Annotated in this window: 41 protein-coding genes (1 of these 41 only partly in view); 16 read left to right on the top strand and 25 right to left on the bottom strand. The window is 44.0% G+C overall.

Features of this window, described 5'->3' with window-relative positions; translation table 11 throughout:
- Positions 1-96: 96 nt before the first annotated feature.
- Positions 97-696 (bottom strand): superoxide dismutase, encoded by a 600-nt coding sequence (locus FHS86_RS02385; protein WP_429410738.1) that lies wholly within the window; start codon positions 694-696, stop codon positions 97-99.
- Positions 697-817: 121 nt separating this feature from the next.
- Here FHS86_RS02385 and FHS86_RS02390 point away from each other — a divergent pair, with 121 nt between their 5' ends.
- Positions 818-2,122, top strand: a complete 1,305-nt coding sequence (locus FHS86_RS02390) for an MATE family efflux transporter (RefSeq protein WP_429410740.1) — start codon at positions 818-820, stop codon at positions 2,120-2,122.
- 52 nt (positions 2,123-2,174) lie between these two features.
- On the opposite strand, the gene FHS86_RS02395 is transcribed toward FHS86_RS02390, so the two are convergent.
- The 3 genes from FHS86_RS02395 to FHS86_RS02405 all read right to left on the bottom strand — a co-directional run bounded on the left by FHS86_RS02395 (position 2,175) and on the right by FHS86_RS02405 (position 7,825).
- Positions 2,175-3,842 (bottom strand): uridine kinase family protein, encoded by a 1,668-nt coding sequence (locus tag FHS86_RS02395; protein ID WP_429410742.1) that lies wholly within the window; start codon positions 3,840-3,842, stop codon positions 2,175-2,177.
- Positions 3,843-4,037: 195 nt separating this feature from the next.
- Positions 4,038-6,887, bottom strand: coding sequence for an excinuclease ABC subunit UvrA (uvrA, locus tag FHS86_RS02400; RefSeq protein WP_429410744.1), 2,850 nt, complete (start codon positions 6,885-6,887; stop codon positions 4,038-4,040).
- Between the two features lie 20 nt (positions 6,888-6,907).
- Entirely contained in the window at positions 6,908-7,825 is a 918-nt protein-coding gene (locus FHS86_RS02405) for a transglycosylase SLT domain-containing protein (protein WP_429410746.1), read from the bottom strand.
- Between the two features lie 170 nt (positions 7,826-7,995).
- Here FHS86_RS02405 and FHS86_RS02410 point away from each other — a divergent pair, with 170 nt between their 5' ends.
- Positions 7,996-8,616: a class I SAM-dependent DNA methyltransferase gene (locus FHS86_RS02410; protein WP_429410748.1), complete on the top strand. Its 621-nt coding sequence runs from the start codon at positions 7,996-7,998 to the stop codon at positions 8,614-8,616.
- On the opposite strand, the gene FHS86_RS02415 is transcribed toward FHS86_RS02410, so the two are convergent.
- Together FHS86_RS02415 and FHS86_RS02420 are read right to left on the bottom strand one after the other, a co-directional pair.
- Positions 8,617-9,993 carry a hypothetical protein gene (locus FHS86_RS02415; RefSeq protein WP_429410750.1) on the bottom strand — a complete coding sequence of 459 codons (1,377 nt, stop codon included), beginning with the start codon at positions 9,991-9,993 and terminating at the stop codon, positions 8,617-8,619.
- Positions 9,983-10,534, bottom strand: a complete 552-nt coding sequence (locus FHS86_RS02420) for an RNA polymerase sigma factor (RefSeq protein ID WP_429410752.1) — start codon at positions 10,532-10,534, stop codon at positions 9,983-9,985. The genes FHS86_RS02415 and FHS86_RS02420 overlap by 11 nt, the downstream gene beginning before the upstream one ends.
- Before the next feature lie 342 nt (positions 10,535-10,876).
- Between FHS86_RS02420 and FHS86_RS02425 the strand changes: the two genes are divergently transcribed.
- On the top strand, positions 10,877-11,704 hold the full coding sequence (locus FHS86_RS02425; protein WP_429410754.1) for a hypothetical protein: 828 nt from the start codon (positions 10,877-10,879) through the stop codon (positions 11,702-11,704).
- Between the two features lie 7 nt (positions 11,705-11,711).
- The gene (locus FHS86_RS02430; protein WP_429410756.1) at positions 11,712-12,950 is read left to right on the top strand and encodes a serpin family protein; all 1,239 of its coding nucleotides are present in this window, start codon (positions 11,712-11,714) and stop codon (positions 12,948-12,950) included.
- A 109-nt stretch (positions 12,951-13,059) separates the two neighbouring features.
- Here FHS86_RS02430 and lpdA read toward each other — a convergent pair whose 3' ends face one another.
- Complete coding sequence (gene lpdA, locus FHS86_RS02435; protein WP_429410758.1) at positions 13,060-14,451, bottom strand: dihydrolipoyl dehydrogenase; 1,392 nt, start codon at positions 14,449-14,451, stop codon at positions 13,060-13,062.
- 119 nt (positions 14,452-14,570) lie between these two features.
- Between lpdA and FHS86_RS02440 the strand changes: the two genes are divergently transcribed.
- The 8 genes from FHS86_RS02440 (at position 14,571) to FHS86_RS02475 (ending at position 24,906) form a co-directional block, all read left to right on the top strand.
- Entirely contained in the window at positions 14,571-15,779 is a 1,209-nt protein-coding gene (locus tag FHS86_RS02440) for a DUF438 domain-containing protein (RefSeq protein ID WP_429410760.1), read from the top strand.
- A gap of 103 nt (positions 15,780-15,882) precedes the next feature.
- Entirely contained in the window at positions 15,883-18,453 is a 2,571-nt protein-coding gene (locus FHS86_RS02445) for a PAS domain-containing sensor histidine kinase (RefSeq protein ID WP_429410762.1), read from the top strand.
- A 124-nt stretch (positions 18,454-18,577) separates the two neighbouring features.
- Positions 18,578-19,153, top strand: a complete 576-nt coding sequence (locus FHS86_RS02450) for a TetR/AcrR family transcriptional regulator (protein ID WP_429410764.1) — start codon at positions 18,578-18,580, stop codon at positions 19,151-19,153.
- Positions 19,154-19,168: 15 nt separating this feature from the next.
- Positions 19,169-19,507, top strand: a complete 339-nt coding sequence (locus FHS86_RS02455) for a cupin domain-containing protein (RefSeq protein ID WP_429410766.1) — start codon at positions 19,169-19,171, stop codon at positions 19,505-19,507.
- Between the two features lie 153 nt (positions 19,508-19,660).
- Entirely contained in the window at positions 19,661-21,952 is a 2,292-nt protein-coding gene (locus tag FHS86_RS02460; protein ID WP_429410768.1) for an efflux RND transporter permease subunit, read from the top strand.
- Between the two features lies 1 nt (position 21,953).
- Positions 21,954-22,841: a hypothetical protein gene (locus tag FHS86_RS02465; protein ID WP_429410770.1), complete on the top strand. Its 888-nt coding sequence runs from the start codon at positions 21,954-21,956 to the stop codon at positions 22,839-22,841.
- Positions 22,842-22,868: 27 nt separating this feature from the next.
- Positions 22,869-23,633: an outer membrane lipoprotein-sorting protein gene (locus FHS86_RS02470; protein WP_429410772.1), complete on the top strand. Its 765-nt coding sequence runs from the start codon at positions 22,869-22,871 to the stop codon at positions 23,631-23,633.
- Positions 23,634-23,661: 28 nt separating this feature from the next.
- Positions 23,662-24,906, top strand: coding sequence for a DUF1302 family protein (locus FHS86_RS02475; RefSeq protein ID WP_429410774.1), 1,245 nt, complete (start codon positions 23,662-23,664; stop codon positions 24,904-24,906).
- A gap of 148 nt (positions 24,907-25,054) precedes the next feature.
- On the opposite strand, the gene FHS86_RS02480 is transcribed toward FHS86_RS02475, so the two are convergent.
- From FHS86_RS02480 to ric, 6 genes are read right to left on the bottom strand one after another with little or no spacing between them, the layout of a single operon-like run.
- Positions 25,055-25,576, bottom strand: a complete 522-nt coding sequence (locus FHS86_RS02480) for a DUF1858 domain-containing protein (protein WP_429410776.1) — start codon at positions 25,574-25,576, stop codon at positions 25,055-25,057.
- Between the two features lie 7 nt (positions 25,577-25,583).
- On the bottom strand, positions 25,584-26,831 hold the full coding sequence (locus FHS86_RS02485) for a DUF438 domain-containing protein (RefSeq protein ID WP_429410778.1): 1,248 nt from the start codon (positions 26,829-26,831) through the stop codon (positions 25,584-25,586).
- Positions 26,832-26,842: 11 nt separating this feature from the next.
- Positions 26,843-27,034: a ferredoxin gene (locus tag FHS86_RS02490; protein WP_429410780.1), complete on the bottom strand. Its 192-nt coding sequence runs from the start codon at positions 27,032-27,034 to the stop codon at positions 26,843-26,845.
- 48 nt (positions 27,035-27,082) lie between these two features.
- Positions 27,083-28,618: a PepSY domain-containing protein gene (locus FHS86_RS02495; RefSeq protein ID WP_429410782.1), complete on the bottom strand. Its 1,536-nt coding sequence runs from the start codon at positions 28,616-28,618 to the stop codon at positions 27,083-27,085.
- Positions 28,611-29,057 carry an RrF2 family transcriptional regulator gene (locus FHS86_RS02500; protein ID WP_429410784.1) on the bottom strand — a complete coding sequence of 149 codons (447 nt, stop codon included), beginning with the start codon at positions 29,055-29,057 and terminating at the stop codon, positions 28,611-28,613. Before FHS86_RS02500 ends, FHS86_RS02495 begins: the two co-directional genes overlap by 8 nt.
- A 9-nt stretch (positions 29,058-29,066) precedes the next feature.
- Positions 29,067-29,786, bottom strand: coding sequence for an iron-sulfur cluster repair di-iron protein (ric, locus tag FHS86_RS02505; protein ID WP_429410786.1), 720 nt, complete (start codon positions 29,784-29,786; stop codon positions 29,067-29,069).
- Positions 29,787-29,918: 132 nt separating this feature from the next.
- Between ric and FHS86_RS02510 the strand changes: the two genes are divergently transcribed.
- Positions 29,919-32,165: a nitric-oxide reductase large subunit gene (locus tag FHS86_RS02510; RefSeq protein WP_429410788.1), complete on the top strand. Its 2,247-nt coding sequence runs from the start codon at positions 29,919-29,921 to the stop codon at positions 32,163-32,165.
- Positions 32,166-32,560: 395 nt separating this feature from the next.
- Here FHS86_RS02510 and FHS86_RS02515 read toward each other — a convergent pair whose 3' ends face one another.
- From FHS86_RS02515 to FHS86_RS02555, 9 genes are all read right to left on the bottom strand, one after another.
- Positions 32,561-34,231 (bottom strand): tetratricopeptide repeat protein, encoded by a 1,671-nt coding sequence (locus tag FHS86_RS02515; protein ID WP_429410790.1) that lies wholly within the window; start codon positions 34,229-34,231, stop codon positions 32,561-32,563.
- A gap of 176 nt (positions 34,232-34,407) precedes the next feature.
- Entirely contained in the window at positions 34,408-35,037 is a 630-nt protein-coding gene (locus FHS86_RS02520; RefSeq protein ID WP_429410792.1) for a deoxynucleoside kinase, read from the bottom strand.
- A gap of 15 nt (positions 35,038-35,052) precedes the next feature.
- Positions 35,053-37,116 (bottom strand): prolyl oligopeptidase family serine peptidase, encoded by a 2,064-nt coding sequence (locus FHS86_RS02525; protein ID WP_429410794.1) that lies wholly within the window; start codon positions 37,114-37,116, stop codon positions 35,053-35,055.
- Positions 37,117-37,216: 100 nt separating this feature from the next.
- Positions 37,217-37,690: a hypothetical protein gene (locus FHS86_RS02530; protein ID WP_429410796.1), complete on the bottom strand. Its 474-nt coding sequence runs from the start codon at positions 37,688-37,690 to the stop codon at positions 37,217-37,219.
- 70 nt (positions 37,691-37,760) lie between these two features.
- Positions 37,761-40,052, bottom strand: coding sequence for a polyribonucleotide nucleotidyltransferase (gene pnp / locus FHS86_RS02535; protein WP_429410798.1), 2,292 nt, complete (start codon positions 40,050-40,052; stop codon positions 37,761-37,763).
- 99 nt (positions 40,053-40,151) lie between these two features.
- Complete coding sequence (gene rpsO / locus FHS86_RS02540) at positions 40,152-40,421, bottom strand: 30S ribosomal protein S15 (protein WP_429410800.1); 270 nt, start codon at positions 40,419-40,421, stop codon at positions 40,152-40,154.
- Between the two features lie 173 nt (positions 40,422-40,594).
- On the bottom strand, positions 40,595-41,011 hold the full coding sequence (locus FHS86_RS02545) for a hypothetical protein (protein ID WP_429410802.1): 417 nt from the start codon (positions 41,009-41,011) through the stop codon (positions 40,595-40,597).
- Positions 40,995-41,963, bottom strand: a complete 969-nt coding sequence (locus FHS86_RS02550; RefSeq protein ID WP_429410804.1) for a potassium channel family protein — start codon at positions 41,961-41,963, stop codon at positions 40,995-40,997. Before FHS86_RS02550 ends, FHS86_RS02545 begins: the two co-directional genes overlap by 17 nt.
- Before the next feature lie 59 nt (positions 41,964-42,022).
- Complete coding sequence (locus FHS86_RS02555; RefSeq protein ID WP_429410806.1) at positions 42,023-43,291, bottom strand: DUF2851 family protein; 1,269 nt, start codon at positions 43,289-43,291, stop codon at positions 42,023-42,025.
- A 516-nt stretch (positions 43,292-43,807) separates the two neighbouring features.
- Here FHS86_RS02555 and FHS86_RS02560 point away from each other — a divergent pair.
- Complete coding sequence (locus tag FHS86_RS02560; protein ID WP_429410809.1) at positions 43,808-50,284, top strand: HYR domain-containing protein; 6,477 nt, start codon at positions 43,808-43,810, stop codon at positions 50,282-50,284.
- A gap of 111 nt (positions 50,285-50,395) precedes the next feature.
- On the opposite strand, the gene pyrF is transcribed toward FHS86_RS02560, so the two are convergent.
- Positions 50,396-51,229 carry an orotidine-5'-phosphate decarboxylase gene (pyrF, locus tag FHS86_RS02565; protein ID WP_429410812.1) on the bottom strand — a complete coding sequence of 278 codons (834 nt, stop codon included), beginning with the start codon at positions 51,227-51,229 and terminating at the stop codon, positions 50,396-50,398.
- 132 nt (positions 51,230-51,361) lie between these two features.
- Entirely contained in the window at positions 51,362-53,542 is a 2,181-nt protein-coding gene (gene recQ / locus FHS86_RS02570; protein WP_429410814.1) for a DNA helicase RecQ, read from the bottom strand.
- Positions 53,543-53,757: 215 nt separating this feature from the next.
- Here recQ and tatC point away from each other — a divergent pair, with 215 nt between their 5' ends.
- Positions 53,758-54,759 carry a twin-arginine translocase subunit TatC gene (gene tatC / locus FHS86_RS02575; RefSeq protein WP_429410816.1) on the top strand — a complete coding sequence of 334 codons (1,002 nt, stop codon included), beginning with the start codon at positions 53,758-53,760 and terminating at the stop codon, positions 54,757-54,759.
- The gene (gene lptB / locus FHS86_RS02580) at positions 54,743-55,540 is read left to right on the top strand and encodes an LPS export ABC transporter ATP-binding protein (RefSeq protein WP_429410817.1); all 798 of its coding nucleotides are present in this window, start codon (positions 54,743-54,745) and stop codon (positions 55,538-55,540) included. Before tatC ends, lptB begins: the two co-directional genes overlap by 17 nt.
- Here lptB and FHS86_RS02585 read toward each other — a convergent pair.
- A protein-coding gene (locus FHS86_RS02585) for a hybrid sensor histidine kinase/response regulator transcription factor (RefSeq protein ID WP_429410818.1) crosses the window boundary here: on the bottom strand, positions 55,494-57,671 show its 3' portion. It continues 2,154 nt past the right edge of the window; 2,178 of the gene's 4,332 nt are visible here — the last part of the coding sequence; the start codon falls outside the window, past its right edge — the gene reads right to left on this strand; the stop codon is at positions 55,494-55,496. The genes lptB and FHS86_RS02585 overlap by 47 nt on opposite strands.

Genomic DNA, 57,671 nt, shown 5'->3' on the forward strand with positions numbered 1-57,671 from the left:
TACTTCGACTTAAGGTTTTCAGTTCGCTTCGCTCCTGAAAACCTAGTCTCAGTAAAAACCCCGGGGAACCACCCCCGGGGAAAAACCAAAAATCAACTAACCATGAAAGTAATCGGCTACAACATCCCAGTTTATCAGGTCCCAGAATGCTGCGATATAATCAGGACGTCTGTTCTGATAATTGAGGTAATAAGCATGTTCCCATACATCGATTCCGAGTATCGGAGTACCTTTCACATCAGCATCGACCATCACCGGGTTATCCTGATTGGGCGTTGAGCCAACAACTAAACTATCGTTAACCTTAATGAGCCAGGCCCATCCCGAACCAAAACGGGTGGCGGCTGCATTGGCAAATTCTTCTTTAAATTTTTCAACTGAACCAAAATCACGTACGATGGCATCTTTTAAATCGCCTTTGGGTTCTTTCGATCCTCCCGGAGTAAGTACTTTCCAGTATAAATTGTGGTTGTAAAAACCACCTGCATTGTTGCGCAGTCCGGCCGGATGTTTGTCAACATTGTCCAGTACATCTTCAATGCTCTTTCCTTCGAGATCAGTTCCCGAGATAAATTCATTCAGTTTATTTGTATAGGCAGCATGATGCTTGGTGTGATGGATCTCCATAGTGCGGGCATCTATCTGCGGTTCTAATGCGTCGTAAGCGTAATCAAGTTTTGGAAGTGTGAAACTCATATGTTTTAATTTTGCTTTAAAGTTAATAAAAAAATGAATAATACAGACTTTTTTGTCTTTTTATATGATATAGACAAATGTCGAAAGCTTTTGTTTAGCTTTGTTGCAAAAAATTTCAGTTTTGAACAAAAAAATTCTTCGCCTTGCCATTCCCAACATTGTAAGCAACATCACGGTTCCCTTGTTAGGCCTTGCCGACATGGCACTTATGGGGCATATGGGAAATCCGGTGTACATTGGTGCCATTGCGCTGGGGGGTGTATTGTTTAACATCATTTACTGGAGTTTTGCTTTTCTGCGAATGGGAACCAGCGGTTTCACAGCCCAGGCCTATGGAGAAAGCAATCAGGCAGCCGCTATTACCACCCTGGCAAGAGCCTTATTTGTTGCATTGATCGCATCCCTTCTGGTTATTGCCCTTCAGGTTCCCATTGAATGGCTGAGCTTTGAGCTGATTCAGGGAAGCAATGAGGTAGAGGCCCTGGCAGCCTCCTATTTCAGAATCAGAATATGGGCCGCTCCGGCGACGATTTCAATTTTTGCGCTTACCGGATGGTTTCTGGGCATGCAAAACGCACGCATCCCCATGTATGTTGCCATTCTGGTCAACCTCATCAATCTGGGCGCCAATTTTCTTTTCATTTTTGCTTTTGGTATGAAATCCGACGGGGTAGCACTGGGCACCGTGGTAGCTCAATACAGTGGCCTTTTGTTTTCTCTGTTGATGCTGAAAAGGCATTACGGGAATCTCCTCCCGCTTATCAGGCGAAAAGCGCTTTTCGAACTCGAAAGCATGACTCAGTTTTTCAAAGTGAACAGCGACATCTTCATTCGTACCCTTTGTATCATTGCCGTGTTTACTTTTTTTACTTCCCGTTCGGCAGCCAGCAACGACACCCTGCTGGCCGTCAACTCGCTGCTTTTACAGTTCCTGATGTTCTATTCGTATTTTATCGACGGTTTTGCCTATGCAGGCGAAGCACTGGTTGGCAAATATGTGGGAGCCCGTAAGCCTGATCAACTGAAAAAGGTGATTCGTTACCTGTTTATCTGGGGGAGCGTGCTTACCTTCCTTTACAGTATTGTTTACCTTACAGCCAACGAAAACATCATCCGATTACTCACCAACAGCCGGGAGGTAATCGAAGCTTCAATCCCCTATTTGCCCTGGGTTGTGGCGATACCGATCGTTGGAACGGCTTCGTATTTATGGGATGGTATTTACATTGGAGCTACGGCTTCGAAGGGCATGCTCTACTCCATGCTAGGCGCTACTTTTCTCGTGTTCTTTCCGGTTTATTTCATCATGAATCAGCAACTGGGAAATCATGCACTTTGGCTGGCAATGATTCTTTTCATGGGAAGCAGGGGCCTTTTTCAGACCCTGCTTGCCCGAAAATATGTGTTTCGAAAATATTTTGGATAATAAACGCTGGTACTGCTTTATGCACTTCCTTAATGACCAATTACTTTTCGCTTTATTTGTAACTAAAACTGCTTCCACCCAAAAATTCCCGAATTAGTGAGGTTGGCGGGATCTCTTCGTCGTCGATGGTTTTGAAATAACCCATAAACTTTAACAAGCGCAAGGCCTCTGCAAACTCAGGCTGATTTTCGGGCACTGATTTCAGCAAGGGCTCAAGGTATTTTTTCAGTACCGCCAATTCGTACAACATGGCTGAATTGAACATGATGTCGGCATTTTCCTGATGAGGAAAAATGTTTTTTTCTTCTCCCCGGCGCACGCTGGGCCAGCGCCTGATTGTTTCGAGGGCTGAATAACCCCTGTATTTTGCATCCCGTATAATGCGCCTTACAAGGCGGTTATCGGTAGTCGATATGGGGTTGTGATCGTCGATCGAAATGGAAGTAAGTGCCGAAATAAAAATCCTGAAAGTCAAATTACGATCGATGAGCGGAATCAATCCGGGATTCAATCCGTGAATGCCTTCAATTATTAATACATCGTCCTTTTTCATCTGCATGATTTCTCCATCGAAGGTTCGTCGTCCATCGATAAAACTGAATTTGGGGATTTCTACAGCTTCACCATTGATGAGCGCCAACAGTTGCTCGTTAAAGAAAGCAATGTCGATGGCTTCGAGGGCCTCAAAATCGTAATTTCCACTTTCATCGAGTGGTGTGTGTTCCCTGTCAACAAAATAGTTATCGAGCGAAATCATGTGGGGCTTGAGTCCGCATACTGCCAGCTGAACTGCCAGTCGTTTACTAAAGGTGGTTTTTCCCGACGACGAGGGACCTGCAATAAGAACCAGTCGTGGTCGTGGCTTGTTTTCAGCAATCAAGCTGGCAATGCCCGCCACTTTTTTCTCGTGCAGGGCTTCCGATATTTTAATTACTTCGCCTGCCATGCCCTGTTTGACAAAATCATTCAATTGTCCGATATCTGAAATTCCCAGAATTTCGGCCCAGTCTTTATGTTCTCTGAAAATACCGAACAGTTTTTCCTGGTGTACATAGTCGCGCAGGCGCCTGAAACTTTTGTCGCTGGGCAGTCGCAACAACATTCCTCCGTTGAAACGTTCCAGATCGAAGTTTTTGATGTAGCCGGTCGATGGCAGCAGGTGTCCGTGAAAATAATTGGCAAATTGTCCGAGATAATAGATGTAGGCATAGAGCCAACCGGTTCCTTCGTAAAGTCGCACTTTATCGTCGAGCCCGCCCTGTCGGTATTCATCCATAATACGGGAAAGTTGTTTACCCTTTCGAACAAAGGGCAGATCATCACTGATGAACTCCTGCATGCGTATTTTGATCTCGTTCACACAGCTGTCACAAAATTCCGTGCCCAAGCCTTCCAGTTCACAATAATAACCGCGCGAAATGGCATGGTCGATTTTCAGTTTGGCCTCGGGGTACAAATCCTTAATGGCTGCATACAGCACAAAAAATACAGAACGAATGTACATGCGCTGGCCATCGGGATGTGCATAATCGATAAAACGTATGTTCTTAGGTTTAACAATGTCGAACGAAAGTTCGCGCACCTTGTTGTTCACCAAAGCCCCGAAAATGGGAAAATCAGACTTAATATTCAGGTCGTTGGCAATTTCCTTCAGTGTAATTCCGAAGGGATATTCTTTACTTTGGTTGGTATTCTCAATGTAGACTTCAATATTTCTCATGGCAAAATACATTTGATTCGTTACGGAACTAAAGATACCAAAGAAATAGACATCCTGCTATGGAACAATAAATTCTTAAGCATTCGTTTTGCCAAAAGAGAAAACATCCAAAGAGAAAGTCTTTTATTATCAGGGGAGCTTTATAATGTTTTATACAAATTGGGACAAAGCCTTTACGAGAAAACATTTCGGACTTTATTCTTCCTTTAATTCTTCCTTCAAAAAAATACCGGTGATTGATTTTTTCACTGCGGCCACTTCTTCTGGGCTGCCTGTTGCTACTACAAGGCCGCCACCACGACCGCCTTCGGGACCAATGTCGATAAGATGGTCGGCCACTTTGATCACATCCATGTTGTGTTCGATCACAATTACCGTGTTGCCTCTGTCCACCAGTTTATTAAGCACGTCAAGCAATACCCTGATGTCTTCAAAGTGAAGTCCGGTTGTTGGTTCATCGAGTATGTAAACTGTTTGGCCGGTATCTCTTTTGGCCAGTTCGGAAGCCAGTTTTACACGCTGAGCCTCTCCTCCCGAGATGGTGGTTGATGACTGCCCCAGTGTGAGGTAACCCAGGCCAACCTCCTGCAGCGTTTTCAGTTTCTTGAGTATTTTAGGATGACTGTCGAAGAATTCAACTCCCTGGTTGATGGTCATATCGAGCACGTCGCTGATTGATTTGCCCTTGTAACGCACTTCGAGGGTTTCACGGTTGTAGCGCCTCCCGTTGCATTTGTCGCAATGCACATACACATCGGGCAGAAAGTTCATTTCGATCAGCTTCATGCCACCGCCCTGGCACTCTTCACATCTTCCGCCCTTCATATTGAACGAAAAGCGTCCCGGCTTGTATCCACGAATTTTGGCCTCGGGCAGTTTGGTGAAAAGGTCACGGATGTCGGTAAACACGCCGGTGTAGGTTACCGGGTTCGACCGCGGTGTGCGGCCTAAAGGCGATTGGTCAACCTGGACCACCTTGTCGATGTGTTCCATTCCGGCAAACGACTGATAGGGTAGCGGATCTTTTACCGAACGGTAAAAATGCTGGCTCAGTATGGGTTGAAGGGTTTCGTTAATCAGGGTCGATTTGCCGCTGCCCGAAACACCCGTAACACAGATCAGTTTTCCAAGCGGGAAGGCAACATCCACCTTTTTCAGGTTATTGCCTGTACATCCGGTCAACAGCAGTTGTTTTCCGTTTCCTTGGCGGCGTACTTTGGGTACTTCAATTTTTCTTTCACCCCTGAGGTAGAGTGAGGTCAGTGAGTTGCCTTTTAATATTTCAGCGGGTTTGCCGGCAGCCATAATTTTCCCTCCGTGTCTTCCGGCATGCGGCCCCAGGTCGACCACATAATCGGCATTGAGCATCATGTCCTTGTCGTGTTCGACTACAATCACCGAATTCCCGGTATCGCGCAAGAGTTCGAGCGAATGAATCAGCCTGAGATTGTCGCGATGGTGCAGCCCAATACTGGGTTCATCGAGTATGTAAAGTACATTTACCAGCTGCGAACCAATTTGGGTTGCCAGGCGAATTCGCTGCGACTCACCGCCTGACAGGGATTTTGCTGGTCGGTCGAGTGCCAGGTATTCGAGTCCCACATCGAGCATAAAGCCCAGCCGGTCGCGGATTTCCTTGATCACTTCTACCCCGATTTTTTTTTGTCTTTCACTCAGTCTTTCTTCTAAACCACTCAGCCATTGGCCCAGCTCCTTAAGGTCCATGCGGGCAACTTCGGTAATGTTCTTTCCATCGATTTTAAACCAAAGTGATTCTTTTTTCAGGCGTTCACCATTGCACGAGGGGCAAATATCTTCCTTTACATACTGGTTGGCCCATTTTTTTGCTTTCTCCGAATAAGTATCCTCGCGCTGGCTTTCAATGTATTTTACCACCCCTTCATAGGTCATAAAATAGTTGATGTTGCTTCCCAGTGGTGAATTTTTCAACTGTATGCGTTCGCTGGTTCCGTACAAAACCTTGTCGAGGGCTTCGTCGGGCAACTCGTCAACCGGGGTTTTCAGGGTGCATCCATAGGGGTCGAGAATGGCTTCAATCTGCCAGAAAATTACCGCATTGCGATAGTTTCCCAGAGGGGCAATTCCGCCTTTATAAATAGAAATGCTTTTATCGGGTATAATTTTATCGATGTCGAGTTGAGGAATTACTCCCAGCCCGTTACATTTCGGGCAGGCGCCCTGAGGTGAATTGAATGAAAAGTTGTGCGGAGCAGGTTCGTTGTATGAAATCCCTGTTGTGGGACACATCAGGTGCCTACTGAAAAATTTGACATCGCCGCTCTCATGATCCATCACCATCATGATTCCTTTGCCCTGCTTCATGGCAGTTTGAACCGAATCTCTTAATCTTTTATGCGAAGCCCCGTCAACCACCATCCGGTCGATTACCATCTCAATAAAGTGATTTTTGTAACGATCGACTTTCATTCCGTGAACGAGTTCTTTTATTACACCATCGACACGGGCATAGAGGTAGCCTTTTTTTCGAATCTGCTCAAAGAGCTCGCGGTAATGTCCTTTCCGACCTTTTACTGCCGGTGAAAGAATCACTACTTTTCTGCCGGTAAATTGTTCATCAATCAGATCCAGAATCTTCTGTTCGGAATATTTTACCATTTTCTCGCCGGTGTTATACGAAAAAGCCTCTCCGGCCCGTGCGTACAGCAGTCGCAGGAAGTCATAAATTTCGGTAACCGTGCCAACGGTTGACCGGGGATTTTTGTTGGTCGTTTTCTGTTCAATGGAAATTACTGGGCTCAGTCCCGAAATTTCATCCACATCGGGGCGCTCCATATTGCCGAGAAAAGAGCGGGCATAGGCCGAAAACGTTTCGATGTAGCGACGTTGCCCTTCGGCATAAATGGTATCGAAAGCGAGCGATGATTTTCCGCTTCCACTTAGTCCGGTGATGACCGAAAGCTGATTTCGGGGAATATCAACATTGATATTATGAAGATTGTGCACCCTGGCTCCGCGAACTTTTATCACGGGCTGTTGGCTATGCTGATCAGATTTGTTGTTCATTGATGTATTCCCGGATTGTTTTATTGTGGGATTTTTATTTCGTATAGCTTACCTGAATTGTTAGTCAGAAAGGTATCACGCAGCCACGGATTAAAGTATTTCAGAATTTTATAGGAGATTCCATAGTTTTGGGCAAAATCGGCAAAGTTGTCAACTCCATGTTCTATTGCAACTATATCCACCTCAAACGGTGGATAAAGGTCTTTCCCCTTTAGGTTGAAACCATATTTTTCCGGTGTTTCCATAATTGTTTTTAGCGCCAGAATTCGGAAAACGTAACGGCTGGTTTCTTCATTTAACAACAAATCGTAATAATGGTTCTCCTTTTGACGCTCCACTTCACGGTCAATTCCCCTTCGTCCGGCGTTGTACGATGCCGCTACGGTGGTCCAGTTGCCATAGCGTTCATACGATTCGTGCAAATATGCACAGGCAGCCACCGTTGCCTTTTCGAGGTGGTAGCGCTCGTCCACCTGGTCGTTCACTTCGAGTCCGTAATCGCGTGCTGTTCCTTTCATAAGTTGCCATATTCCGGCTGCTCCAGCGGGCGATAATGCCTTTAAATCGAACCCGCTTTCGGCCAGTGCCAGGTATTTAAAATCGTCGGGAATGTTTTGTTCCTTCAGAATGGGTTCAATGATTTCGAAAAAACGAGGTGCCATTTTTATGAAGCGAATGGTTTGAGAGTGGAGATAGGTATTGACCAGCAATTCCCGGTCGAGACTTTCTTTAACATCGAAATTATTGAGAGGTACTTCTTCTCCAGCAAAGCTAAGCTCTCCGGGAATTGGAGGTGGCAATACCTCCTGCAGCTCTTTTTTCTTTTCTGCCGGAACTTTATCCGGGCTCGTTTCACTTCGCTCGTTGCGATACGATGTAAATATGGTTCCAATAATAATCAGTAATCCAATTGAAATCAATGAATGCTTTCTGCTCATCTTATTTCTTCTCCTACGGTGTTTTATTTTACTTTTGGTGCTCACTTCCGAAAACAGAGGCAAGTACTGAACATTTACCTTTTAATGCTGTTTTGCAACATTATCTGTTGAATGGTCAATTTGTGAACCTACAAAAGTAACGGATTAAAACAAAAAGAAGTACAAATACAATGGGAAATTCATTTGATAGTAAGGCGGCAGGCTGGGATGATAATCCCAAAAGGATTAAGCTGGTAGATAAAGTGTGGGAAGTACTCGACCGGCAAATCGATTTCTCCGGAATTAAAAGCGCGATGGATTATGGTTGTGGAACAGGATTGCTTGGTTTTAAATTCATCGACAAGGTCAGCTCGCTAACTTTTTGCGATACATCGGAAGGAATGCTGGCACAGGTTGAGAAAAAAAGTGCTTATTACGGAACTAAAAATGCACGTCTGCTAAAAGCCGATCTGAGCACAGCACCACTGCCCGCCGATCGTTTCGACCTGATTGCTTCGATGCTTGTTCTGCACCATGTGGAACACCCTGGAGAACTTTTGGCCCGCTTTCATCAAATGCTCAATGACGACGGGCTTTTTTGCTGGATTGATCTGGAGGAAGAGGATGGCTCGTTTCATACCGACAGCGAAGAAATTCATCATCATGGGTTTAGCCGTGAACAAGTAAGTGGCTACATGAAGGACAATGGTTTTGTCGTTAACTTTTATAGCGATGAGTTATATGTTGAAAAGGAAAAAGACGGACAAACAGTTCATTATCCCTTATATATTGCGATTGGACGAAAAGCCTAGTTAAAAATGATAACTGAGCCCACTGTACAAACCAAAAACATAAGGCCTGTTATCGAATAAAGCCTGCTGATTCAGTGAAGAAAGATGCAATTTCAGCATGGGCTCCAGATTTAGCTTTAGTCGTTCCGAAAGCTGATAGTCGACTCCAAAGCCCATGCTGCTGCTAAAAACCACCGGTCGTAATCCTTCAATTACGCCCGAAGCCAGCACTTCGCCCTCGCGGCTCAGTCCAACCTGATTTACAACCAACACATTGGTGCTTACACCACCCAACAGGTTGATACCCATGCGCTGATCAAGCAAACGATAATGCATTAGCAAGGGGACTTCGACATAGCCTGCCGATTGACGGTAGTTGTAATTTTGTGCCATGTCGCTTGTTGCATAATAGAGCTGCGAACTGCCTGCCAGTTTGGTCCCCTCCGGAAGGTCAATGTTGGCCAGTCCCGAGCTGGTGTTTAGGATTACATTGCCTGACGTAGCTGAGTTTTGCTCTACTGTTTTAATATTTTCATATTCGGGTGAGAAGCTCGACTCCATGCGATCGTTCAGCCAGTTGTGGCCGGCAAAAGATACACCAATGTCGCCCGATTGCTGTTCAATTTCGTTGTAATTGATTCCTGTAGAAAACGAAAGACGTTTTCCTGTGTGGTAAGCAAAGGTAAGCCCTCCGGCCAGGTTGGACTTGTAATTGGTTGAAATGGCCGACTGTGAACTGGCAAAATCGGCATCAGCGGCATAGAAGCCCGGCTTCATTGGTTCGAAAGCATATTGAGGTGATGCCTGCACGCCCATCGACCAGCTGCCTTCTTCCTTATCCTCCTTCTTGTCATTATTCATTGCCAGCAGGTTTTGTGCGATGATGGCCTTATCGGCTTCACTGATCAATTGACTTTCATACCAGCCGCTAAGCCTTTCCGAATTAGCGGGCACCAGCAAGCGGGAGGGGGCGGCACCGGCGAGTAGAAAATTATTTATTTCTGGCTTCTCTGTTTTTGTTCCTTCTGTCTTTGATGCACCTGCTATTATTTGCTTGTCAAATGCAGCCATAACAGGGCGTTCGAAATGAAGATGAATTTCATTTGAAAATTCTTCAACAACTATAGTCCTGTTGCGATGTTCATCAAGTGTTTCATTGAGCCGGGCCATCATCAGCGCATCGTTGTTAAAGTGGCCGGCCATGAACCAACCCATAACAAAGGCAGCGGCAACAGCAGCGGCGCCGGCCATGGTCCACCAGGCCATCATCCTCCGTTTGCGCCCCGAATGATCGAGGCTGCCGGAAATCCGATTCCAGACGGCTTCGGACGGAACTGCCTCGTAGTTTTCGAGTCCTTCCCTGAAGAGCTGATCTATTTTATGTTCTTCATTTAACATAGCTTTTCTCTGAAATTCCCAATTCTTTCACTTTTTGTTGTAATATTCGTCGTGCCCGGGCCAGATTCGATTTCGATGTTCCTTCGTTGATTCCCATCTCTTCGGCAATTTCCTTGTGACTAAAGCCGTCGATGGCATAAAGGTTGAAAACCATCTTATAGCGGGGTGGCAATTGAGCTACCAATTCGAGTAACTGCTCAGCCCCCAGCTGATCGTAAACCGTCTCGTTTTCTCCCTTCTGATCAAAAACCGAAATGTCCTCGACCGTTTGCATCCGGTAACGTGTACGGTATTTTTCAAGTGCAATATTGACCACGATTCTTTTCATCCATCCTTCGAAAGACCCCTTCCCCGAGTATTGACCGATTTTACTCATTATTTTTATAAACCCTTCGTGCAGCGTATCTTCTGCTTCGGTACGATCGCGGGAATACCGCATACACACCCCAAATAATTTTGGGGCAAACATCTGATAAAGCGTCGATTGTGCTTTGCGCTTGCCAGATTTACAGTCCGATATAAGTCGATCCAGTTCCTTCAATCTACTTGTTAAGTACTAAATGTTGTAAAGTTACCTGTTATCTGTTAATATAAAAGCCAATTTAAAGCAATGACTGTTAAATGCTTTTAACGAATCGTGCTGGTCAACGATGTACCCCTTCAGAGTTGACCGGCACCGATCAGCTGCTTCTTAATTCAACTTTCAACATTTTTCAAGGCATTGACGATAAGTTGCAGTGATTGGTTGCGCAGCGTGCCATCTTTTCTTTTAAAAAATAAAAAAAGGCACGCAACCTCATACAACAACTATGCATCCTTGTTCTGTATTTTATCTGAAAAACGGATCCTTGTCGATAAAAACAGAATATAAATCACAGCAACGATGAAACAATTGATCTTTTTACTCTTCGTTATCAGCCTTTGTTCTTCGTGCGAACAATGGGAGCCACTCGATTACATCGACGCCAATGGCTTGCTTGTGAAGATTGAAAACGAGCAGCGTGAAATCATTTCGGAGTACAGCTATTATAACAACGGCACCCTGAAAACAAGCAAGGAATACAGCAGCTATTATAGTCCGGGTTCCTGTGAAACTTTTAACTATTACTACAACAAATCGGGGCAGCTGACAAGTATGAAGGGATTTCAGCCGGGCAATATGCTTATGTCGAGCATGACCGGAGCGATGGATAAAAACCTGGCATATCGTTTCGCTTATGATGCTACCGGGCAACTCGACTCAATAAACATCGATTTCATTTACGATGATATGGATGACCTTAACTATTCGATGTGTCTCAGGTTCTCTTATCCTGATGAACAGACTTGCGAAGAAATTATCACCTTTAAGAACAGTTATGCCAGCACCAACATGATCACGAAAACCTATCATTTCGATGAAAACGGGAATATTGCAGAACTAAAAAGCTGGCAGACAGTCGAAGGAAAACAAAAGCTATATTCAATAGAAGAAATGCAATACGACGACCATAAATCGCCGGTAACATTTAAACCTTTGCCGCAATCGAAAAATAATGTGCTGGAGAAAAGCGTTACTGTTTATAATTACGATGAAAACAACGAACAGACGGTAGCTTACAGTTCGACCTATGTGTACGAGTATGAATACAACGGCAATGGCTACCCATCGTATTCAAAGGAAATCCAACCCAATCAGATTGAAAATATTCGTTATTACCATTACAAATAGCACCGTTATGAAAACACAAATTATTCTATTCAGTCTCATCCTGCTTCTTTTTTCTGCCGGATCGTGTGATACCAAAAGCGACGCAGACAAGAAAATTGAGCTTTCGTTTAAAGCCCAGAAAATAGTGGCTGCGGACAATGCCTTTGGGCTCGATGTTTTTCAGCGAATCAGTGCTGAAGAAGAGAAAACTAATTTCATGATTTCACCTTTAAGTATCTCGATGGCTTTATCGATGGCCTACAACGGTGCCGAAACTGCTACCCGCGACGAGATGGCCGAAGCCCTGCAAATAGAAGATTTTTCACGCGAAGAACTGAATGAAACTTACCGCGACCTGATTGAAGCCCTGCTTCATGCCGACAAAAAGGTGGCCATGGAAATTGCCAATTCGATCTGGTACCGAAATACCTACCACGTAGAGCAGGATTTTCTGACAGTTAACAGCACCTTTTACGATGCCGAAGTAAAAGAAGCCGATTTCAACAGTCCCGAAACGCTCGATTTGATAAACAAATGGGTAAGCGATAAAACCCATGGAAAAATTCCTTCCATACTCAATGAAATTCCTGCCGAGGCTGTGCTCTACCTGATTAATGCCATTTATTTTAACGGAACGTGGAGCAAGGAATTCAATCCTGAGAGCACACAACAGCTTACCTTCAATGTTTCGGAACAGGAGCAGGTAAGTGCCCATATGATGGGGCGCGTCGACACGCTCGACTACCAGAAAAACGAGCTCTTTTCAGCGATCAGAATGCCCTATGGCGATGGTAATTTTAGCATGACTGTGATGTTACCCAACGAAGGAAAAAACGTTGCCGACCTTACCTCGTCGATGAATGCCGAAAACTGGAAGCAATGGCAAAAAGACTTCGCTGTGACCAAAGATGTTGATATCCGTCTGCCCAAGTTTAAATTGAAATACGACATTACCCTCAATCAGGTATTAAAAGCCATGGGCATGGAACTGGCCTTTACCGAGCAGGCCGATTTTAGCAGCATCAACAAGAACCGGGATCTTTTCATCAGTTTTGTCAAGCATAAAACCTTTGTTGAGGTAGACGAAGAAGGAACCGAAGCTGCTGCTGTGACCATCATTGGATTCGAAACAACATCGGTAGGGCCCGAACAAGCTGAGAAAATCTATTTCCATTGCAACCGGCCTTTCCTGTTTGCCATTACTGAAAAAGATACCGAAGCGATTCTTTTCATTGGCAAGGTCGGCAATCCTGCTTTGGAAGAATAACAAAAGAAAATAGCCACTTTCTATAATTCCTTCAATCCCTTGTTAAACCGAAAATGCTGCAAAGGAACTTTGTTCCGAAGCAGCATTTTCACTTTTATTCCTTATGTTCTTATAAATGGATCACCTCGTCGTAGGCTGCTGCGGCAGCTTCCATCACTGCCTCACTCATGGTGGGGTGCGGATGAATGGTCTTCAGCAATTCATGGCCTGTAATCTCAAGTTTACGGGCAACCACCATTTCCGAAATCATCTCGGTTACATTGCCACCAATCATGTGCGCTCCAAGCAATTCGCCATATTTGGCATCAAAAATCAGTTTTACAAAACCATCTTTCTGACCCGCTGCACTGGCTTTGCCCGATGCGGAGTAGGGGAACTTGCCCACTTTAATTTCGTAGCCGGCTTCTTTTGCTTTTTCTTCAGTTAAGCCAACCGACGATACTTCGGGGTTGGTATAGGTACAGCCGGGGATGTTGCTATAATCGACCGGGTCGGGGTTTTTGCCGGCTATTTTTTCAACACAGGTAATTCCTTCGGCCGATGCCACGTGAGCCAGCGCCGGCCCCGAAACAATGTCGCCAATGGCATAAACCCCTTCAACCGTGGTGCGGTAGAATTCATCCACTTTTACCTTGCCGTTTTCGAGTTCCACTCCAAGATCTTCGAGGCCAATCCCTTCAATATTGGGAGCAACACCTACAGCCGATAACACCACTTCAGCTTCTACAACTTCTTCACCTTTTGGTGTCTTTATCGTCACTTTGCATAGCTTGCCCGAGGTGTCGACCTTTTCGACCGACGATTTCAGCAGTACCTTCATTTTGGCTTTTTTAAACGAACGGGCCAGGGCCTGCGACACATCAGCATCTTCATTTGGAACCACATTGGGCAGAAATTCGACCAGTATTACCTCAGTTCCAATGGTATTGTAGAAATTGGCAAACTCACTGCCAATGGCACCCGATCCGACTACCACCATCGATTTGGGTTGCTTTTTCAGCGTCATGGCCTGGCGGTAGCCAATTATTTTTTCGCCATCCTGCTTCAGATTGGGAAGCTCTTTCGAGCGAGCTCCGGTTGCCAGAATGATGTGCTTTGCCTTAATGGTTTTCTTTTTCCCTTTGGCATCTTCCACCTCTACTTCACCGGCTTTTTTTAACTTTCCAAAGCCATTAATTATTTCAATCTTGTTTTTCTTAAAAAGAAACTGTACTCCCTTGCTCATTCCTTCGGCTACTTCGCGGCTGCGTTTTACCATTTTATCGAAATCGGGTTTTACCTCACCCGAGATACTTACTCCGTAGCTGTCGGCATGTAGGGCGTATTCATAGGCCTGCGCACTTTTCAGTAACGATTTGGTTGGAATACAGCCCCAGTTGAGGCACACTCCGCCTACGTTTTCTTTTTCAACTACTCCTACTTTCATGCCTAGTTGCGATGCACGAATGGCAGCAACATACCCACCGGGTCCGCTGCCAATTACGATTAAATCAAAATCCATATCGCGTGATTTTATGTTTTATGTATTCGTTTTATTTTATTTCAAAACGAAAAAACTGCATTTATGTTTACTCGTATTCATTAAATTGCACTTGTGGTAAATATTTTAATTATAAAATCATGTCCGAACTGATAACAAATCATCAACATAGATTTAGTGAACTCTATGATTTTTCGAAGAGCCTGATCGTTCACGCTTCGAGCAATGCACAACAAGTTGAAAAATATGCTCACCTGATCGAAACAGTCGATGCACGTGAAGTGATGCAACTGATTGACCAACTACTGCTCGACGATGTTGGATTTGAACAGGTAAAGAAAAACATTGGTAAGTTAATCAACATTTTCTATAAGTCATTGAATTCGAGGGAAACAATCGACCCGGGTGAGCAGCATTTTCTTCACTACCTGCTCCTTGAAAACCGTTCGGTGAAAGAAATAATGCAGCAAATTAAGCGTGAGCTTAAACAAGTAAAAGGAAAGCCTGAAGCGGAGTTCGATCAATTGAAAAACCTTCTGAAGCGCCTTGAGGCCTATGAACTGCATTACATTAAAAAGGAAAACATTCTCTTTCCATACATCGAAAAAACATTTTCCCAATATCGCTGCCTGCAGCTGATGTGGTCGTTCCACGACGATTATCGTCGTCTGTTGAAGTCGATACTCCGAATGATGGAAGAAAAAGAAGTTCCGCGACAAAGCTTATACAAAGCCCTGGGAGATCTTTTTTTTGTCATTCTGCCCATTATTTTTCGCGAAGAAAAAATCCTCTTTCCTGTGGCGCTTGAAGTAATTCCAAAGCAAGGCTGGGATACCATGCTAGGTGAAGCATCGGAGCTGGGCTGGTGTTATATCGCTCCCCCCCAAACAGCATCAGAACATGAGCCGGATGATTTGGAACAAACCATAAATGGCAAAGTGAATCTGGGCACCGGGGCACTTGATGTGCAGCAACTAATACTGATGCTTGAACACCTTCCTGTTGATATCACCTTTGTGGATGAAAAGGATGAAGTTGCTTATTTTTCAGGAGCGAAACACCGTATTTTCCCCCGTTCAAAGGCCATTATTGGTCGCAAGGTACAAAACTGCCATCCAAAGGAAAGTGTGCACGTGGTAAACGAGATCGTCGAAGCTTTTAGAAAGGGACAGGAAAGCAAGGCCGATTTTTGGATACAAATGCGGGGGAAGTTTATACACATCCGCTACTTTGCCCTTCGCGATGAAGCCGGTAATTACAGAGGGACGATAGAGGTAAGCCAGGATTGTACCGAAATAAGAGGGCTCGAAGGCGAACAACGCCTGCTTAACTGGAAGAAAGGCAGTTGACAAAACCACTGAAATGCTAAAACTTGAGGTCAGACGCTGCTGGTAAGGTTTTTTATCTTAAATTGAATGATTCAAAAAAAACAAGCATAACAAAAGGCTTTCTATGCAGTTGAATAAAATAGCATTCAAGTTTACAATTGTTGCACTGGCAGTGAGTATTCTTTTCATTTTCGTTGCATATAATTACTATAGCAATGAGAAAAAGCGCGTTGAAGAAAGCAAACACGGTGAGCTTAGCGCCATTGGTAAACTGAAAACCGACCAGTATATTCAATGGCACCAGGAGCGCTTATCGGAAGCGCATTTCTTTTCCAAAACCCCAAGTTTTGTAGCAGCGATAATTGCTATATGCGAAGGTGATTCAGGAAGTAGCGAATCCCTTCGCCAATCGTTGTTACACATAATGACTAATAAACGGTATGAAAATATCTTTATTCTTGATACAGCTTTTCAAACTATTTTTAGTGCAGTACCGGCAAAATTGACGCTCGATTCAGCTTCTGTTGAACATTGTAAACAGGTTTTCACTTCGGGGCAATTAAACACACGCGATTACTTCTATTGTCCAATACACAAGAGCATTCATTATGAAATTTTTGCACCAATAAAAGACAATGGCAATAAAACGTTCGCTGTAATGATGTTTAGCATTAACCCCAACGACTACATTTATGCATTACTAAGCGACTGGCCAAATAAAAGTAAAACATCCGAGACCATACTTGTTCGGCAGGAAGGCGACAGCATACGTTATCTCAGTCCGCTCAAGCGAACCGACAACAGTAAGCTGTCCCTCGTCTTCTCAAATGAAGTGATAGAACTCCCCTCGGTTCAGGCTTTTAACCAGGTTTCGGGCTTGTTTCAGGGGCGTGACTATGCCGGTAAAAAGGTACTGGTTGATCTCAGCCTCATCCCGCAAACAAATTATGCGCTGATTAATAAAATCGATGTCGGGGAACTGTATGCCGATTTTAACAAACAAACCATCATGATCATGCTGATTACTGCCTTATCGGTTTTACTGGTTGCATTAATCGTTGCCTGGTTTTATAGTTTACGACAGCGGAGTCTATATCGCAAACTACTGGAGAATAAAAACAAATTGGAGGAAAGAGAAGAACAATACCGACTGATAATGGACAACAGTCTCGATGCAATTCTGCTTACAGCAACCAATGGAAGTATTCTGTCGGCCAACAAAGCCGCTGAACAAATGTTTGGCATGAGTGAGAAAGAAATCTGTGAGCGCGGACGTAATGGTCTGGTCGATTTGAATGATCCCAATTTGAAAACACTCATCAGAGAAAGAGAAATTACAGGTAAAACAAAGGGCGAGCTAACCTTTCTGCACCGTGACGGAACAAAGTTTCCAACCGAAATTACCTCTTCGGTTTTTAAAAGCGCCAGTGGCGAATTGCTAAATGGTCTTATTGTCAGGAATATAAAGGAGAGAAAACACCACGAAAACGTACAAAAAATTCTTTATGAAATTGCCCGTGAATCCATGTTCATCAATACCATCGAAGAGCTTCTGATGAGTGTAAAAGAACAACTTGGAACCGAACTCGATGCAAGTAATTTTTATGTTGCCAGGTATTTAAGTGATAAAAAAATGCTCAAACAGCTGGTTTTTATTAATGAAACTTTTAACTCAGAAGAGTGGCCGATTGAAAATACGCTATCGGGCACGGTGATAAGCAAGGGAGAAAGCTTATTAATTAAAGGAGATCAGATAAATGCCTTCTATAAAACCCGCTTATCGGATCCTGATTTTAAAACTGCCAAATGTTGGCTGGGCGTGCCCCTGAAACAAGAAAACGAAACGGTTGGAATAATGGTTGTTCAAAGCTATTATAACGAAAACGCCTACAATCAGCAACATAAAATCCTGCTCGAGATGATTGCCCATGAACTGGAAATTGTGATGCAGCGAAATAAAATGATCAACGATTTAATAGAAGCCAAAAATAAAGCAGAAGAAAGCGACAGATTAAAATCAGCATTTCTGGCCAATGTGAGCCACGAAATCAGAACTCCAATGAATGGAATCCTGGGATTTTTAGAATTGCTTACATTGCCTGATCTTTCAAGTGATCAAAAAGAAATGTATCTCAACATTATGAATAAAAGCGGGCAACGCCTGCTTGATACCATCAATGATATTATTGAACTTTCGAAAATTGAAGCTGGCCAGCTTATTGTTAACTTCTCTGAAGTAAATGTTGGAGAACTGATGGACTTTCAGTATAATTTCTTTTTGCCTAAAGCCCGTGAAAAAGGTTTGGTATTTGAAATTGAGCAAACAGCCGTAGATGCGGTAACATATGTAACTACTGATAAACATAAAATAAATGGAATTTTTACTAACCTCATCAACAATGCCTTAAAATATTCCGAAGTGGGCATGATTAAATTTGGTTGCTATGTCGAGAACGAATCTTTGGTTTTTTATGTAAAAGACACCGGAATAGGGATCCCCAAAGAAAAACAGCAACTCATTTTTGAACGCTTCAATCAGGTAGATGGTATGCTTACCAGACAAAAGGAAGGGGCCGGCCTGGGCTTATCCATTGTTCAGGCCTACATACATATTATTGGCGGAACAATTTGGCTGGAGTCGGAACTGGGTAAAGGAAGTTGTTTCTTCTTTTCAATCCCCCTTATAAAAAATTAAGCAAACGTTCAACAACTTCATTCCTACTGTTGGCTTTTTGTAGATCACTTTTTGTTAAAAAATGCAAATTACTTGGAAGTTAGTAAACATTAACTAACTTTGTGGCCTAATTGAAATACAGTTTATGCAAACACCACGGCAAATCGAAATAGTTGAAACTGCGCTCGACCTTATAAACGAGAATGGCATACAGGGACTTACCATAAAAAATCTATCGAAGAAAATTGGGATCAGTGAGCCGGCTATTTACCGCCATTATGAAAATAAGGTGGAAATTTTAGTGGCTGTACTCGACTCGTTTGGCAGCCTGATGAAAAGTGTAAAAACAGGGGTAGAAAACGAAAAGGGAAGTCTTTCACAAATTAAAAGCATGTTCCAGGCTTTTTTTAGCGCCTTCAACGACAAACCATCGTTAGTAGCTGTGATTTTTGCTGAAGAATTATTTCGGAATGAGGCGCAACTCACGGAGAAAACTTCTGAAATAATAAAACAGAACATTGAATTTCTGGGCAATATCATCCATAAAGGGGCAGAGCTGAACGAAATTCGTAACGACATTCCGCCCGATCACCTGGCCATCATGGTAATGGGAACGCTCCGTCTTTATGTTAAGCGATGGCAGCTTTCGGGATTTAAATTTAATTTGAATTCAGAAGGTTCAAAATTAATCCAATCAGTCATTGCACTTATTTCTAAATAAATTAAAATCAAATATATGGACATTAAGAAAGTAAAAGAACAGGCAATTGTTGATACACCACACAAAATTGATGTGCGCAGATTGTACGACAAAGATAGTGCACAGGTCATGCACATGACACTACAACCAGGAGAAACGCTGAAGCCTCATATTACCCCCGTCGATGTGTTCTTCTTTATTCTTGAAGGAAGCCCCGACGTAAGGGTGGGAGATGAAACCATTACGGTCGAAGCCAACAGTCTGGTTGACAGCCCAAAGGGAATTATTCACTGCTTGTCGAACAACTCGCAAAGCATTGCACGTATTTTGGTGGTAAAAGCACCAAAGCCTGTTGCTCAAAGCAAATTGTTGTAGGATAGATCAATAATAGTGCTTTAATAACAGGCAGCATCAATCATTTAAATAAAAGCTGAACTCAGGCAATCACCTTCAGCTTTTATTATTTCTTTTTCAGGTTAGTTAATATTAACAAACAAATAGCTTGTATAGCATTAAAACAGAAATTGTATGAAACACCCAAAACGGTATGCAGTACTTACCATTGCGATTACGCTGCTTGTAACAGCCTATTTTTTGAGCGAAATCAGGCACAATGCGCGTATGGAAACCGATCTCGACGAGTACATGCCTAAAACACACCCTTCGTTTGTGTACAGCGATCAGGCCGAAGAATGGTTTAATATTAAAGACGGGATACTAATTGCCCTTGAAAATCAAAATGGTATATACAACCCGCTGACCTTGCAAAAGATTAAGGATATTTCAAAGGCTTTGCAGGACCTGCCCGAGTTTGAAGACAACGATGTAACGTCGCTTTATACTGCCGATAATATTACCGGCTCGGAATTTGGGCTCGAAGTAAATTCGTTTTATAAACGGGTGCCGAAAACGGAAGTGCAGCTGGAGGAATTACGTGACAATGTAAGGGGCAACGACATGGCTTACGGCCGGGTTGTTTCAGCCGATGAGACTGTGGCATTGGTAGTGGCAGGCATGACCGACTCGTTGTTTACCGACTCGTTTTATCAGGAAATAGTAAGTTTTGCAAAAGAATACGAAGGTGACGGCGATAAGGTTTATGTAGCCGGACGTCCCATTGTTGAAGGCACCATGGGCACGCTGGGGCCCAAAGACATGAAAAAAATGGTTCCCATCGTGATTCTTGTCATCACCCTGGTGCTCTTTTTTCTTTTGCGAAGTACAAGGGCTACTTTAACTACCCTGTTTACCGTTTTCGTAAGCACCATTTGGGCTTTTGGATTGATGGCAGCGCTGGGCGTTCCCATTTTTGCCGTATCGACCATGATTCCCGTAATGCTTATTGCCATTGGAGTAGCCTATGGTATTTATTTTTACAATCATCTGAAGCATTATTACCGCGACAACAGCGACGCCGACACCCAAAGAGGTGTTGCTTACGTACTGAAAGTACTATGGAAGCCGCTGATGATGGCTGCCTTTACCACCATGATTGGCTTTATCTCGTTAATCACTTCGCAGGTGTTTCCTATTAAATACTTCGGAATATTTACTGCCTTTGGTATCCTGGTAGCCTTTCTACTTGCTCTTGCTTTCATCCCGGCTGCTGTGCTTTTGTTTGGTTACAAACCCCGTTTCCGAAATTCGGAACAAGCAAGTGAAGGCTATACCAGGATTAATCAGTTTACCGATAAGATGCTTAACAAGCGAAAAGTTGTTTATCTAATTGTTGGTGTTCTGATTGTTGTATCAATTTGGGGAACATCAAAGGTGTGGATCAATTCAAGCTTCCTGTCGAATTTCGAAAAAGACAGTGAAATTGTATTGACCGACAAGTTTGTCAACAGCAAGTTTGGCGGGACTTCCACGCTCAATGTTGTACTCGAAAGTGAACACGCAGGCGTATTTAAGCAACCTCAAAGTTTAGCACTGATCGACGAAATGCAGGCCGAAACCGAACAACTGGCAAAGGTCGGAAACTCCTTTTCGCTGGCCGATTACCTCAAACGGATGAATAAGGTAATGAATGCCGATGATGAAACGTATTATAAGATACCCGAATCGAACGACATGGTTGCACAATACCTTTTGCTCTACGAAATGTCGGGCGATCCTGAGAATCTCACCAAAGTGGTAAATTACGATTACAACCGCACCAACATTACTTTTCAGCTTAAAGGCGACGATTCGAGAACCATCAATGAGGCTTTGGCCGTCATCCAGGAGTATGAAGACCGCTTTGCCGATCAGGGAGTCGAAATGAATTATGCCGGTTCGGGTTACAAAGCACTGGTGTTTACAGGTTTGATTCTTGATGGTCAGATTAAAAGTATTATCCTTTCGTTACTGATTGTGCTGGCGCTGCTCAGCATTATGTTCCGAAGTTTAAAAGCCGGTTTGATCGGGTCACTGCCCATCATCATCACCGCTCTGATCAGCTTTGGGATCATGGGATTGTTTAATATTCCACTGAGCACCACAACAGCCCTGTTATCGAGTATCGCCATTGGTATTGGTATCGACTACGCCATTCACTTTATCCAGCATTATCGCATCAATGTTGCCAGTCTGGAACACCGGCACGATGCCATTCACTTTACCATGAAACAAACGGGAAAAGCCATTCTTTACAATGCAATCGTTGTGATTGCCGGTTTTATGGTTTTGCTTTTTTCGGTATTTCCTCCCAACCGTACGCTGGGGGCTTTGGTCTCGCTCAACATGTTTACAAGTCTGGCCGGAACGCTTACGGTAATGATGATCCTGGTGTATGCCGGCAAATTATTCATGAAGGGGGTAAAGAAAAATAAACAGGAATAAGTTGACAATTGGGAAAAACATATTGTTCATCGCGCTGCTTGTTTGGGCGGCTGATTCGCAGGCACAGCGTATTGATACTGTGCCTGAAGAAGCAATGTTTTTTCAGTCGATAAGGGCTAACCAGGATGAGAGCTATATCACGTTCGGGCAGGGAATAGGAAATTTAGAACCTTTGGTGTTCGAAGCCAGAATCAATCCATATTTCCTGCTTCGAACAAAGGACAATTCAAAATGGGGAGCCACGCTCTCGACCAATATTCTGCTTCGGATGTATGCCGAAGAGTCGTTGCCCGTGCGCTCACCCAGCTACATGCCCAATGTTATTTTTTATCGGCTTATCGATCAAAATATCGAACGTAACAACTATTTGTTTTTAAAAATAAGTCATCATTCAAATGGTCAGGAAGGAAATTTTTTCAACGATGATGGAAGTCTGAATCTTTTTGAGGGAAGTTTTTCAACCAACTACCTTGAGCTTGGACTTTTCTTAAATGAAAAACTGATTCCACCCGGGCATTTTCAGAAATACTTTCGCACATCGTTTGAATACCATTTCAATATTGACAGAAGCCCTGAGCTGGAAGGTATGTATAGTTTCTATCGATGGAATAATGCCTTTCGGATTTTCCGCTTTCCTGTTGGAGGAAACAATCAGTACATACAGTCAAAAATTGAAACAACATGGCTTTTTGGTACTTTAAACGATGCAAATTTGTTTGATCTTTCAAAGCGTCTCAACTTTTCTTTTACGCTCAATTATCACCCGAAGGTATTAACTGATGTTAGCTTATTTGCAAATTTTTACTCAGGAATGGATTATTACAACATGCATTTTTCACGCAGACTCACTGTTTTCAGAATAGGTATACAGGCATTTACATTAAAATAATATTCAATAATTCAAAAGAAACAAAAGATGAAACATTTACTCACAATTTTTACCATACTGCTGATTGCAGGCCAGGGGTTTGCACAACTCAGCGGTGAAGAAATAATGAATAAAGTGTACAACCTTCCAACGGGTAACGACCAGCAGGGACAGTTGACCATGACCCTGACCAACAAAAGTGGGGAACAACGGGTACGCAAGCTCCAGCAGTACATCAAATTGTACGATGGCGACGAGAAGAAAGTAATGTTCTTTTTGGCACCGGCCGATGTGCGAGGTACCTCATTCATGAACTGGAGTTATGCCGATGGTCGCGACGACGACCAATGGATTTATCTGCCGGCATTGCGACGTACAAAACGCATTTCGAGCGATAGCAAGAGCGATTCGTTTATGGGTTCCGATTTTACCTACGACGACCTGGGCGACCGTCATCCATCGGAAGATACCCACCAACTGCTGCGCGAAGAAACCATCGATGGAAAAGCGTGTTACGTGGTTGAAAGTACGCCAAAGGATGAAGCGTATGCTTATTCTAAAATCGTTTCATGGGTATTGAAAGAAAACTTCATGGGAGCAAAGCGTGAATTTTACGATGAAGATGGCGACTTACTGAAAACACTGACCGTTATTAAATACGATAAAGTGGATGGATTCTGGACCATTCTGGAAACCGAGATGAAGAATGTCCAGAAGAACCATAAAACAGAAATGAAGTTCGAAAACATTCAGTTTAACCAGGGAATTCCCGACAGTAAATTCACCGAACGCGGAATGACCCTCGGATCTTAAACCTATTTAATCAGTTAACGAAATGATCATGAAGCAATATAAGTATCTGGTGATTCTGCTTTTTTGGGCGCTGTCGGGCCCTGTTGCGGCACAAGGCTTTGTAAATGCCGACATAACGGGTTATGCACGCAATTACACGGGCGTATTACTGAACGAAACGAAGGATTTCTCGATCGTCCAAAACACACTCAATCTTAATTTCGAAAAAAGGGGAGAGCGTGGTGGTTTTAAGGTAAATCCATACCTGTACCATTACTTCGACCGCGATCTGGAAATCGGGCTGCGCGAAGCCTATCTCGACCTGTATTTTAAAAACCTCGATATCCGGGTCGGAAAACAACAGGTAATATGGGGAAAAGCCGAAGGAGTTTTCATTACCGATGTGGTTTCACCCAAAGATTTGCGTGAGTTCCTATTGCCCGATTTCGATGAAATCAGGACTGGCATCACGGCGGTTAAGCTGAATTATTTCAAGGGAGCTCACAGTATAGAAGCGGTTTGGACTCCGGTTTTTACACCAACACAAATGCCTGAACAAGGATCAATATGGGCACCCGCATTGCCATTTCCGATGAAGCCTGCGTGGGATTATTCGGTTTCAGAAATTAAACCATCGCTCGAAAACAGTGAAGTATTTCTGCGTTATTCGATGATGGGTAGTTCCTTCGACTTTGAATTGATTGGCGGAAACTTCTTTTACGACGATCCGTCGATGTACGTGACCCGCGAAATCGACCCGCAAACGCAACAGCTTACCGGACTTACCGTGAGGCCCGAATACCAGCGGGTAAGCATGGGGGGTGGTAGTTTCAGCCTTCCGCTGGGCGGACTGGTAGTGCGCGGCGAAGGTGCTTACTATAGCGGTCGTCACTTTCAGACCAGCAATCCCATGGTGCCCGGATCAAAAGTTGCCAAAGATAATTTGCACTACATGGCCGGACTCGATTACACATTTGGAGGTGTTCGCATGAGTGCTCAGTTTATTCAGGAATACCTGCTTGATTACGATGATGCATTGAATAACAAGGAGTTTGAAAACACCATGACGGTAATGGCCCGCAAAGATTTTTTCAGGGAAAAATTGTGGTTGGAACTGTTTTCATACATCGGACTGAACAAGGGTGATGCACTCATACGCCCTAAAGCAACTTACTCGCTGAGCGATGGTTTTGAATTGCTGCTTGGCGCCAATTTCTTCGTTGGTGATGAAGGTCGGTTTGGCCAGTATGCCGAAAACGACATGGCATATATGAAGTTGAAATACAATTTTTAGACTGATTACAGGAATTTAAAGCACAGCTCAAATTCTCTTTCTAAGCGATTAAAAGGAAACCCGCAAAATTACGAAGCTAAGCAGTTGATGATCTGTTGCTTCGAATCTTTGCGGGTTTTCTATAACATGCGTAGTATTTATCTTCAAACTATTTAACAAAGAAATAAATTGAATACAACTCTTCATGCTGCTGATCGACCCAGTGTTGTGCTCCAAGACTGGCCGCCTTTTCAATTAAAGGAACAGGCAAAAACGGTGTGATGATTTTCAGAATTTCTCCTTCTTTCAACTGCTTTACGCCTGACAATACCACATGTACCGGGTGTTCTCCGGCATTGAGCATGTCGCGGGTATCGATAATGTCGACGATGCTGGTATAAGTAAACCAATCGGGTTTTTCGGTAACAAAAGTTATTTCGCCATCTTCAGTTGCATCAAGATGATCCTGCCCTGCTGCATGTCGCAACTGATTGACCAATTCTTCAACATTTAGCTTGCCAATTATGGCTGCCTGACCAATGCTTGTAATCTTTGCGACTGTTTTTCTTAATACCGGATTTTTTAATTTTTTGAAAGCCGGTGCCAGCTGAATCAGCAAATCTTCAAGATCGGGATAAGCATCGAGCAGCTCACTGATTTTGGTCTTGGGTGTTATGATTAAATTTTCCATTTTTTCGTTATTTATCGTACGACAAGATGCGACGCTCGCCTTCGAGGGAGCGGGCGTTGGTCAGGTCCTGTGAAACTTCGAGTGTTCCAAGATATTCTCCGTTGTCGTCTCTCAGTGCATAATATTCAATAAGAATGAACTTGCCTTTCATTTGGATCCAGAAGGAAGCCTTTTGTTCCTTTCCTGATTTAAAGTCATCGATGATTTTTTCTACAATGTGCACACTTCCGGGAGGATGACACAGGCGAACATCGCGGTTAATGATTGAGCGGCTTCGGGTAAAAATACGTTCACTGCCCTGGGTGAAATATTTCACCTTGTCGTTTTTATCAACAAAGGTCATATCGACCGGAACGGTATTGAGTATGGCTTTAATTTCCTGAGGGGTAAAACTTCCCGATGGCAGCTGGAGATTTCCACCGGCATTTAGTCCACCAGAAACGATGTTTTCGTTGTCTCCCGAGAGGTCGATTCCTTCGGGTTTCCATTCAACCTGCGGATCGTACAAGGTGAAACCAATTTCGATGGTTTGCTGATGTATGTTCCACCATTCTTCAATGGTAAGGGTGTCCATGGCCATGGGAAAGAGGATGTCTTCTTCCTTTTTAACCATTTCTCTTAGCTCCTTCAGTACCGGAAGAAAAAGTAAATCAAAAGCATCGAGTAGGTCATCTTTTTTCAGGCCGGGTTCACGCAACAACTCGATACAGCCCTTCAGGTGATCGCGTATTTCATCGTGTTTTCCCCACATTACCTTGGGAGGGCCCGTAATTTCGCGCTGCTCGAGATAAGGAAAAACAAGGTATTCCTTGCGCTGATAATGTTTATCAACATCCATCAGTTCGTTGAAACAGCCCTGCAGGGCATACAGCCTGTGGGTGAAGTCTGCATCGTCAAGCTGATGAAGGGTGTTAAGGAGGCCGTAGGTTTTGTCGATTACTTCGTTCAGCGCTTTGTTCTCCTGAATAAAAACATCCAGCGGATGTCCCTGGGGAATGTCCTGTGAACCACTCTGGTCAATGCTTCCATCGAGCACTTCACCATGAATATCGCACAGTTGAAGAACGTCTTCTTCTGGCAGGCCTTCGGCAATCAGTTCCTGTTCTACTTCAACCACTTCGCCATAAGGAATCTGGCTAAGGGTTTCACGCAGTTCTGCTTTTACTTCTCCCGGAGCATAACCTGCATGGAGCTTCAGAATCAGCTCTTTAAGTTTGCTTTTCCGGTATTCAGAATTATTGATGAGTTCGCTCATGATCTTTCCCTTTATTCTTCATATTTTATAACTTCAACCGGACAACTTTCGGCTGCCTCTATAATCGCTTCTTCGTTTGCACCAAAATCTGCACCTTCGATTACTTCAGCTTCATCGGGCATGGTAAAAACGTCGGGAGCTATGCCTTCGCACATTCCACACGAAGTACATCCCTCTTCAATCCATACTTTCTTAATTGCCATATTATTAATTTTTATTTTTATTCAATATAAATAAATAGCGGATGAAAATCAAGCACCTTTGTTACGGTATTTTTTCCGCCATAATAAATAACCGCTCAGCACCACAACTGCTCCACCAAGGCTAATCAGGGGCACAATAAGAATATAAAAATCACCCAGAAGGAAATTAAACAAACGTCCTGTGTGCATCTCGAGTGAGAAATTCCAAAGCGAAATGGTTGATTTGCGGATAATTTGCTCGTTCATGGGCGGCAGTTTGCTTTGATGATAAAGTGGAACAGCTCCCATGTTGTAATCGACCATGTAACGGTTTTGCTGTGAGTCAGTCAGCATGCCTGTAACCATGAACGTTCCGACCGGCCGTCCCGATGGTGCTCCCTGATAGGGTTTACCAGTTACAAAATCGAGCACCATTCCCGATGCCGGCTCCCACAGAAACAAACCACTGAACGAGCCGATCAGATAGGCTTTTTCGTAAGGTTCAAAAACGTTGATTCCCATCACACTTACCGGAGGTTGAAAACGCAGTTTTTCAGGTTTTCTATTCAGATCTTTTAAATAAAACATTCCTTCGGAGGTAGACAGCATCAGGCACTTGTTCGACTGATCGTAAACAAGGTCTCTCAATTTATCGTACCAGGGATTGGGCTGATCGAGATGCGAATATTTTATGGGTTTAACTTCTGAGCGTGCAATGGCTATGAGCACCGGTGGACGCAGGAACATTCCTGTTAAATAGACGATGATCAACAGCCAGAAGGTCCATGCACCTATTTTATTGTGCCACTTCAGCGACCATTTATTCATTCTCGCAAGGCGAAGACTTTTCTTTCCCCTGCGTATTCTGGCAACGATCCAGTCGGGAAAGAAGAAATAAATGATGCCTGTGATCGAAAGGAAGATAGTGACCAGTCCGAGCGCATCGACTACAAGCTGTCCGGGCAAGCCGAAGATTTCACCCGAATGAATCTGCCACATGGTTTCGAATAAACTGATTTTATTTTCAAAGCCTTCGGGTGCTTTCAATTCAATTTTTTCAAAGTGGCTTGCCGGCCCCTCCGATAAGCCCGTAAAAAGATAAGACCGATTGATGGCATAAATGGTATCGTTTAGCCATTCGATGCCGGTAAAGCGCTTCAGATCAACATCAAGTTCAAACTTTGTCCAGCTTTTCTGCTGATAGTCGTAAGCATAAAGTCCGAATTGGCTGGCAGCATACAAATGCCCATCGGGACTTTTGAGTACATCGAAGGTTTTGCGATGATCGTTGCCTTCGGGATAGCCATGATTAAAAGGGCTAAAATTACTCAGCAGGGAATCGGCAAGCCAAATGCCAATGTTGCCATATACCAGGACACTATCGCTGCCAATGGTCACGTTCCCCTTTACTGCACTGTTGTTCCAGTTGCTGTAGGCATATTCATCGGGCAGCCATTTTCGGTTGATCTCCGCACCGGCAAAAAATTCACGGTGATTCATGATGATCCCTGTAATCCCAAAATAAAGCAGGAAGAAAGAAATGATCAGTCCGGGCCAGCGATGTAGTTTTTTATAGGTGCGTTCTCCTCTTTTTCTCTTATCCATTTTTCCCCAATAGATTCAAAACAGCTTCACCTCTGTTGATTTTTCTTGCCAGTGACTGAATACTTTCTGACAGGGCAATTTCCATATACCCATCACGAATTGCTGCATAGCGATGATGTAAAGGACAAGGTTGGGTGTCGCTGCATTTTTGCAAACCGAATCCGCATCGATTAAAAACCGAGAGTCCTTCCATTGTATTGATCACCTGATAGAGACTAAGCTCGTCGGCCGTTTCATCGAAGAAGAAACCTCCTCCGCGACCCTTCAATGAAGCAAGCAGACCATGTTTGGTAAGGGTTTGCAGTATCTTGGCAGTAAACGCCGACGGAGCCTCAATTCCTTTGGCTACTTCAAGAACCCCCGGGCGATGACTGTTCCAGTTTTCAAGCTGGATCATCACCAGGGCTCTTATTGCATATTCAGTACTCTTTGCAAGCATACGGATCGTTTATTTTAGTTCCGACTCCAGAATGGCTGCTTTTTTAAACAACAGATTGTTTTCAAGGTGAATGTGTAGGTGCAAATCTTCCTCAAACTCCTGCAGGGTTTGAAAAGTAACCCGGTAGGTATTACATCCGTCGGACGGAACAGTATAATTATTGGTAAATTTAGCAATTAAGGCGAAACGATCACCTTCGGCCTTATGTTCAGCTTCCATTTGTGCAATGGGTTCGAGTACGCTGTTTACACCAGCTTCCAGTTTAGCACCTTTTTTCTGCAACTGCACCAGTTGATTTACGAAGGGAAAGAGTACCAGTTCTTCCTTTTGCATGTGCATAGTTAAGTTTCCGGCTGTTTGCCCGAAAAGCTCCTGTACATCAAACAGCTCAGGATGATTGGCTCCATGCGCTTCGCACAACTTTTGTAGTTTTGATTGCAGAAATGGGATGGTTTCACGTACATAACTATGGTGACGATCAACAATGAGTTCACAAAGCTTATCGAGTGCCATTTTTTCATACCATGCGGCTTCACGGTCGTTTTGCAGAAGGGTGCTTTCAACTTCAACGATTAACTCCCGTGGATCCAACTGAGCACGATCACATGCCTGGGCAATGCTTTGTCCTCCGCTGCAACAAAAGTCAATACCATATTTCTCAAAAATTCTGGCTGTTTTGAAATTGGCTCTTACAACTTCTCCTACCGATGTATTAATTTGAATTTCCATTTTATTTAACTTTTATGTTTTTCGACACAAAGATAGAAAAAAAACATCAAAGGATAACAGGGTCCTTTTATAGTTTTTATATATTTGTCTAAAGTTTTTAAAAGACATACAAATCCTAAAAAATTTAAATCAATGAAAACCAGAACTCTATGGACAAGTTTTATACTTGTGATGGTTGTATCGTTTGGAATTTTGGGTTATTACGGTATTGAAATCTACCGCAAAGCACCACCGATACCCGAGAAAGTGATCACCACCAATGGTGAAGTAATTATGACAGCAGCCCAGATTAAAGATGGTCAGAATGTATGGCAATCGATGGGTGGTCAGGAGGTAGGAACGATATGGGGTCACGGAGCTTATCAGGCACCCGACTGGACGGCCGACTGGCTGCACCGTGAAGCGATTTACATGCTGAATGAAATGGCAGAGGGAGAATACGGAAAATCGTACGATGCCATTTCGGAAGAGCAAAGGGCTTTACTGGAAATGCGATTACAACGTGAAATGCGGGCCAACACTTACGATGAAACAACAAAATCGATTACCATTTCGCCCTTACGCGCAAAAGCATTCGATGCAATTAGCGCGCATTACAGTGGCTTGTTTATGGATGATCCCAACATGCATGAGTTGAGGGAAGCCTATGCAATTCCAGCAAACAGCATCAAGGATGCTGACAGGATGCAGCTGATGAATTCCTTCTTCTTTTGGGCAACATGGTCAACAGTTACCGAGCGACCAGGAGAGGAGATCACCTACACCAACAACTGGCCGCCAGAGAAATTGGTTGGTAATGAACCAACCGGGACTCTTCTCATATGGACCGGCTTCAGTGTGATTATTTTGCTTGCCGGCATTGGTCTGATGTCATGGTATTATGCTACACGTCGTGATGACGAAGAGAACGAAGAAGCACCTTCGGTCAATCCCATATCGGGTGCAGCCCTGACTCCGTCGATGAAAGCTACCTTAAAGTATTTCTGGATTGTGACTGCACTCATTTTAGTTCAAATACTAATGGGGGTGATTACTGCGCATTATGGAGTTGAGGGGCTTGGTTTTTATGGCCTGCCATTGGCCGAGGTACTTCCTTATTCTGTTTCACGCACCTGGCATATTCAGCTGGCTATCTTCTGGATTGCCACATCATGGCTGGCAACCGGATTATTTCTTGCACCTGCCATTTCGGGGAAAGAGCCCAAATTCCAAAAGCTGGGGGTGAATGTACTTTTCTTTGCCTTGCTTGTAATTGTTGTTGGATCTCTTGCCGGTCAGTGGATGGGTGTAATGCAAAAACTTGGGCTGGTCGAAAACTTCTGGTTTGGTCATCAGGGATATGAATATGTCGATTTAGGCCGCTTCTGGCAAATCTTCCTGTTTGCCGGTCTTTTTATATGGCTGTTCCTGATGGGGCGTGCAATATGGCCGGCACTCAAAGACAAGCAATCGGGCAACAGGCATCTTTTAATTATGTTCCTCATTGCCTCGATAGCCATTGCCTCTTTTTACGGAGCAGGATTGATGTGGGGAAGACAAACCCATCTTGCCATCGCTGAATACTGGCGCTGGTGGGTCGTTCATTTGTGGGTTGAAGGATTTTTTGAAGTTTTTGCCACGGTAGCCATTGCCTTCTTGTTTGTAAGGATGCAATTGATAAGAGCTGGAATTGCTACGACTTCGGTGTTATTTGCAACGGTCATCTTCCTGTCAGGCGGAATTTTGGGTACTTTCCATCACCTTTATTTTACCGGTACCCCAACAGCAGTTCTTGCACTGGGTGCATCGTTCAGCGCACTCGAAGTGGTACCCCTTGTTCTAATGGGTTTTGAAGCTTATCACAACCTAAATTTGAGTAGAAGCAGGGATTGGGTAAAAGCTTATAAATGGCCCATCTACTTCTTTGTTGCAGTTGCTTTCTGGAATTTCCTCGGAGCCGGTATTTTTGGCTTCCTGATTAATCCGCCCATTGCACTTTATTACATGCAAGGATTGAATACCACACCGGTTCACGGGCATACAGCACTTTTTGGTGTTTATGGAATGCTCGGCATCGGTTTGATGCTTTTTGTTTTACGCGATATGGATATCAAATCGGTTTGGAATGAAAAATGGATCAAATTTGCTTTCTGGTCTTTGAATATCGGACTGACATTGATGGTGCTGCTCAGCGTACTCCCCGTTGGCTTACTTCAAACAATAGCCAGTGTTAAGCATGGTTTATGGTATGCACGTTCGGCTGAATTCCTGCAATCGGAACCGCTGGAAACACTTCGTTGGTTAAGGGCCATTGGAGATACCATTTTTGCGTTGGGTGCAGTTGCTTTGGCTTGGTTTGTATTTGGTTTAAAAACAGGCTGGTCGCTTAAAAAGAAATAAGAAATTTTCAGTTACATCTTAACAACAAAAGGAGAGCAGCCGATGGTTTGCTCTCCTTTTTTATTCGGTAGCTTTTAAGTAGAAGTTCCACCTTGTTGAATCGTTTGATTTCAATGATCAGGCAAAGCGTCAATCGAAGTTATGTAAACGCCATTCAGATTCCCAGGGTTCTGTGCAATACACTGGTATATCCATTGCCAAAAAGCCATAATGCCAGTCGGCTTGCCAATTTGAAGTACATATTGTCTGTGTCGTTTTACTACAACAGCCAGATTTGGCACCGAACAAGTTGATTCTTACGAATCACCAACAGTAATGAAAGTGGATCAGAATTTCAGAAAACAAAAAGAGGCAGCCATGAATGACTGCCTCTAATATTTTTGTTGAATTAATATTTAGTCAACAATGGCTTTAAAACCAGGGTTTTCAAAATATTTGGCAAATTCGAGGTCTGTTTTAGCTTTTGCTTTCAGCGATGGATCTTTGCTGATTGCAGCGCCAAGGCTTTCAGTCATTAAGTTTTCTTTTGCTGTACGTGCAGCAACAACTGCCTTTAGGTAGTCAACCATGGCATCGTCCGACTCATTGGCTTCAAGCTTTTTCAAAGCACCGTTGTTATCACCAGCCAGAATGCTTGCCAGTGCAGAGTTAGGACGTACACACTCACCAAAATATTTCACAGCCTTGTCGTATTCGGCACGGGTAATGCTAACAATTCCCATGTTGTAGTCGACCTGTGGACCAACTCCGGTGGCAGCAGAGAAAAGTTCTTTGGCTTTGTTGATATCGCCATTTTTCAGTGCAATAACTCCCAGGTTGTTCTGAACTACAGGGTTATTTTGATCGAGTTGATCGGCTTTTGCAAAGCTGCCTGCAGCTGCGGTGAAATCGCCTTCGAGCACTTGAACCATGCCAACGTTGTTATAGCCTCTCCAGTCGTTTTCGAATTGACGGGTAAAAGCATTGTAGAAGGCTTTTTTCTTGCTTAAATCATCGGTTAAGGTAGCAGCATAGAGCAACTCTGCCTGGTTTAATGAAGCAGGATCGTTGCTGGCAGCAGCAAGCAATTCTTCATCAGTTTTACCAATCAGGTCAACCGATGCCAGGAATTTTGAACGACGAAGTTCGGGCAGAATTTCATCGGCCACATCAGTAAAGGCTTCTGAAAGGTTGCGAATTTCTTTTTCACGTACTTCAGGATCGCTGTACATCGAAAGTACACGAAGAATCAGTTCTTTGTCCTGGATTGATGATTTCTCCATCAACTCACGGAATCCTTCCCAGTCTTCGGCTGTGTAACGGGTTTTAAGATCCATGTCGATACCTGCTTTCTTCAATTCTTTCTGAAGATACTCAGCAGCTGAGCTTTCGCGACGTTTCGAAAGATCTTCATTCCAGTCGAGTTTACCGTCGGGTGAAGCATAGGCAGAAACTTCAAGACCTTTAAGATCTTTGCGTTCGGCTTCGTTGGCATCTTTGGTATATGCTTTGAAAGCATTCACATCTTCGGCTTTTAATTCTTCCCCACGTACGTAGGAGCTGTTGATCAGGTAGTGGATGTCAGCCATCATTTCATCAGGAACTACACGTTGGAAAGCATCAATGGCCGGGTCGTATTTACCGGATTTGTTTTCCTCTTTTTGAGTACCTACAACAGGCATACCCACTTTCTGAACCAGTTCAGACGTAGCGATTACACCATCGGCAATTTTTACCGGGTCGAAATCGAGTGCTGTAGCTCCCTTTTGTGCTACCATGCGTACTTTTAATTCTGACATTCTCATGGCATCTTCGTATGGAACAGCTCCTTCCACCTTGAAATTACCACCTTCGTCAAAAGTAATTACTGCATTGTTGGCAGTTACACTTTCTCCCTGCAGTTTAATCTCGGGATAAGCAATCTCACCACCGTCATACTCTACAACCGGTGTAACGGTTAATGTAGCTTTCTTTACAAAATACTTCTCGGGTATTTGTCCTTCAACGCTTACTTTTACCTGGCCGGCATGGCTCTCCAGTACCTCAGGAGTTACATCCCATTTAATCTGATCAGCATCTTTTTTCATTTTTTTAATGCTGGCACAACTACTAAGCAGCAGTGTAACAGAAGCGAACAGAACGAGAACTTTTAAATTGAATTTTTTCATGATGGACACATTATTTTATTTTATAAACATATTTTCACTATTAATACAAAAATAAGAATGTTTTTCTAACCAGAAAGCCAATATACAAAATTTTATCATAATATAATCCTTGTAATTCCAACATCATAGCTCTTTTCAAGGATAATTTTGCATAATTTTTCATAGTCGCTTTTACGCTTTACAAAATCGATATTGTTCACATCGATGACAACAACCGGAAATTCGTTTTGCTGTTTGAAATAGTTAAAATAAGCCTTGCTTATGTTATTCAAATATTCATTTTCAATATTTTGTTCATATGAGCGGCCTCTTTTTTTAATCTGCTGCTGTAACTGTGGAGTATCTTTGTATAAAAATACGTACAAATCGGGACGTGGCAGACGCGAGTAAATAATATCGAAAAATTTCCGGTAGAGGTTGTATTCATCGGTGCTCAGGGTTACGCTGGCAAAGATGAGCGATTTCATAAAGTAATAATCGGCAACTGCAAAACTTTTAAACAAATCACGATTTTGTAATTCGCTCATTAACTGAGAGTAGCGCTCGGCCATAAACGACATCTCGAGCGTGAAGGCATAGGCTTTCGGATCGGTGTAAAATTTATCGAGAAAGGGATTATCGGCAAATGCTTCCCCAACAAACTGTGCATTGTAGTCGTTACCAATCATTTTTGACAGGGTCGTTTTTCCTACACCAATGTTCCCTTCTATTACTAAAAAGTTCATTTTGAAAAAAGAAATTTATTCGGGGTTTATTCCGGTATGATAAAATACAAAAGAATACAGATCGGTATACTCCTCTATTAGTTTTGATGTAGGCTTTCCGCTGCCATGCCCGGCTTTCTTATCGATACGGATAAGTGCAGGCAGTTTTCCGGTATTGAGCTCCTGCATGCGTGCCATGTATTTAAAGGTGTGGGCGGGCACCACACGGTCGTCGTGATCGGCGGTGGTTGCCAGTATGGCCGGATAGGCTTTGCTTTCAACATTGTGGTATGGTGAATAAGCATAAAGGTAGTTAAACATTTCCGGGCTATCGTCGGAACGGCCGTAGTCGGAGGCCCAGGCATAACCGATGGTAAAACGGTGGTAACGCAACATGTCCATTACTCCTACAGCCGGTAGTGCTACTTTAAACAGATCGGGGCGCTGATTGGTGACTGCCCCCACCAGCAGTCCGCCATTTGAACCACCTCTGATGGCCAGCTTGTCGGGCTTGGTATATCCCGATGCAATAAGATATTCAGCAGCAGCAATAAAATCGTCGAAAACATTTTGCTTATTCATCAGGGTTCCGGCTTTGTGCCACGCTTCACCATATTCACCACCACCGCGCAGATTGGCAACGGCATAAACACCACCTTGTTCGAGGTAATAAAGAACCGAAGTTGAAAACGAAGGAGTCAGGCTAATATTAAAACCTCCATAGCCATACAGTAAGGCCGGGTTGGATCCATCGGGTACTATGCCTTTTTTATGAGCGATGAATACAGGAACCTGTGTTCCATCTTTGCTTTGGTAAAATTCCTGTTTCACCACAAAGTCATCGGGATTGAACTGGATTTCGGGGCGAAACCATTCTGTACTTTGTTTATTGTTGAGATTGTACTTTACAATGTTCGTGGGCGTGTTATAGGAACTGTAGGAAATGAAAACTTCATCGCCTTCAAAAGTGCCTCTGATGGAACCCACACTCGAAATACCGGGCAGATCAATATCATGAAGATAGTTACCGCTTTCATCAAACACTTCAAGTTTGCTTTTGGCATCAGCCATGTAGAGTGAGAGTAATTGATTTCCATAATAGGATACCGACTCCATCGTATGTTCTTTTTCGGCAATCAGTTCAACCCAATGCTCCTTTTCCGGCATGGAAGGATCGATTGCCACCAGCCGGTAACGGGGAGCTCCGTCGTTGGTCATCACCAGCAGCTTTCCACCGACAAATTCAACCGGAATATAGTCATAATCGAAACCTTTGCAAAGTTGCAACGGTTCAGAATTCTTTTGTCCAAGGTGCTGCACAAATAAGCCATTGCCACTGGTCGATTCCGATTCGGTAATGATGAGTAGTTTTCTGTTTTCATCGAGTGATGCTCCGTACATGCGATCGGGATGTTGGGGATTGGAAAAAACCAGACGATCGTCGGTCTGAGCAGTACCCAGTTCGTGAAAGTAAATTTTTTGTTCCTTGTTCGATTCCGACAATTCACTGCCCTCAAGGGGTTCGTTGTAGGCACTGTAAAAGAAACCATTTTCATAACAGGCAATTCCCGAGAATTTTACCCAGCGAACATGGTCGTTCAACTGCACCTTGTTAAGTAGGTCAATAACATAAATCTCGTTCCAATCGGAACCTGAACGGGCAATTTGGTATACCATGTAACGTCCATCGGGTGTGACATCCATTCCTGCAAAAGCAACAGTGCCATCGCTGCTGAGGGTGTTGGGGTCGAGCAGCAATTGCTGTTCCCCATCTGCTTGCTCCATGGTGTAAAGCACATCCTGGTTTTGAAGTCCGTTATTTTTAAAAACGAACCATCGCCCTGATTTATTAAAAGGGACTCCCGAACGGGGATAATTCCATAAAGTACTGAGACGTTGCTTTATTTTATCACGACCTGGAAGTGAGTACAAATAGGCAAAAGTAACTTCATTCTGGGCATCGACCCAATGACCTGTTTCTTCCGACTGATCATCCTCTAACCAGCGATAGGGATCACTGACTTCGGTTTCAAAATACTGATCGCTTATTGCTTCTTTGCGGGTTTCAGGATATTCGATACGGGTATTAGAACAGCTCATTATAATAGATATCAACACGATACACGACACACACAATTTCATATTCGTACTTTTTTGAGTTCAAGATAAAAGTACAATTATTTAGGCTGGACCTTAGTTTTTAAATAATTTTTTTCGATGATCGGTATCTCAATTCGGTATAAGCGCCCCACAGATAGCCGATTAAAATGCCGACTGCTGCTCCGGCCAGAACGAAATCAACTGATAGTGCATTGTTAATTGTTGTTGAAATAATGGCGGCAGCACCGGCCAGTAAAACGCCAATAGCGATTGCTCTGCGTGATGAATAGTAGTGTGGAGGAATATAGCCGTGCTCTTGATGAAAGTGTTTTCTGATTTGATTGAATTCCTTTTCATAGGGCTGGCGATGAACAAGATCGTCGAGAAGAGGAATTTCTTCAATAAGCTGCTCCATCCGCACTTCATTTTTTCTGCATTCATCACAGGTCGATGAGTGATTCTCTGCATCCTCCATCATTCGTACAAGAAAACTTATTTTGTACTGATTGTATTTCGAAAAGGACCATTCTTCGGTGAGACTTTCAATCCGTTCCAGTTTTTGTGATAAATTCATTGAACAGGCAATTTAAAGGGTTTAAAAAAGGGTGACCGAAAAGTCACCCTGTATAATTTGGTAGTCATTTTTAATAGCGACGATCACGGCGATCACGGTCTCCACCACGATCACGGTCTCCCCGGTCACGACGATCACCACCACGGCCGCCACGGTCATCGCGTCGGCGGTCATCACGTCGGCGGTCTCCGCCTTCGCCACGAGGTTTGCGCTCTGGCTCAACATAACCTTCCGGTTTAGGTAAAAGTACCTTGCGTGAAAGCTTCAGTTTACCGGTTTTTTCATCCAGTCCGATGAGTTTCACTTCCACTTCTTCACCTTCTTTCAGCACTTCGTCGACAGTTTCGTGACGGGTATAATCGATTTCTGAAATGTGAAGCAGGCCATCTTTGCCGGGCATGATTTCGATAAAGGCACCAAACGATACAATCGATTTTACTTTGCCTTTATAAATTTCACCAATTTCGGGTACTGCAATAATACCCTTAATTTGGGCTACAGCAGCCACAATGGCTTCTTTGTTGACACCTGAAATCTGGATTTCGCCCATGTTGTCGATTTCTTCAATAACAATGACAGTACCGGTTTCTTCCTGAATTTTCTGGATGATTTTTCCGCCGGGTCCAATCACTGCACCGATCATGTCTTTCGGTATCAGCATGGTTTCGAGACGTGGTACGTTGTCTTTGTATTCTTCACGTGGTGTATCAATCACCTCTTCAATTTTTTCAAGGATGTGCAAACGTCCTACACGGGCCTGCTCAAGTGCCTGCTCCAATACCTCGTACGACAAACCATCTACCTTAATATCCATTTGGGTAGCAGTGATTCCTTCGCTGGTGCCGGTTACTTTAAAGTCCATATCGCCCAGGTGATCTTCGTCGCCCAGAATGTCGGATAGAACTGCAAATTTATCTGAATCCCTGTCGGTGATTAAGCCCATGGCAATGCCTGAAACCGGTTTTCTCATTTTCACACCGGCATCGAGCATACACATGGTGCCTGCACAAACTGTGGCCATCGATGATGATCCGTTCGATTCGAGAATGTCGGATACGATGCGTATAACATACGGAAAGTCTTCAGGAATCATCCTTTTCAGTGCGCGGTAAGCGAGGTTACCATGGCCAATTTCGCGACGACCTAAGCCGCGCGGAGTTTTGGCTTCACCCACACAGAAGGGAGGGAAATTGTAATGCAAGAGGAATTTTTCTTCTCCCTGAATGGTTACATTGTCTATCCGTTTGGTATCCATTTTGGTTCCCAGCGTGATTGATGACAAACTCTGGGTTTCACCACGGGTAAAGATGGCCGATCCATGAGCTCCGGGCAAGTAATCAACCTCACCCCAGATAGGACGAATTTCAGTGGTTGTGCGTCCGTCGAGCCGCTTGTTTTCATCGAGAATCATGCGACGCATGGCTTCTCCTTCAACATCGTGGAAATAACGCTTAATCAGTTTAACATTCTGATCAAGATCCATTTCTTCGTTTTCGGCGTTTTCTTCGGTATATTTTTCAAGGTAGGTGTCGCGAATTTCGGCAAAACCTTCCATGCGTTTTTGCTTATCGGCAATTTGCTGTTTTGCAAAATCGTAGCAATCCTGGTATAAATCGGCTTTTACTTTGGCTTTCAGGGCTTCATCGTTTACTTCGTGACAATATTCACGTTTAATGATGTTGAGTTCCTGTGCCATTTCTTCCTGTACCTTGCATTGCTGTTTGATGGCATCGTGAGCGAACTTGATGGCCTCGAGCATTTCTGCTTCTGAAACCTCGTCCATTTCACCTTCAACCATCATGATGTTGTCGTAGGTAGCAGCCACCATAATATCGATATCAGCCTCTTCGAGCTGTGTTCTCGACGGGTTAATCATCATCTCGCCATTAATGCGCGCCACACGAGCTTCAGAAATAGGACTTTCGAAAGGTACGTCGGACACAGCGATGGCAGCAGAAGCTGCAAGACCGGCCAGAGAATCGGGCATTACATCTTTATCGGCCGAAATGAGTGAAATCATTACGGCGGTTTCGGCATGATAATCAGCGGGGAACAAGGGGCGGAGGGCCCGGTCAATTAAACGGGCGACCAGAATCTCGTCATCCGAAGGTCTTGCCTCACGTTTCAGGAATCCGCCGGGGAAACGGCCTGCTGAAGAAAACTTCTCACGATAGTCGACCGAAAGAGGCATAAAATCGACGTCTTCCTTTGCGTCTTTGGCCGATACTACGGTGGCCAGCAACATGGTATCGCCTGATTTTACAACTACTGCACCATCGGCCTGCTTTGCTAATTTGCCTGTTTCGATAGTGATTGTTCGTCCATCGCCCAGGTCAATAACTTTTTCAATTACATTAATCATAATGTTTCTTTCAATTTAATTCTGATATAAAAAATAGGGCGGGGCTTTATTAAAAAGGAGAAAAGGCAAATGCGCAAAGCATTGCCTTTTCGTTAAAAATTATCTACGTAAGTTCAGTTCCTTGATGATGGCACGATAACGCTCAATGTCACGATCTTTAAGATAGTCGAGCAAACGACGGCGCTTTCCTACCAGGCTGATCAATGCACGCTGGGTACCATAATCTTTACGGTTCTTTTTCAGGTGCTCGGTGAGGTGAGCAATACGGAATGAGAAAAGGGCAATTTGTCCTTCGGCTGATCCGGTGTCTGCCTCACTTTTACCATGTTTTGCAAAAAACTCTTTTTTCTTTTCAGAAGATAAATACATAATCTTTTAAATTTTAATAAGTTAAACCATTCGATTGCAACGCAGCAGCATTCGTATTCGATGACAACTGCGGAGCATTAAAAGTTTGACTTTACGCCAAATTTTCGCAAAAGTAATCAAAAATATCATTCAAAGTATATAAAAGAACTGATTTTTAACAAATTCAAGCCAACTTAGGCCCCGCTAATCAATGTTTTAAGTTGTGAAATCCTTTGTTGTGTTTCAAAAGAGAAATTTTCTGAATATTGTTCGATCTGCTGATGAAGTGATAATGATAAGGGTGCTAAGGCTGCAGCAGAATTATGTTCACCACTTTCAAGCAGGAGTAGTACTTTTTGGAATACGAGTTCATTAAGTCCCGACAGATAATCGTCGGTGCTGGTATCGCGATGGATCAGGTTTTCGAGCGCAGGGGCATCCAGTTGGTCCACCTCGCTTAAAGTCATTCCGGTCCAGCCTGCAAGTTGCTGGTTCAGTTCGTCGAGTGCCTTTCGATATTGGCCTTTTTCACGCAAACCTACCAGGCGTGCAAGAAAGACACCCATTTGCCTGATCTGTCGAAGCAGGTAATCTTCAGAACTCATTACCATCCTCCATTACTTTGCGAAACATTCTTAGCTGTTCGGGCGATCCCAGCACAAAAAACTGGTCTTCTGTTTGGATTACATAATCGGATCCGGGATTGAAGATGTAGTTTCCATCGCGGTTTTTGATTCCGACAATGTTGGTTCCGGATATTTCCCGCTGTTTAAAATGGGAAAGCGGCTTTCCTCTGAAATTATCTGAAAGCTCGTGGCACGATACTTCTTCAAAACTAACCTCAACCGAATCCTGCAACAGTATGTATTCCATGAATTCAAGCACATCGGGCTGGGTAACCAGTTTTGCCATGTGTTGACCTCCAATGAGTTCAGGCATGATTACATTGTTGGCACCTGCCCGTTTTAGTTTTATAACTGCCTGGTTGTTTGTAGCCCTACTGATTATTTTCATCCTGGCATTGAGACTTCGGGCTGTGAGTACAATAAAAACATTTTCAGCATCGTTGGGAGTAGTTGAAATCAAAGCCTTTGCCCGCTCAACTCCTGCTTTCAACAATACTTCCTCGTCGGTTGCATCGCCGTTAAGAAACATGATGTCGGGGTTTTCGCGAGCAATACGGGCAATTACACTTTCGCGGTTATCGATCACAACAAATGGAGTGTTGTGGCTGGCAAATTCTTTACCAACCTGTTCTCCGTTGCGACCATAACCACAAATGATTACATGATTATACAGCCTGTTGATCCGCTTTTCCACTTTTATATTTCTGTAATATTTAAGAAAATCACCATCGAAAATAAATCGCGCCAAATAACCAATATAAGCAATACTACTCAAACTAAACAAAATCAAAACAGAGGTAAACATTTTCCCGGCATCGGAAAGGGGATGCACTTCACGAAAACCCACTGTTGAGATGGTTATCACCGTCATGTAAAACGCATCGAGCCATTTCAATCCTTCGATCAGCTTATATCCCGCTGATCCTCCTAGCAGCAAAACTGACAAAAGAAGGATTCCGCTCCGGATAGTCCGTGACGATTGTTGCTGGAATGTATTCACGTATTGATCAACTTATTCCCTATTTGACATTTCAAACACTTTTTATGATCACAATATACATTTTTTAGCTGAATAAGCGCTTGCGAATCGTAGGCATTCCCGGCTTTAATTCCTCGTTCATCCCAAAGGGAGATGATACTGTTTTGCTCGGGAGGTGTCATCTCGAGCAACTCAAATGCTTTGTATTTTAAAGAAGGTTTGTTGTTTCTGGTACCATACAAATAGAAGAAGGGTACAAGGGTATTGATTACAATGTTGTGGCGCGACAGTGCACCCAGCCATTTGACCTTTGACCTGGTTTCCTGGTTAAACCGATAATGAGTATCCCAATATGCCGATGCTTTTACATCGAAAAAGGAAAGTAGGCCGTGCAAATCGCTGGTCTCAATCAATCTTGAAAAAAGGGCTTCGCTGTGATTCATCACTGCTGCAAACTGAGCAATTCTGATGGTTGGAAAGTTAGCAGGCCGTAAGCGCATGAACTTCCAATGATGCGCTTCCATCCCTTTTAGTTGGTGCTTTCGGGCCAGATAGCTGTATTCATCGCGTAATTGTAAGTAATAGTCGTCACCAAGCAGGACCTCATTCAGCAAGCCTGACTGACCAAACATCAGCGCTTCGGCCGAAAAAAGTTTTGCAGCGTAGTGCGAAAGCACTGCGAGTGGCAACGAACGGGCCAGCATTTCAAACGGAAGCGCATTGACCTTGAAACCAAAATTAACAGCCAGATATTGATAGAATGTTTCGTTCCAGTCATTCTTGTTGGATGCCAGCAATTCATGGATGGTTTCGGTTTTCTTCTGAAGCCGCTCTACCAGGCAATGCTCAATGGCCGATTGTATATAAACTTTATCAACTGTGGGCAAATAGGCAGAACAAGCGGGCTGTAAATCTTCATTTACCAGTCGCTCATAATTTTGTTGCAGCTTTGGGTTAATCCGGATCTGAAGCGCCGGCAATGGGCTGCCTCCCGGTAAAGAAACTTCCTTGTCGTAATCGGTAAGCACATGCAGTATAACGCTGTTATAGGCATCATCGCTGTCATGATGATGTCGGTACCAGTCGGACGAGCGGATATGAACCTCCACATTGCCGACCCACAAAGTATCTCCAATCTTAATGCTTGCATTAAAAAAATCGGGGCCGGCATTAAAATTCCACGATCCGGGATGCTGTATTTCTACAGGATCGCCTTGAACTGTTTTTAACGACGAAAGGTCGAAGAGCTGGTTCTTCCAGGCAAATTGCACCAATTCTTCATTCATAATTTTCTGTTTGGGTTACGAACTCAATTTACAATTTTTTGATGGCTTAAACTATCAAACATCCAACTCAGATCTTAAAGCTCACTTTTTTGCTTAAATAGTTCATTCAAATGTTCATTTTTCAGAAAAATTGGTGGATTAAAAAATACTATTCACCATAAGATTCAGACTGTTCATAAAACAGAAAAATACTTCATCGGAATGAAATCACAATGAAGCCTAATCCTTCAACAGTCAGTAAAACAGAACAATACAGAGCTGGCAGCCTGTTCGGTTTGAACAAAAGATATTTTTATTCAAATCAAATAAGAATAAGCCGCTAATGCATTTGCTGTTTAAATCAGATAAATTTGTCTGAATTAAAATTGGGATACGAACTATTACACATGCTTTCAAAATTTTATCATACCATGATGCCTTTTAAGGGTACCGGTCAGATTGATTGGTGTATTAAAATATTACTTACTTCCAATTTACTTACTTCTCTTTACTTCTATCAATTAAAAACTCTATTGTATGAAAAAAACGCTACTTGCAATGCTGATTATCCTGTTTTTTGTCTCGTGGCAGAAACAGTTAATCGGCGCACCGTCAGTGAATAACCGTTCACATGACCTTGAGCTTATCGATGATCGTGATGAACTTCAAGCCGAAATCACTGCGATGAGTACTTCAACCCTCGACACTGACGGGGATGGTGTTTCTGACGAATTTGATCTTGACGACGACAATGATGGTATTTTGGACACCAATGAATGCACGAGCTCAAATTTCTTCTGGTCGAATCCTCCGGCAATTAATGGAAATACGGCCACTGGGACCATTAACGGAATCGCTTACACTTATACTTCATCGGTAAATGTTACAAGTACTTCTTATTTATTCGGGCACCACGAGTTTCCGGCAAGCTATCAAATTCCAAATGCAAACCCTAGCATTCAAAACATTTACCCAAGTACAAACACATTGAGTTTTGCCAGCCCCATGACGAATCCTGTTTTGGTGTTTGCTTCGATTGGTGGTGGTCCAGTTTCTGTTCCTATTAATTTTAGTGCACCTGTAGAGATATTGTGGTCGAAAGCCACTGTACAGAATTCGCCCACGCAAATCACCGGAACCGAAGGATACGCTGTTGTTCGTTTAAATGGAACTTTCTCAAGCATCACCTTCGATTACCTGACTTATGAAAACTGGGTAAATTTTGTTTTCGGTGCTGATTTCTATTCCTACTGCGATACTGATGGTGATGGCATTACCGACAACCTGGACCTTGACAGTGACAACGACGGATGTTATGATGCCATTGAAGGAAGTTTGGGCCTTGATCCAGGTATTGCTCCCAACGGGATGATCAGCGGATCAGTCGATTCAAATGGCATTCCATTACTGGCAAGCTCATTGGGACAGGGAGCTGGAACCAGCACCAATGCATCGGCTACCTGTTTTTGCGATCTGGGGATCGACACCACAGTTCCTGTTGTGTTGACCAGGTACAACACGGTATTCCTCGATGCTACGGGAAACGCCAGCATTACACCACAAGCGGTCAACAACGGATCGTACGATAATTGCGGAAGCCTTAGCTTGAGCCTCGATGACCAAAATTTTGATTGTTCAGACCTCGATGCCAAAAATGTAGCCACCATTGTTTCCGACAATACATGGACACAGTCAACCGTCGAATATACCACGCCGGGCCAATATGTTTCTGTTGTAAACCTGCTGCCCGATATCAGTACTTATACGCTGCCGGCCAGCAATGCATGGCCCTATGGAACCGTAAACTTTTTTAGTCCTGCTGTTCCTGGAGCTCAGCCTATTTATGCCAACGGAGGTACAAAGTTTTACAGAAATGAATTTCAGTTATCCGGAAGGCCCGAATCTTTGCGAATCAGAGCCAGGGTAGACAACATCATGGAGATTTTCGTGAACGGCATTTCCATTGGCATGGAAGATGATATTGATGGGGCAAATTTCAGCAACACCGTTTATCACGATGTGTTTATCGACGATAGTGGAATACAAAACGGTTATATGGGAGGCATGCAATTCGATGCGGTGACTTCACAGTCGATTCTGGATTTACTGCACGAAGGAGCAAACGAAATTGTTTTTGCCATTGCCAACTCTAACGGAACCGATCAGGGCGGGTTCATGGTACGCATGGACGCTGTGGCTGCAGGTGTTCCGGTGGTTTTAACGGCAACTGATCCCAATGGAAACAGCTCCGACGCCACTGCATTTGTAGTAGTAAAAGACAAGCTTGCCCCTGCAATCAGCACCCAGCCAATTTCTCTAACCCTTCAAGCAAATGGAACAGTCTCCATTACAGCCAACGATGTTGCAACGGTAACAGACAACTGTAGTGTTGCCACTGTTGAATTGAGTCAGTATGTATTCGGGATTAACGATGCACTGAACAGCCCTGTCACAGTTATGGTGACAGCCACCGATGCAAGTGGAAATGTATCTTCTCAACCAGTTGAAGTAAGTGTAATTGATCCTGTGCCACTTGCATTATGTCAAGATATAACCGTAGAACTGGATGAAAATGGTTTCGCATCAATTACACCCGAAATGATTGATAATGGATCTTCATCAGAGGTGGGAATTGCAGATCTAACGCTTGATATAACTTCATTTGATTGCAGCGATATCGGTGCAAACTCTGTAACCTTAACCGTTACAAGTACTTTGGGTACTACCGCTACTTGTTCGGCCATGGTAACAGTAGTTGATCAAACTGCCCCCGTGCTTACTTGCCCGGGCAATATTCTGGTGAACAACACCCCTTCGCAATGTGGTGCCAATGTGAACTTCACCGCATCTGTAAGCGACAATTGTAGTACTACGCTTACTTACAGCCATGAGCCCAATTCGTTCTTCCCAATTGGAATAACCCCGGTTTCCATTACTGCTACCGATGCAAGCGGTAATACTGTCAGCTGCACTTTCAACGTTGAAGTGGTTGATGTGGAACTTCCGAGCATTTCTTGTCCTTTCGACATTGTTGTAAATGCTCAACCCGGTGTTTGCGGAGCAGTCGTCAATTATGAGCTGCCCACAGGAAATGATAACTGCGGTACAGAAGCACCACCAACAAGTATTCCAAATCATACTTTTAAAGGTTATTATAACGGACATACTTATTTTCTCTCCAACAGCATGGTTCCGCCCGAGACGGCCCATGCCAATGCCCTGGCTGCAGGCGGATACCTTGCTACCATTGCCGATGCCCAGGAAAATCAGTTCATCTCGAACATGCATCCCGACCGGATTTGGATCGGCTATACCGATCGGGATGTGGAAGGAAGCTGGCGATGGATCACCAACGAACCGGTTAATTATACCAATTGGTCGGCTGGTGAACCCAACAACGCAGGCAATGAAGACTGGGCTGTGATTAACTGGTCAGGTCCGACATGGAACGACTGGTACTACACCCAACCGGCCTATTATGTGATTGAATTCGGGGGGGGCGGAATTCCGGCGAACCTTGTTGCAGGTCTGGAGTCGGGGAGTGTATTCCCGGTAGGTACTACCGAGGTGACTTACGAAGTGCTCGATCCTTCGGGCAACCGGGTGGAATGTACTTTCAATGTAACGGTGAACGACAATCAGGCTCCGGTTGCTGTAGCTCAGAACCTTGAATTGCAATTGGATCAAAACGGACAGGCAACACTCACAGCAGCTCAGGTCGATAATGGCTCATCCGATAATTGCGAAATTGCCTCCATGGTGCTTTCAAAAACCAACTTCGATTGTTCCAATTTGGGCAACAATCAGGTGACACTTAGCGTAAGCGATGTTAGCGGAAATACAGCATCAGCTCAGGCTGTGATCACTGTCGTCGACAAGCTGGCTCCAACCATTAGCTGTGCTGCCGATATTGTTTCATACGATACCGCTATTCCCGAAGAATCGATGGTTTACAATGTACCGGCCGGAGGTCAGACCAGCGGATGGAGTCCATGGGTTTATACCTTTGCCGATCCCTTGCCCTTTGGTGCCACCATCACAGGTGTTGATCTTACTTTTACGGCCGTTGATCAGGGCTGGGGAGGAACAGGAGCCAATGCAAACATGTACTTTGCCGATACTTATATCGGCAGTGGCGTATTGTACCATGGTTCAATGACGCATACCCTGAATTACGAAGGTGTTGTTCCTGCATACAATTACGGAGGCAACAATACGCTGAAACTATATCATGTGGGTTGGCCCGGATGGGTTGCCTACTGGCAGGGAGGAACGTTTACCATTCATTACCGAACCTCGGATGCTTGTGAGGCCTATGTTGAAGTTACACCTCCTCAGTTTGCTGATAATTGCGGTGGCTTGATTCTTACCAATAATTTGAATGGGACAGCCAGTGCGACCGGTTCCTACCCGATTGGTGTTACCGAAGTGGAATGGACTGTGAGCGATGCTTCAGGAAATACAGCGGTTTGCACCCAGCAAATTACCGTAATCGACAATACTCCGCCCGATGTACTTACCAACAACATTGTGGTGACACTGGATGAATTTGGGCAAGCAGGTATTTATGCCGAAGACGTTGATGCCGGAAGTACCGATAACTGTGGAATTGCTTCACTCCTGATTGATCTTGACCAATTTGATTGCTCAAACGTTGGCGACAACATCGTAAGCCTTACTGTAACCGATATTCACGGGAACAGTGCAACTGAAACAGCCATTGTGACGGTCGAAGACCATGTTGCACCGGTAGCTTTGGCACAGGATATCACCATTCAACTGGATGAACTGGGTGCCGCTTCGATTACTCCCGCGATGATTGACAATGGTTCGAATGACGCTTGCGGTATTGCATCGCTGGCCCTTTCGCAACTCAATTTCGATTGCGCTCATGTTGGCCCGAACACGATAACACTAATAGTAAGCGATGTGAACGGCAACGTTTCAACGGCCGACGCCATCGTAACTGTTCAGGATGTAACACCACCTGTTGTTCTTGTAAAAGACATCACTGTTCAGCTTGATGTTAACGGACAGCTTGCTTTCTCGGTGAACGACATCGATGATGGTTCTTATGATGTTTGTGGTCTGGCTGTCAACAACATGGCGCAAACACCTTTCACCTGTGAAAATATTGGCGAAAACATAATTACCCTTGTATTGACCGATGTGAATGGCAATACTGCCAGTGCCAATGCAGTGGTAACTGTCGAAGACAATGTTGCTCCGCAAGCCCTGGCGCAGGACCTTACCATTCAGCTGGATGCAAATGGACAAGCTTCCATTACACCAGAAGAAGTGGACAACGGTTCGAACGACGCGTGCGGAATTGCTTCATTGGCCCTTTCGCAGCTTAATTTCGATTGCGCGCATGTAGGTCCGAACACAGTCACTTTGACCGTGACCGATGTAAACGGAAATGTTTCAACTGTTGATGCTGTAGTGACTGTTGAAGACAATGTTGCTCCGGTAGCGTTGGCTCAAAACATCACCATTCAACTGGATGAACTGGGCGCAGCTTCCATTACTCCCGAAATGATTGACGACGGCTCGAACGACGCCTGTGGCATTGCCTCACTGGCTCTTTCGCAACTGGATTTCGATTGCAGTCATGTTGGCCCGAACACGGTAACCTTAACTGTAAGCGATGTAAACGGAAACGTTTCAACTATTGATGCTGTTGTCACTGTAGAAGACAACATTGCACCTACGTTGACCGTGCCTGCAGATATTATTCAGTTGAATGATCCGCTGGTATGTGGAGCGTTTATAGAAGTTGGAGAAGCAATTAGTGCTGATAATTGTGCAGTTGCTTCTGTTGTGAACGATTCGCCCGGATTCTTTAATGTTGGAGAAACAACTGTTACCTGGACGGTGACCGATGTAAACGGCAATACCACCACTTTAACCCAACTGGTGATAATTACCAATGATTTGCCGTTAATTGATGAATTGCAGGTAGATACCAACATAGAGCGGGATGAAGAAGTCACTGCTTCGGCCACCTTCACCGACAACAATGTACTGTATGCCACTTTTGAATGGGGCGATGGTTCAAGCTCCGATGGCGTTATCAGCGGTCAGTCGATTAGTGGAAGCCATGTTTATACAGAAACAGGACTTTACACCGTAAACCTGATTATCGAAGATGCTTGTGGTGAAATTGCCACTCAAACCTTTAATTACGTAGTGATTTGGAGCCCATGCGAAGGAAAACTGACTGCTGGTGGATGGATGAATTATCTTCCCGGAAATTGGTTGGAGCAACCAGCCCTGTCAGGAAAGGCAATGTTTGAAATCAATGCCCAGTATAAGAAGCACGGTGGACTGGAAGGTAAATTCAATTTCAATATTAAGAACAAAGGCAGCGAGTTGAAGCTGAAATCAAGTGAATTGGACTGGCTGATGATTAACGGCAATTGGGCAGTGCTTTCGGGCAGCGCCAAAGTTGGCAACCAATATGGCTATACCTTCCAGCTTGCTGTTATTGATGGAGGAAATGGTCACCATGCAACAGGCACCAACAACATCAGGGTCATTATTTGGGATCCTTCGGGCCATGTGATCTTCGACAATGAACAAGGACTTGCTCCCGATCAGCAACCTTCAACCGAAATTGCCAGGGGTTCGATTCAGATTCACAAGAAAGACAATGACTGTGACGACGAATATGCCCACAAGGCCAAGGATAATGGCAAAGACAGGGATGATGACAATGACGACAAAGATGATGACCACTCATGGGATGATCAGTTTAAAAGTTGCAGCATTTACCCCAATCCTGTTGAAGATGACCTGAATTTAAGATTCGAAGGTTTTGATGATGACCATATTTTCTATACCATTAGTGATTCGAAAGGAAGCAAATATGCGTCGAAGGTGAAAATGGATATTTACGGAGGAAAAGGTAAAACCAAAGTAAATCAATACCGACTTCGCAAAGGCACCTATGTAATCACCATTCAGGATAAAGATGGAAAAAATTCAAGAAGTATGCAGTTTATAAAGAAATAGGCGCTTCCTGGATTGAAATAAAAAAGTGGCTGTCCTGCAAATTTTGGACAGCCACTTTCTTTTTACAACGATGTTATTGCTTATAAAACAATTATTTTAGTTGTAAATGAATTAAAGCAAATCAGCCTCAAGTAACAATTCTTCCATTTCAAGCTGAACAGCTTCAGCCTCCTGACGTGCTTTGCTTGCAAAGTCTTCGCCATCGCTGGCATATATTATTCCTCGTGATGAATTAACCAACAGTCCGCACTGATCGTTCATGCCATATTTGGCAACTTCCTGCAAACTTCCGCCCTGAGCGCCCACGCCAGGTACCAGCAGAAAATGGTGAGGGACAAGCTGGCGGATGTCTTCCAGTTTTTCAGCCTTTGTGGCACCCACAACATACATCAGATTATCGGTGGTACCCCAGCTTTGTGAAGTTTTTAACACCGATTCGAACAACAAATCACCGCTTTGGCTATCTTTTAGATATTGAAAATCGGCAGCTCCCTTGTTCGATGTCAGGGCCAGCAAAATGACCCACTTATCGAGGTAAGTCATGAAGGGCTTTACCGAATCTTCGCCCATGTAAGGAGCCACGGTTACTGCGTCAAAATCGAAATGATCGAAGAAGGCACGGGCATACAAACTTGAGGTATTTCCAATGTCTCCTCGTTTGGCATCGGCAATAATGAATACTTCGGGACATTTTTCCCTGATGTATTTTACTGTTTTATCGAGACTCACCAGGCCTTCGGCCCCAAGCGATTCGTAAAAAGCCAGATTGGGTTTGTAGGCAACTGCCAAATCATGGGTGCGATCGACAATTTCCTTGTTAAAGGCAAACAATGGATCGCTGGTATCCATAAGATGCCTTGGAATTTTTTGTATATCACTGTCAAGTCCGATACAAAGGAAGCTTCGCTTTTTCTTAATTTGCTCAAATAATTCTGCTGCGTTCATTTTATTCAGTTTTACGCAGCAAAGTTAATAAAATCGAATAAGCGCCCTTAAAAAATGATGTGCTTCGGGAGTAAAAGTTGAGATAAAAAAAGCCCATCATCGATGAGCTTTCTATATTGAACTGACCAGCTTTTAATTCCCCATTTCTGAAATAAATTTAATGCGCATCAGGCGGATATCTTCAACGGTGTAGTCTTCTTCACCCAGTTCGGCAATGGCCTCTTCAATGCTTCCCGTTTTAGCATCTTCCTTGAAGTATTGAAAGATGTCGTCCTGCGTATCTTCATCCATCACATCGTCGATATGGTAGTCGATATTTATTTTTGTGCCTGAATTAACGATGGCTTCGAGTTCGGTGAGCATGTCTTCAAATCCAAGGCCCAGCGATTCAGCAATGATGTCGAGCGATACTTTACGGTCGACATTCTGGATGATGATGACCTTGTTTTTCGATTTTTGAGCAACCGACTTAACCACCATGTCCTGTGGTCGTTCAATTTCATTTTCTTCAACATACTTTTTAATCAGCTCAACAAATTCTTTTCCATAGCGCATGGCCTTGCCCTGGCCCACACCCTGGATGTGCTGCAGTTCCTGTATTGTAACCGGATACTGAATTGACATGTCGGAAAGTGAAGGATCCTGGAAAATTACAAAAGGAGGCAACTCTTTTTGCCGGGCTACTTTCTTCCGCAGGTCCTTGAGCATGCTAAAAAGCTGAGGATCGCCCGAACCGCCCGAAGGGGCATTGGAGGCATCGGCCACATCGGCTTCAAAGTCATGGTTTTTGACCATCATGAACGACGTTGGCTTTTCAAGAAAAGCCATTCCTTTTTCAGTCATTTTAAGCAGGCCGTAATTCTCGATATCCTTACTGATGAGGCCGTCGATCATGGCCTGACGGTAAATGGCATGCCAAAACCGGGCTTCATGATCATCGCCTTGTTTGAAGATGTCGAGCTCATCGTGCCGGAACGATTTAACGGCCGCATTGTTATTACCAATGAGAATGTTGGTAATGTGTTCCATTTTGTATTTCTGATTGACGGCCAGGATGGAATTGAGTGCGATCACCATTTCATCTTTGGCTTCAATGCGTTCTTTCGGATGCAGACAGTTATCGCATGCATTGCAATTGTCGGGCTCGTAGGTTTCGCCAAAATAATGCAGCAATATTTTTCGCCGGCATACCGACGATTCGGCATACGAAACGGTATCGAGCAGCAGCTGAGTGCCAATCTCCTGTTCGGCAACCGGCTTGCCCTGCATGAATTTTTCGAGCTTCTGAATGTCCTTGTAGCTATAAAAGGTGATGCATTGTCCTTCGCCTCCGTCGCGCCCTGCACGACCGGTTTCCTGGTAATAGCCTTCGAGGCTCTTGGGGATGTCGTAATGGATAACATAGCGCACATCGGGTTTGTCGATGCCCATACCAAAGGCGATGGTGGCCACAATCACATCCACTTCTTCCATCAGGAACATGTCCTGGTGTTTCGATCGTGTGGCGGCATCCATTCCGGCATGGTAAGGCAGGGCTTTGATCCCGTTTACCTGCAGGTTTTCAGCAAGCAATTCTACTTTTTTACGACTCAGGCAGTAAATAATGCCCGACTTGCCTTTGTTATTCGAAATGAATTTTATGATTTCGGCAGTGGCTTTTACTTTTGGCCTGATTTCGTAATACAGATTTTCGCGGTTAAAGCTCGATTTGAAAACCCTTGCATCGAGCATGCCCAGATTCTTTTGAATATCGTGCTGTACTTTGGCAGTTGCAGTTGCTGTGAGGGCAATTACAGGTGCTTTCCCTATTTCAGCAACAATTGGCTTGATGCGCCGGTATTCTGGTCGAAAATCGTGCCCCCATTCTGAGATACAATGAGCCTCATCAACAGCATAAAATGATATATTGATCTGCTTCAGAAAATCGATATTGTCTAATTTGGTCAGCGACTCGGGTGCGACGTACAGCAATTTTGTTTTTCCGGACAGAACGGCTTCCTTCACTTCCTGTATGGCTGCTTTCGAAAGCGACGAGTTTAGAAAGTGGGCAATGCCGTCCTCGGTTCCAAAGCTTCTTATGGAGTCAACCTGATTTTTCATTAAGGCAATCAAAGGTGAGATAACGATGGCGGTTCCCTCCATTAAAAGGGCGGGTAACTGATAACACAGCGATTTACCACCTCCTGTAGGCATTAATACAAAGGTATCGTTACCATCCATCACACTTTGAATCACCTTCTCCTGATCTCCCTTAAACCTGTCGAATCCAAAATGTTTCTGGAGTTGTTCTGTTAAATACTGAGTATTTCCCATTGTCAGAATTTTATCTTCTGTAACTATTAAATTTTTATGAACGAAACACTAAGATAGCAATTAATACTTTCCTGAAAAACCGATTTTAAGATTTATCTGTGCGAAATTAACATTGCATTACATTGTCAACATCGGCTTACCAATAAGCAAACCCTGACCAATTCGGTAGAAAAGGTTTGAATTAAGTATGTATATTTGTGGCTTGTTCAGAAAATATGGCAAAAGTTAAAAAAAATAAAAAGAATCAGGACCAGATGTCTTTCCTTGAACATCTCGAGGAATTAAGGTGGCATGTAGTGCGTGCTGCCCTGGGTGCCCTTGCTGTAACCATCGCAGCATTTATGAACCGTGATTTTATTTTCAACCAGGTGATATTGAAGCCCAAAAGCCCTGATTTCCCCACCAACTTGTTTTTTGCCAGGGTAAGCGACTGGCTGAATCAACTCCTGAACACCAACAGCGATGCGCTGGCCATCAATACCCAGCCCCTCAACATCGTGAATATCGAAATGGCGGGTCAGTTTATTTCTCACATTAAGGTTTCGCTGGTAGCCGGCATCATTGTTGCCAGTCCGTATATTTTTTGGGAAGTATGGCGCTTTATTAAACCTGCCTTGCATTCGAGTGAATCGAAATACGCTTCGGGTGCGGTTTTTTATACTTCCGTTTTGTTTTTGCTGGGAACCCTGTTCGGCTATTATGTGATTACCCCCTTATCAATCCATTTCCTAAGCAGCTACAATGTGAGTCAGGAAGTAGCCAATACCATTAAACTTAATTCCTACATCGGCACCGTCACTTCGGTTACTTTTGCTTCAGGTATAATTTTTGAACTTCCCATTGCGGTGTACTTTTTAAGTAAAGTGGGGCTGCTCACACCGCAATTCATGCGAAAATACCGAAAACACGCCTATGTACTGCTGCTCATTTTGAGTGCCATTATCACCCCCCCCGATGTTTTTAGTCAGATATTGGTTTGCTTCCCGCTGATCATTCTTTATGAAATAAGTGTATTTATTTCGCGTTACATAGTTGGGAAACAGGAAAAACGCGAACAGGAGGATGATGTTCGTTCAAGACGAGAGCATAGCAGGAAAGTCAATCCTGAAATGGAAAAACAAAGACGTACTTTTTTAGACGGAAGCGAAGAAGCAGAGCAGGAGCAAGCTGAAAATAAGAACAACACAAAAGCTGACAAAGATGAAACTGAGGGCTGAAAACATTGTTAAAAAATACAGGAAACGAACGGTTGTAAAGGGAGTTTCCATTGAACTCAATCAGGGCGAAATTGTAGGTTTGCTTGGACCTAACGGTGCCGGTAAAACCACCTCGTTTTACATGATTGTTGGTTTGATTCAGCCCAATGGCGGCAAAATTTTCATCGACGATGAGAACATCACCAAACTGCCGGTTTATAAAAGAGCTCAGAAAGGCATTGGTTACCTGGCTCAGGAAGCTTCGGTATTCAGGCATCTGAGTGTTGAAGACAACATCAGGGCCGTACTTGAGATGACCCGCTTATCGCATGAAGAACAGCGTGATAAAATGGAATCGCTCATCTCGGAATTCGGCCTTAATAAGGTACGAAAAAGTAAGGGCATTCAGCTGTCGGGAGGAGAACGCCGCCGTACCGAAATTGCCAGAGCACTCGCCATCGATCCGAGTTTCATCCTGCTCGACGAACCCTTTGCCGGGGTTGATCCCATTGCCGTAGAAGACATTCAAAACATTGTTTACCACTTAAAAGACCGAAATATCGGGATCCTTATCACCGACCATAACGTACACGAAACACTGGCCATTACCGACCGGTCGTACCTGCTTTTTGAAGGCTCCATCTTAAAGGCTGGAGCAGCCGATGAACTTGCAGCCGACGAAATGGTGCGTAAAGTGTACCTGGGGCAGAATTTCGAACTTCGAAAAACCCGGGAGAAATTTGAGCAGCGCCCAATCAGGCCTTCATCAGTTGAGAAGGACTCAACTGGTAACGCTCCTTAAAGCATTTGCTGAAATATCCTGCATCGGAGAAGCCGGTCAGAAAGGCAGTTTCCGAAACGTTGTAAGCACCTGTCTCGATTAGTTTACGGGCTTTAACGAGCCGGTATTCTTTTACAAAGTCGATGGGAGACAGCCCGGTTAAGCCTTTCATTTTTTCATAAAATTTACTTCGTCCCATTCCCAGTTCGATGTAAAGGGTTTCCATTTTAAAGCCCGGATCTGCCAGATGTTCTTCGATCACTTCGCGGCATCGGGTCAAAAAAGCAGCATCCCTTTCAGTCAGCTGAAGTTGTCCTTCTGACAAAAATCCGTCATGTTGTACGCCCGAAAAACTTTGTCTTAGCTGCTTTCGCTGGTTCAGCAGGTTCTCGATCTGGGCATGTAGCTGCATGCTGTTAAAGGGTTTTGTCAGGTAAGCATCCGCTCCGTACTTCAAACCTTCAATCTTACTTTCGACCGATGCACGGGCGCTAAGCAGTACCACAGGGATGTGGCTGGTTTCGAAGTTGTTCTTCAGCGTTTCGAGCAGTTCAAAACCATTCATTTCGGGCATCATCACATCCGATACAACAAGGTCGGGTTGTTCCGAAGCCGCACGTTGCATGCCCTCTCTGCCGTTTTCAGCTAAAATAACACGGTAAGCCGCTTCCAGTTGCAAACCCAGGAAACGTCTGAGGTCATCATCGTCTTCAACAATTAAAATCATGGGCAGGTTAGCTGAAAGCGATGCAGCCAGGGGCAGTGTTTCTTTTTCCTCATGAATTTCCCTTGCTTCCTGTTTGCCGGCTTCGTCTTCGGTGCCCGGTTGACATTGTGAATCACCTGCAAAGGAGGCAACAAAACATGCACCAGCTCCCGGCCCCGGCTCATAGTGCAAATCGCCCCGATGAAGCTGCATGATTTCTTTCGATAGCGACAATCCAATACCGGTACCCGGTTCAGCATGACGTGCATCGTGGCTCGAAAAAAGGGTAAACAATGACTTGATCTGGGCTGAAGCAATTCCTCTGCCATTATCAAGTACCTTTATTTCAGGGCCGGTTTTATTACGTTTCGAATCATTCACGATTATTTTAACGTGGCCGCCTTTGGGCGTAAACTTAAAGGCATTCGACAGCAAATTGAAAAGTACGGTATCGATCTTTTCTTCATCAAGCTTTGCAATCACCGGTTTTTCCGGAACTTCGAGGGTGAGTTGGATTTGTTTTGAAGCAGCCAGCTCTTCAAAATTTTTACTTACCCTGCCGGCCAGTTCCACAAGATCGACATTGTGTAGAACCAGGTTCATCTTTTTGCTTTGAATTTTTCGTAAATCGAGCAGCTGATTGACCAGCCGGTGCAATCGTTGGGCGTTCTGTTCAATCAATTCGGCATAAACTTTACCCTTCCTGCTCAGTTGTTCATTTCTTTTCAATTCTTTCGATGGTCCAAGGATCAGCGTCAACGGGGTTCGCAATTCATGCGAAATATTGGTGAAGAAACTGACCCTGGCATTGGTGATTTCCTTTTCGATAATCACCTTGTTGCGCAAGTGGATTATGGTGGTAATAATACGTCGCGACAGCTCTGCAAGCACAATCATTACAAGCAGATACAAAGCATAGGCCCAGGTGGTTTTCCAAATGGGTGGTGCAATGGTGATGCTTAATGTTGCCGGCTTACTTAATTGTTTTAGTTCGGGATTTGACAAAGCCACCCTGAACAGGTATTCACCATAAGGTACCTGAGCATAATCGGCCTGGTTTACTGCGTTGGCCTTTCGCCACTCCGTGTCGTAGCCTTCGAGCTGATATACGTACTGAAGCTGCTCGTTCAGTTTATAGTCTAATCCGGCCCAGCGAATTCCAAATACATTCTGCTTGTGTTTCAAACGAAGCGCGGAGGTTTCAATAAGTGCCTGCTCCAGCACACTTTCTGCACCAGGGGCCTGCTCCTCGCCAAAAAGATGAAAACCGGTCAGATAAAGAGCTACTTTTTTGGGTTCCCGCTTGAAGGAGTCGGGCTGAAAAACATACACACCGTTGTTGGCGCCCATGCAAATTGAACCATCCGATCGAACCGTGACAGCTCCTTCGGAGAAACCCGAAGACGTGAGCCCGTCGTTTTGACTGTAAGTTTCAAAAAGGCTTGT

The sequence above is a fragment of the Roseimarinus sediminis genome, assembly GCF_050433125.1.
Classification (GTDB): domain Bacteria; phylum Bacteroidota; class Bacteroidia; order Bacteroidales; family Prolixibacteraceae; genus Roseimarinus; species Roseimarinus sediminis.

Excerpts from the sequence above, each read along its gene's own strand:
- uvrA (WP_429410744.1), bottom strand. The coding sequence starts at position 6,887 with ATGAACAACAAATCTGATCAGCATAGCCAACAGCCCGTGATAAAAGTT.
- FHS86_RS02555 (WP_429410806.1), bottom strand. The coding sequence starts at position 43,291 with ATGAATGAAGAATTGGTGCAATTTGCCTGGAAGAACCAGCTCTTCGAC.
- FHS86_RS02510 (WP_429410788.1), top strand. The coding sequence starts at position 29,919 with ATGAAAACCAGAACTCTATGGACAAGTTTTATACTTGTGATGGTTGTA.
- FHS86_RS02560 (WP_429410809.1), top strand. The coding sequence starts at position 43,808 with ATGAAAAAAACGCTACTTGCAATGCTGATTATCCTGTTTTTTGTCTCG.
- FHS86_RS02450 (WP_429410764.1), top strand. The coding sequence starts at position 18,578 with ATGCAAACACCACGGCAAATCGAAATAGTTGAAACTGCGCTCGACCTT.
- FHS86_RS02410 (WP_429410748.1), top strand. The coding sequence starts at position 7,996 with ATGGGAAATTCATTTGATAGTAAGGCGGCAGGCTGGGATGATAATCCC.
- FHS86_RS02440 (WP_429410760.1), top strand. The coding sequence starts at position 14,571 with ATGTCCGAACTGATAACAAATCATCAACATAGATTTAGTGAACTCTAT.
- FHS86_RS02515 (WP_429410790.1), bottom strand. The coding sequence starts at position 34,231 with ATGAAAAAAGATGCTGATCAGATTAAATGGGATGTAACTCCTGAGGTA.
- FHS86_RS02525 (WP_429410794.1), bottom strand. The coding sequence starts at position 37,116 with ATGAGCTGTTCTAATACCCGTATCGAATATCCTGAAACCCGCAAAGAA.
- pnp (WP_429410798.1), bottom strand. The coding sequence starts at position 40,052 with ATGATTAATGTAATTGAAAAAGTTATTGACCTGGGCGATGGACGAACA.
- FHS86_RS02455 (WP_429410766.1), top strand. The coding sequence starts at position 19,169 with ATGGACATTAAGAAAGTAAAAGAACAGGCAATTGTTGATACACCACAC.
- FHS86_RS02475 (WP_429410774.1), top strand. The coding sequence starts at position 23,662 with ATGAAGCAATATAAGTATCTGGTGATTCTGCTTTTTTGGGCGCTGTCG.
- ric (WP_429410786.1), bottom strand. The coding sequence starts at position 29,786 with ATGGAAATTCAAATTAATACATCGGTAGGAGAAGTTGTAAGAGCCAAT.
- FHS86_RS02495 (WP_429410782.1), bottom strand. The coding sequence starts at position 28,618 with ATGGATAAGAGAAAAAGAGGAGAACGCACCTATAAAAAACTACATCGC.
- pyrF (WP_429410812.1), bottom strand. The coding sequence starts at position 51,229 with ATGAACGCAGCAGAATTATTTGAGCAAATTAAGAAAAAGCGAAGCTTC.
- FHS86_RS02415 (WP_429410750.1), bottom strand. The coding sequence starts at position 9,993 with ATGTTAAATGAAGAACATAAAATAGATCAGCTCTTCAGGGAAGGACTC.
- FHS86_RS02545 (WP_429410802.1), bottom strand. The coding sequence starts at position 41,011 with ATGGTAATGAGTTCTGAAGATTACCTGCTTCGACAGATCAGGCAAATG.
- FHS86_RS02460 (WP_429410768.1), top strand. The coding sequence starts at position 19,661 with ATGAAACACCCAAAACGGTATGCAGTACTTACCATTGCGATTACGCTG.
- FHS86_RS02485 (WP_429410778.1), bottom strand. The coding sequence starts at position 26,831 with ATGAGCGAACTCATCAATAATTCTGAATACCGGAAAAGCAAACTTAAA.
- FHS86_RS02530 (WP_429410796.1), bottom strand. The coding sequence starts at position 37,690 with ATGAATTTATCACAAAAACTGGAACGGATTGAAAGTCTCACCGAAGAA.
- FHS86_RS02490 (WP_429410780.1), bottom strand. The coding sequence starts at position 27,034 with ATGGCAATTAAGAAAGTATGGATTGAAGAGGGATGTACTTCGTGTGGA.
- FHS86_RS02405 (WP_429410746.1), bottom strand. The coding sequence starts at position 7,825 with ATGAGCAGAAAGCATTCATTGATTTCAATTGGATTACTGATTATTATT.
- rpsO (WP_429410800.1), bottom strand. The coding sequence starts at position 40,421 with ATGTATTTATCTTCTGAAAAGAAAAAAGAGTTTTTTGCAAAACATGGT.
- FHS86_RS02445 (WP_429410762.1), top strand. The coding sequence starts at position 15,883 with ATGCAGTTGAATAAAATAGCATTCAAGTTTACAATTGTTGCACTGGCA.
- lptB (WP_429410817.1), top strand. The coding sequence starts at position 54,743 with ATGAAACTGAGGGCTGAAAACATTGTTAAAAAATACAGGAAACGAACG.
- FHS86_RS02520 (WP_429410792.1), bottom strand. The coding sequence starts at position 35,037 with ATGAACTTTTTAGTAATAGAAGGGAACATTGGTGTAGGAAAAACGACC.
- lpdA (WP_429410758.1), bottom strand. The coding sequence starts at position 14,451 with ATGGATTTTGATTTAATCGTAATTGGCAGCGGACCCGGTGGGTATGTT.
- FHS86_RS02470 (WP_429410772.1), top strand. The coding sequence starts at position 22,869 with ATGAAACATTTACTCACAATTTTTACCATACTGCTGATTGCAGGCCAG.
- FHS86_RS02480 (WP_429410776.1), bottom strand. The coding sequence starts at position 25,576 with ATGGAAAATTTAATCATAACACCCAAGACCAAAATCAGTGAGCTGCTC.
- FHS86_RS02500 (WP_429410784.1), bottom strand. The coding sequence starts at position 29,057 with ATGCTTGCAAAGAGTACTGAATATGCAATAAGAGCCCTGGTGATGATC.
- FHS86_RS02385 (WP_429410738.1), bottom strand. The coding sequence starts at position 696 with ATGAGTTTCACACTTCCAAAACTTGATTACGCTTACGACGCATTAGAA.
- FHS86_RS02430 (WP_429410756.1), top strand. The coding sequence starts at position 11,712 with ATGAAAACACAAATTATTCTATTCAGTCTCATCCTGCTTCTTTTTTCT.
- FHS86_RS02425 (WP_429410754.1), top strand. The coding sequence starts at position 10,877 with ATGAAACAATTGATCTTTTTACTCTTCGTTATCAGCCTTTGTTCTTCG.
- recQ (WP_429410814.1), bottom strand. The coding sequence starts at position 53,542 with ATGGGAAATACTCAGTATTTAACAGAACAACTCCAGAAACATTTTGGA.
- tatC (WP_429410816.1), top strand. The coding sequence starts at position 53,758 with ATGGCAAAAGTTAAAAAAAATAAAAAGAATCAGGACCAGATGTCTTTC.
- FHS86_RS02395 (WP_429410742.1), bottom strand. The coding sequence starts at position 3,842 with ATGAGAAATATTGAAGTCTACATTGAGAATACCAACCAAAGTAAAGAA.